Annotated in this window: 49 protein-coding genes and 1 other RNA gene (1 of these 50 cut by a window edge); 32 read left to right on the top strand and 18 right to left on the bottom strand. The window is 50.6% G+C overall.

The window, feature by feature from the left end:
• Positions 1-219: 219 nt before the first annotated feature.
• From ACLJRE_RS05805 to mlrB, 4 genes are all read left to right on the top strand, one after another.
• The gene (locus tag ACLJRE_RS05805; RefSeq protein WP_410957338.1) at positions 220-2,982 is read left to right on the top strand and encodes a two component system sensor kinase; all 2,763 of its coding nucleotides are present in this window, start codon (positions 220-222) and stop codon (positions 2,980-2,982) included.
• 30 nt (positions 2,983-3,012) lie between these two features.
• A complete protein-coding gene (locus tag ACLJRE_RS05800; protein WP_410957337.1) occupies positions 3,013-3,651 on the top strand; it encodes a two component system response regulator in 639 nt (212 codons plus the stop codon).
• A 178-nt stretch (positions 3,652-3,829) separates the two neighbouring features.
• Positions 3,830-4,558 carry a MerR family transcriptional regulator gene (locus ACLJRE_RS05795; protein WP_000122316.1) on the top strand — a complete coding sequence of 243 codons (729 nt, stop codon included), beginning with the start codon at positions 3,830-3,832 and terminating at the stop codon, positions 4,556-4,558.
• 171 nt (positions 4,559-4,729) lie between these two features.
• Entirely contained in the window at positions 4,730-5,689 is a 960-nt protein-coding gene (mlrB, locus tag ACLJRE_RS05790; RefSeq protein WP_001060726.1) for a transcriptional regulator MlrB, read from the top strand.
• 95 nt (positions 5,690-5,784) lie between these two features.
• On the opposite strand, the gene fumD is transcribed toward mlrB, so the two are convergent.
• The 3 genes from fumD to ttrS form a co-directional block, all read right to left on the bottom strand.
• Positions 5,785-5,997 carry a fumarate hydratase FumD gene (fumD, locus tag ACLJRE_RS05785; protein ID WP_000165779.1) on the bottom strand — a complete coding sequence of 71 codons (213 nt, stop codon included), beginning with the start codon at positions 5,995-5,997 and terminating at the stop codon, positions 5,785-5,787.
• Positions 5,998-6,094: 97 nt separating this feature from the next.
• Positions 6,095-6,715, bottom strand: coding sequence for a tetrathionate respiration response regulator TtrR (gene ttrR / locus ACLJRE_RS05780; RefSeq protein ID WP_000190932.1), 621 nt, complete (start codon positions 6,713-6,715; stop codon positions 6,095-6,097).
• A complete protein-coding gene (gene ttrS / locus ACLJRE_RS05775; protein WP_023212233.1) occupies positions 6,690-8,468 on the bottom strand; it encodes a tetrathionate respiration histidine kinase TtrS in 1,779 nt (592 codons plus the stop codon). Before ttrS ends, ttrR begins: the two co-directional genes overlap by 26 nt.
• A gap of 181 nt (positions 8,469-8,649) precedes the next feature.
• Between ttrS and ttrB the strand changes: the two genes are divergently transcribed.
• The 10 genes from ttrB to ACLJRE_RS05725 all read left to right on the top strand — a co-directional run bounded on the left by ttrB (position 8,650) and on the right by ACLJRE_RS05725 (position 20,759).
• On the top strand, positions 8,650-9,384 hold the full coding sequence (ttrB, locus tag ACLJRE_RS05770; RefSeq protein ID WP_001551708.1) for a tetrathionate reductase subunit TtrB: 735 nt from the start codon (positions 8,650-8,652) through the stop codon (positions 9,382-9,384).
• The gene (ttrC, locus tag ACLJRE_RS05765; protein ID WP_001216438.1) at positions 9,385-10,407 is read left to right on the top strand and encodes a tetrathionate reductase subunit TtrC; all 1,023 of its coding nucleotides are present in this window, start codon (positions 9,385-9,387) and stop codon (positions 10,405-10,407) included.
• Positions 10,400-13,462 carry a tetrathionate reductase subunit TtrA gene (gene ttrA / locus ACLJRE_RS05760; RefSeq protein ID WP_000002369.1) on the top strand — a complete coding sequence of 1,021 codons (3,063 nt, stop codon included), beginning with the start codon at positions 10,400-10,402 and terminating at the stop codon, positions 13,460-13,462. Before ttrC ends, ttrA begins: the two co-directional genes overlap by 8 nt.
• A 322-nt stretch (positions 13,463-13,784) precedes the next feature.
• Positions 13,785-15,011: a PfkB family carbohydrate kinase gene (locus ACLJRE_RS05755; protein ID WP_000471823.1), complete on the top strand. Its 1,227-nt coding sequence runs from the start codon at positions 13,785-13,787 to the stop codon at positions 15,009-15,011.
• A gap of 11 nt (positions 15,012-15,022) precedes the next feature.
• Positions 15,023-15,760 (top strand): glutamine amidotransferase, encoded by a 738-nt coding sequence (locus ACLJRE_RS05750; RefSeq protein ID WP_410957336.1) that lies wholly within the window; start codon positions 15,023-15,025, stop codon positions 15,758-15,760.
• Positions 15,761-15,817: 57 nt separating this feature from the next.
• Positions 15,818-16,711 (top strand): proline iminopeptidase-family hydrolase, encoded by an 894-nt coding sequence (locus tag ACLJRE_RS05745; protein ID WP_001000508.1) that lies wholly within the window; start codon positions 15,818-15,820, stop codon positions 16,709-16,711.
• 21 nt (positions 16,712-16,732) lie between these two features.
• On the top strand, positions 16,733-18,076 hold the full coding sequence (locus tag ACLJRE_RS05740) for an APC family permease (RefSeq protein WP_000756083.1): 1,344 nt from the start codon (positions 16,733-16,735) through the stop codon (positions 18,074-18,076).
• Positions 18,077-18,477: 401 nt separating this feature from the next.
• Entirely contained in the window at positions 18,478-19,890 is a 1,413-nt protein-coding gene (gene pykF / locus ACLJRE_RS05735) for a pyruvate kinase PykF (protein ID WP_000751447.1), read from the top strand.
• Between the two features lie 310 nt (positions 19,891-20,200).
• Complete coding sequence (gene lpp / locus ACLJRE_RS05730; protein ID WP_001082307.1) at positions 20,201-20,437, top strand: murein lipoprotein Lpp; 237 nt, start codon at positions 20,201-20,203, stop codon at positions 20,435-20,437.
• Positions 20,438-20,519: 82 nt separating this feature from the next.
• A complete protein-coding gene (locus tag ACLJRE_RS05725; RefSeq protein ID WP_001531125.1) occupies positions 20,520-20,759 on the top strand; it encodes a major outer membrane lipoprotein in 240 nt (79 codons plus the stop codon).
• A gap of 66 nt (positions 20,760-20,825) precedes the next feature.
• Here the strand turns inward: ACLJRE_RS05725 and ACLJRE_RS05720 are convergent, their stop codons facing one another.
• From ACLJRE_RS05720 to sufA, 7 genes are all read right to left on the bottom strand, one after another.
• Positions 20,826-21,827 (bottom strand): L,D-transpeptidase family protein, encoded by a 1,002-nt coding sequence (locus ACLJRE_RS05720; RefSeq protein WP_000817051.1) that lies wholly within the window; start codon positions 21,825-21,827, stop codon positions 20,826-20,828.
• A gap of 154 nt (positions 21,828-21,981) precedes the next feature.
• A complete protein-coding gene (gene sufE, locus ACLJRE_RS05715) occupies positions 21,982-22,398 on the bottom strand; it encodes a cysteine desulfuration protein SufE (protein WP_000729470.1) in 417 nt (138 codons plus the stop codon).
• Positions 22,399-22,410: 12 nt separating this feature from the next.
• A complete protein-coding gene (sufS, locus tag ACLJRE_RS05710) occupies positions 22,411-23,631 on the bottom strand; it encodes a cysteine desulfurase SufS (RefSeq protein WP_000143859.1) in 1,221 nt (406 codons plus the stop codon).
• The gene (gene sufD, locus ACLJRE_RS05705) at positions 23,628-24,899 is read right to left on the bottom strand and encodes a Fe-S cluster assembly protein SufD (protein ID WP_000907939.1); all 1,272 of its coding nucleotides are present in this window, start codon (positions 24,897-24,899) and stop codon (positions 23,628-23,630) included. The genes sufS and sufD overlap by 4 nt, the downstream gene beginning before the upstream one ends.
• Complete coding sequence (gene sufC / locus ACLJRE_RS05700) at positions 24,874-25,620, bottom strand: Fe-S cluster assembly ATPase SufC (RefSeq protein ID WP_000948904.1); 747 nt, start codon at positions 25,618-25,620, stop codon at positions 24,874-24,876. Before sufC ends, sufD begins: the two co-directional genes overlap by 26 nt.
• A gap of 16 nt (positions 25,621-25,636) precedes the next feature.
• Complete coding sequence (gene sufB / locus ACLJRE_RS05695; protein WP_023212234.1) at positions 25,637-27,124, bottom strand: Fe-S cluster assembly protein SufB; 1,488 nt, start codon at positions 27,122-27,124, stop codon at positions 25,637-25,639.
• An 8-nt stretch (positions 27,125-27,132) separates the two neighbouring features.
• Complete coding sequence (gene sufA / locus ACLJRE_RS05690; RefSeq protein ID WP_000418969.1) at positions 27,133-27,501, bottom strand: Fe-S cluster assembly scaffold SufA; 369 nt, start codon at positions 27,499-27,501, stop codon at positions 27,133-27,135.
• Between the two features lie 426 nt (positions 27,502-27,927).
• Between sufA and ACLJRE_RS05685 the strand changes: the two genes are divergently transcribed.
• Complete coding sequence (locus ACLJRE_RS05685) at positions 27,928-29,274, top strand: L-cystine transporter (protein ID WP_000261858.1); 1,347 nt, start codon at positions 27,928-27,930, stop codon at positions 29,272-29,274.
• 287 nt (positions 29,275-29,561) lie between these two features.
• Here ACLJRE_RS05685 and ACLJRE_RS05680 read toward each other — a convergent pair whose 3' ends face one another.
• The 3 genes from ACLJRE_RS05680 to ACLJRE_RS05670 all read right to left on the bottom strand — a co-directional run bounded on the left by ACLJRE_RS05680 (position 29,562) and on the right by ACLJRE_RS05670 (position 33,312).
• Positions 29,562-29,750 carry a YdiH family protein gene (locus ACLJRE_RS05680; protein ID WP_001537749.1) on the bottom strand — a complete coding sequence of 63 codons (189 nt, stop codon included), beginning with the start codon at positions 29,748-29,750 and terminating at the stop codon, positions 29,562-29,564.
• A gap of 98 nt (positions 29,751-29,848) precedes the next feature.
• The gene (gene menI / locus ACLJRE_RS05675; protein WP_000637930.1) at positions 29,849-30,259 is read right to left on the bottom strand and encodes a 1,4-dihydroxy-2-naphthoyl-CoA hydrolase; all 411 of its coding nucleotides are present in this window, start codon (positions 30,257-30,259) and stop codon (positions 29,849-29,851) included.
• Positions 30,256-33,312 (bottom strand): FAD-binding and (Fe-S)-binding domain-containing protein, encoded by a 3,057-nt coding sequence (locus ACLJRE_RS05670; protein WP_023212235.1) that lies wholly within the window; start codon positions 33,310-33,312, stop codon positions 30,256-30,258. Before ACLJRE_RS05670 ends, menI begins: the two co-directional genes overlap by 4 nt.
• Before the next feature lie 264 nt (positions 33,313-33,576).
• Between ACLJRE_RS05670 and ydiK the strand changes: the two genes are divergently transcribed.
• The 9 genes from ydiK (at position 33,577) to ACLJRE_RS05625 (ending at position 43,113) form a co-directional block, all read left to right on the top strand.
• Positions 33,577-34,695 carry an AI-2E family transporter YdiK gene (gene ydiK / locus ACLJRE_RS05665; RefSeq protein ID WP_000248615.1) on the top strand — a complete coding sequence of 373 codons (1,119 nt, stop codon included), beginning with the start codon at positions 33,577-33,579 and terminating at the stop codon, positions 34,693-34,695.
• A gap of 182 nt (positions 34,696-34,877) precedes the next feature.
• An RNA gene (gene rprA, locus ACLJRE_RS05660) (antisense sRNA RprA) lies at positions 34,878-34,985 on the top strand.
• A gap of 167 nt (positions 34,986-35,152) precedes the next feature.
• Positions 35,153-35,512 carry a YdiL family protein gene (locus ACLJRE_RS05655; protein WP_000980457.1) on the top strand — a complete coding sequence of 120 codons (360 nt, stop codon included), beginning with the start codon at positions 35,153-35,155 and terminating at the stop codon, positions 35,510-35,512.
• A gap of 139 nt (positions 35,513-35,651) precedes the next feature.
• Positions 35,652-36,863, top strand: a complete 1,212-nt coding sequence (locus tag ACLJRE_RS05650; RefSeq protein ID WP_000797662.1) for an MFS transporter — start codon at positions 35,652-35,654, stop codon at positions 36,861-36,863.
• A 363-nt stretch (positions 36,864-37,226) separates the two neighbouring features.
• Positions 37,227-38,462, top strand: coding sequence for an MFS transporter (locus ACLJRE_RS05645; RefSeq protein ID WP_000081211.1), 1,236 nt, complete (start codon positions 37,227-37,229; stop codon positions 38,460-38,462).
• A gap of 66 nt (positions 38,463-38,528) precedes the next feature.
• A complete protein-coding gene (ydiB, locus tag ACLJRE_RS05640) occupies positions 38,529-39,395 on the top strand; it encodes a quinate/shikimate dehydrogenase (RefSeq protein WP_000383488.1) in 867 nt (288 codons plus the stop codon).
• 44 nt (positions 39,396-39,439) lie between these two features.
• Positions 39,440-40,198, top strand: a complete 759-nt coding sequence (gene aroD, locus ACLJRE_RS05635; protein WP_023212237.1) for a type I 3-dehydroquinate dehydratase — start codon at positions 39,440-39,442, stop codon at positions 40,196-40,198.
• 154 nt (positions 40,199-40,352) lie between these two features.
• A complete protein-coding gene (locus ACLJRE_RS05630; RefSeq protein WP_000700599.1) occupies positions 40,353-41,948 on the top strand; it encodes an acyl CoA:acetate/3-ketoacid CoA transferase in 1,596 nt (531 codons plus the stop codon).
• A gap of 13 nt (positions 41,949-41,961) precedes the next feature.
• A complete protein-coding gene (locus ACLJRE_RS05625; RefSeq protein ID WP_000347824.1) occupies positions 41,962-43,113 on the top strand; it encodes an acyl-CoA dehydrogenase in 1,152 nt (383 codons plus the stop codon).
• A 75-nt stretch (positions 43,114-43,188) separates the two neighbouring features.
• Here ACLJRE_RS05625 and ACLJRE_RS05620 read toward each other — a convergent pair whose 3' ends face one another.
• Positions 43,189-44,079, bottom strand: a complete 891-nt coding sequence (locus ACLJRE_RS05620; RefSeq protein ID WP_058108932.1) for an AraC family transcriptional regulator — start codon at positions 44,077-44,079, stop codon at positions 43,189-43,191.
• Between the two features lie 462 nt (positions 44,080-44,541).
• Here ACLJRE_RS05620 and ACLJRE_RS05615 point away from each other — a divergent pair, with 462 nt between their 5' ends.
• The 5 genes from ACLJRE_RS05615 (at position 44,542) to fadK (ending at position 49,626) form a co-directional block, all read left to right on the top strand.
• Positions 44,542-45,306, top strand: coding sequence for an electron transfer flavoprotein (locus ACLJRE_RS05615; RefSeq protein WP_001605597.1), 765 nt, complete (start codon positions 44,542-44,544; stop codon positions 45,304-45,306).
• Between the two features lie 21 nt (positions 45,307-45,327).
• Positions 45,328-46,263 (top strand): electron transfer flavoprotein subunit alpha, encoded by a 936-nt coding sequence (locus ACLJRE_RS05610; RefSeq protein WP_001015877.1) that lies wholly within the window; start codon positions 45,328-45,330, stop codon positions 46,261-46,263.
• Between the two features lie 56 nt (positions 46,264-46,319).
• Positions 46,320-47,606 carry an FAD-dependent oxidoreductase gene (locus tag ACLJRE_RS05605; RefSeq protein WP_023212238.1) on the top strand — a complete coding sequence of 429 codons (1,287 nt, stop codon included), beginning with the start codon at positions 46,320-46,322 and terminating at the stop codon, positions 47,604-47,606.
• Positions 47,603-47,896, top strand: coding sequence for a ferredoxin family protein (locus tag ACLJRE_RS05600; RefSeq protein WP_000093364.1), 294 nt, complete (start codon positions 47,603-47,605; stop codon positions 47,894-47,896). Before ACLJRE_RS05605 ends, ACLJRE_RS05600 begins: the two co-directional genes overlap by 4 nt.
• An 89-nt stretch (positions 47,897-47,985) precedes the next feature.
• Positions 47,986-49,626, top strand: coding sequence for a medium-chain fatty-acid--CoA ligase (gene fadK / locus ACLJRE_RS05595; protein WP_023212239.1), 1,641 nt, complete (start codon positions 47,986-47,988; stop codon positions 49,624-49,626).
• Positions 49,627-49,667: 41 nt separating this feature from the next.
• Here fadK and ppsA read toward each other — a convergent pair whose 3' ends face one another.
• Positions 49,668-52,046, bottom strand: a complete 2,379-nt coding sequence (gene ppsA, locus ACLJRE_RS05590; protein ID WP_000069342.1) for a phosphoenolpyruvate synthase — start codon at positions 52,044-52,046, stop codon at positions 49,668-49,670.
• 336 nt (positions 52,047-52,382) lie between these two features.
• Between ppsA and ppsR the strand changes: the two genes are divergently transcribed.
• The 3 genes from ppsR to hemP all read left to right on the top strand — a co-directional run bounded on the left by ppsR (position 52,383) and on the right by hemP (position 54,766).
• Complete coding sequence (gene ppsR / locus ACLJRE_RS05585; RefSeq protein WP_000370992.1) at positions 52,383-53,216, top strand: posphoenolpyruvate synthetase regulatory kinase/phosphorylase PpsR; 834 nt, start codon at positions 52,383-52,385, stop codon at positions 53,214-53,216.
• A gap of 155 nt (positions 53,217-53,371) precedes the next feature.
• The gene (gene aroH, locus ACLJRE_RS05580) at positions 53,372-54,418 is read left to right on the top strand and encodes a 3-deoxy-7-phosphoheptulonate synthase AroH (protein ID WP_001082196.1); all 1,047 of its coding nucleotides are present in this window, start codon (positions 53,372-53,374) and stop codon (positions 54,416-54,418) included.
• Between the two features lie 156 nt (positions 54,419-54,574).
• Positions 54,575-54,766 carry a hemin uptake protein HemP gene (gene hemP / locus ACLJRE_RS05575; RefSeq protein WP_000089115.1) on the top strand — a complete coding sequence of 64 codons (192 nt, stop codon included), beginning with the start codon at positions 54,575-54,577 and terminating at the stop codon, positions 54,764-54,766.
• Between the two features lie 34 nt (positions 54,767-54,800).
• Here the strand turns inward: hemP and selO are convergent, their stop codons facing one another.
• The 3 genes from selO to ACLJRE_RS05560 form a co-directional block, all read right to left on the bottom strand.
• A complete protein-coding gene (gene selO, locus ACLJRE_RS05570; protein WP_023212240.1) occupies positions 54,801-56,243 on the bottom strand; it encodes a protein adenylyltransferase SelO in 1,443 nt (480 codons plus the stop codon).
• Positions 56,244-56,304: 61 nt separating this feature from the next.
• On the bottom strand, positions 56,305-57,018 hold the full coding sequence (gene ydiV / locus ACLJRE_RS05565) for an anti-FlhDC factor YdiV (RefSeq protein WP_000562007.1): 714 nt from the start codon (positions 57,016-57,018) through the stop codon (positions 56,305-56,307).
• Positions 57,019-57,331: 313 nt separating this feature from the next.
• On the bottom strand, positions 57,332-57,671 hold the 3' portion of the coding sequence (locus ACLJRE_RS05560) for a C40 family peptidase (protein ID WP_001213256.1). The gene runs 125 nt beyond the window's last position; only the last 340 of its 465 coding nucleotides appear in the window; the start codon falls outside the window, past its right edge; it ends in the stop codon at positions 57,332-57,334.

Here is a 57,671-nt window from a genome sequence, read left to right as displayed (position 1 = left end):
AAAATTACAATTTGAAAAATTATTTATTAAATAAACTGTTACGATGTTTTTACATCGCCGCTTTATTAAAAAGTAATTGTAGTCATCGACTGGGTTATATATGAAGAAATTTACCTTCCTAATGATAACACCATCGATTAATCTTCTGATGAAACTATATGTACTGCGATAGTGATCAAGTGCCAAAGATTTTGCAACAGGCAACTGAAGGAAAGCATTATGAATTTGCTCAATCTCAAGAATACGCTGCAAACATCTTTAGTAATCAGGCTAACTTTTTTATTTTTATTAACAACAATAATTATTTGGCTGCTATCTGTGCTTATTGCAGCTTATATATCAATGGTTCAGAAACGGCAGCATATAATAGAGGACTTATCTGTTCTATCCGAGATGAATATTGTACTAAGCAATCAACGATTTGAAGAGGCTGAGCGTGACGCTAAAAACTTAATGTATCAATGCTCATTAGCGACTGAGATTCATCATAACGATATTTTCCCTGAGGTGAGCCGGCATCTTTCTGTCGGTCCTTCAAATTGCACGCCGACGCTAAACGGAGAGAAGCACCGTATCTTTCTGCAGTCCTCTGATATCGATGAAAAAAGCTTTCGTCGCGATAGTTTTATTCTTAACCATAAAAATGAGATTTCGTTATTATCTACTGATAACCCTTCAGATTATTCAACTCTACAGCCTTTAACGCGAAAAAGCTTTCCTTTATACCCAACCCATGCCGGGTTTTACTGGAGTGAACCAGAATACATAAACGGCAAAGGATGGCACGCTTCCGTTGCGGTTGCCGATCAGCAAGGCGTATTTTTTGGGGTGACGGTTAAACTTCCTGATCTCATTACTAAGAGCCACCTGCCATTAGATGATAGTATTCGAGTATGGCTGGATCAAAACAACCACTTATTGCCGTTTTCATACATCCCGCAAAAAATACGTACACAGTTAGAAAATGTAACGCTGCATGATGGATGGCAGCAAATTCCCGGATTTCTGATATTACGCACAACCTTGCATGGCCCCGGATGGAGTCTGGTTACGCTGTACCCATACGGTAATCTACATAATCGCATCTTAAAAATTATCCTTCAACAAATCCCCTTTACATTAACAGCATTGGTGTTGATGACGTCGGCTTTTTGTTGGTTACTACATCGCTCACTGGCCAAACCGTTATGGCGTTTTGTCGATGTCATTAATAAAACCGCAACTGCACCGCTGAGCACACGTTTACCAGCACAACGACTGGATGAATTAGATAGTATTGCCGGTGCTTTTAACCAACTGCTTGATACTCTACAAGTCCAATACGACAATCTGGAAAACAAAGTCGCAGAGCGCACCCAGGCGCTAAATGAAGCAAAAAAACGCGCTGAGCAAGCTAACAAACGTAAAAGCATTCATCTTACGGTAATAAGTCATGAGTTACGTACTCCGATGAATGGCGTACTCGGTGCGATTGAATTATTACAAACCACCCCTTTAAACATAGAGCAGCAAGGATTAGCTGATACCGCCAGGAATTGTACACTGTCTTTGTTAGCTATTATTAATAATCTGCTGGATTTTTCACGCATCGAGTCTGGTCATTTCACATTACATATGGAAGAAACAGCGTTACTGCCGTTACTGGACCAGGCAATGCAAACCATCCAGGGGCCGGCGCAAAGCAAAAAACTGTCATTACGTACTTTTGTCGGTCAACATGTCCCTCTCTATTTTCATACCGACAGTATCCGTTTACGGCAAATTTTGGTTAATTTACTCGGGAACGCGGTAAAATTTACCGAAACCGGAGGGATACGTCTGACGGTCAAGCGTCATGAGGAACAATTAATATTTCTGGTTAGCGATAGCGGTAAAGGGATTGAAATACAGCAGCAGTCTCAAATCTTTACTGCTTTTTATCAAGCAGACACAAATTCGCAAGGTACAGGAATTGGACTGACTATTGCGTCAAGCCTGGCTAAAATGATGGGCGGTAATCTGACACTAAAAAGTGTCCCCGGGGTTGGAACCTGTGTCTCGTTAGTATTACCCTTACAAGAATACCAGCCGCCTCAACCAATTAAAGGGACACTGTCAGCGCCGTTCTGCCTGCATCGCCAACTGGCTTGCTGGGGAATACGCGGCGAGCCACCCCACCAGCAAAATGCGCTTCTCAACGCAGAGCTTTTGTATTTCCCCGGAAAACTTTACGACCTGGCGCAACAGTTAATATTGTGTACACCAAATATACCAGTAATAAATAATTTGTTACCACCCTGGCAGTTGCAGATTCTTTTGGTTGATGATGCCGATATTAATCGGGATATCATCGGCAAAATGCTTGTCAGCCTGGGCCAACACGTCACTATTGCCGCCAGTAGTAACGAGGCTCTGACTTTATCACAACAGCAGCGATTCGATTTAGTACTGATTGACATTAGAATGCCAGAAATAGATGGTATTGAATGTGTACAATTATGGCACGATGAGCCGAATAATTTAGATCCTGACTGCATGTTTGTGGCGCTATCCGCTAGCGTAGCGACAGAAGATATTCATCGTTGTAAAAAAAATGGGATTCATCATTACATTACCAAACCAGTGACGTTGGCTACCTTAGCTCGCTATATCAGTATTGCCGCAGAATATCAACTTTTGCGAAATATAGAGCTACAGGAGCAGGATCCGAGTCGCTGCTCAGCGCTACTGGCGACAGATGATATGGTCATTAATAGCAAGATTTTCCAATCACTGGACCTCTTGCTGGCTGATATTGAAAATGCCGTATCGGCTGGAAAAAAAATCGATCAGTTAATTCACACATTAAAAGGCTGTTTAGGTCAAATAGGGCAGACTGAATTGGTATGCTATGTCATAGACATTGAGAATCGCGTAAAAATGGGGAAAATCATCGCGCTGGAGGAACTAACCGACTTACGCCAGAAAATACGTATAATCTTCAAAAACCACACCATTACTTAATATTATCTTAATTTTCGCGAGGGCAGCAAAATGAAAGAATATAAGATCTTATTAGTAGACGATCATGAAATCATCATTAACGGCATTATGAATGCCTTACTACCCTGGCCTCATTTTAAAATTGTAGAACATATTAAAAATGGTCTTGAGGTTTATAATGCCTGTTGCGCATACGAGCCTGACATACTTATCCTTGATCTTAGCTTACCTGGCATCAATGGCCTGGATATCATTCCCCAATTACATCAGCGTTGGCCAGCAATGAATATTCTGGTTTACACAGCATACCAACAAGAGTATATGACCATTAAAACTTTAGCCGCAGGTGCTAATGGCTATGTTTTAAAAAGCAGTAGTCAGCAAGTTCTGTTAGCGGCATTGCAAACAGTCGCAGTAAACAAGCGTTACATTGACCCGACGTTGAATCGGGAAGCTATCCTGGCTGAATTAAACGCTGACACGACCAATCATCAACTGCTTACTTTGCGCGAACGTCAGGTTCTTAAACTTATTGACGAGGGGTATACCAATCATGGGATCAGCGAAAAGCTACATATCAGTATAAAAACCGTCGAAACACATCGGATGAATATGATGAGAAAGCTACAGGTTCATAAAGTGACAGAGTTACTTAACTGCGCCCGAAGAATGAGGTTAATAGAGTATTAACCAGGGGCATCCGATGGTATTAAGCATTGGTCATATTTTGATGAGCCTTACGCCACGCAGTATTGCTCATCATCGACAAAATCCATACGGATGCCCTGGTATGCCGCACCATTTATCACTACCTTAGTCTTCATTTAATCATGATATAGTAGAATCCCCTTATTTAACGGGCTTTACCATGTCGTATTCTATCGGCGAATTTGCCAGACTATGCGGTATCAATGCCGCCACGCTAAGGGCATGGCAGCGACGCTATGGTTTATTGAAACCGCAGCGTACTGATGGCGGGCATCGCTTATACAGCGATGACGATATTCGACAAGCGCTTAGCATCCTCGACTGGGTGAGAAAAGGCGTACCGATAAGCCAGGTCAAACCCTTACTATCGCGTCCGGTCATTCGCCTGGGCGATAACTGGATAACGATTCAGGAGACGATGCTTCAACATCTCCACGAAGGGCGAATTGACGCGCTGCGGCAGTTGATTTATGACTGTGGCCGGGAATATCCTCGCGCAGAACTGGTGACCCATTTATTGCGTCCGTTGCGCAGCAAAGTGTCCGCGCATCTTCCCGCCGTGATGACGCTGCGCGAAATACTGGATGGCATCATTATTGCCTACACCTCTTTTTGCCTTGAAGGCGACAGAAAAGCGCCTGGCAACAATGCCTTTATTAGCGGATGGCATCTCTCGGATCACTGTGAAATCTGGCTGGAAGCGTTGACTCGTACCGGACAAGAGCTGCGGCTCAATGTGCTTCCCTCTCCACCAGCCATACTGGCGCCCGAGCTGTTCGCCCAGAGAAAATGGTTCCTGGTGACCACCGGAAAGCTCACTACCGGGCAGAAAAAACAGCTTGCCCAGTGGCGCAACGTGGTCGCTTCGCTGGAGGTTATCACACTATAAGCGCTGAAATAGATTTCTTCCCCTCATTCTATCTTATTGATATTTAACTACGTCAAAAAAATTCCCGCGAAAACTTAGACAAAAAAACAAAGTTGTGTAAGTTTTAAATCAGCGTGAGATAACATTTTGCGCCATTGGCGTCAGTCGTCGTACTTTCAATAAGGGGCAATCATGAATAACAAACCCGTAGTCGGCATTAGCGGATGTCTGACTGGCGCCGCGGTACGCTTTGATGGCGGACATAAGCGTATGGATTTTGTCATGAACTCTCTGGCACCGTGGGTGGACTACAAACCGATCTGCCCGGAGGTGGCGATCGGCCTGCCCGTGCCTCGCCCTGCGCTGCGTCTTATCCAGACGACCTGTGGCGACATTCGGATGCGTTATAGCCATGCCCCGCACGATGACGTTACCGAGCGAATGAATGCCTTTACCGATCGGTTTCTGCCAACAATAGGCGAACTGGCGGGGTTTATTGTGTGTGCAAAATCGCCCAGTTGCGGAATGGAGCGCGTTCGCCTGTATGATGAAAAGGGTAACAGGGGCCGCAAAGCTGGCACGGGGCTGTTTACCGCCGCGATGATGGACAAATATCCCTGGCTGCCGATAGAGGAAGATGGTCGCCTGCACGATCCGGTACTACGCGAGAATTTCATCGCTCGTATCTTCGCGCTACATGAATTAAATGCGCTACGCGCGCAGGGCTTGAGTCGTCATAGTTTGCTCGCGTTTCATAGCCGATACAAACTTCAGCTTCTCGCCCACCACCAGGCCGGCTACCGCGAAATTGGCCCTTTCGTCGCGCGTCTGCATGAGTGGGACGATCTGGATGCCTTCTTTGTCCGATACAGAGAAAAACTGATGGCTATCCTGCGCCATCCCGCTTCACGTAAAAATCACACCAATGTGCTGATGCATATCCAGGGCTATTTTCACCGTGCGTTGAACAGCAGGCAACGCGCGGAATTACGCGAGGTGATTCTCGGCTACCGGGCGGGCCGACTACCTATCCTGGCACCGTTAACGCTGCTGAAGCACTATCTGGCGGAACATCCGGATGACTATCTACGCAGCCAGAATTATTTTGAGCCGTACCCTGATACATTAGGGCTGCGCTTAGCCATCACCTGATAACCCTGCGCATCGCTAACGGCGGGTAACCAGCCCGCCATAGTGACAATCGCGACAATTCAAAGGCGATTTCGTTATTGCCACCCTGATAGCGGCTATGACCGCGCCAGAGCGTTAATCACGGTTTCCATAGCCTGTTTTTCTAACGCGCTACGTTGGATGCGTTGATTCGCCAGCGCAGTTCTTAGCACGCCCGCAATAACAATATATTTAGGCTCCTGCCCCAAATCGCGCATTTCCAGCACGACCTTGCCCACCACCCGGCACATCTCGCGGTACAGCTCGTCATCTTTTGTCGGTTTTGTCATACGTTTTACTCGTCGCCAGATCAAACCAACAGAATATAACAGTCTTCTCTATTAAACAAAATTTGACGCAAATCAAAGAAATAACGCAGTTTATTATTCATGGTTCATACGTTGTTCGTATTCTGGTCTCTGGCGAGGCCATTTTTTCGAAACGCCTAATCAGTTCCGCCAGGCTACCGGCCTGCATTTTTTCCATGACTCTGGCGCGGTGCACCTCTACGGTACGCACCGCGATATTCATCGCTTCCGCAATTTCACGGTTCATAAATCCTTTTGCCACCAGGCTGGCCAGCTCACGCTCTTTCGGCGTCAACTGCTGGTAACAAAGTATAATCTCACGGCGCGCCACCGCTGCCGATGAAACCGTCAGCGCACGCTCCAGCGCCGCCTGTAGCGGTTTTACCGATACCGGTTTTTGCAGAAAATCGACGGCACCGCGTTTCATCTGCTCCACGGCCATCGGTACATCGCCATGCCCGGTAAGAAAAACAACCGCCAGGGTACTTCCGCACTGGCGCAACGCATCATGAACGCCCTGCCCATCCAGTACCGGCATTCGCATATCCAGTAATACGACTCCGACCTGATACAGACTGGCCTGCGCCAAAAAATCCGCCCCCTGCGTCCAGCATTTTACGTCATATCCCAGGCTTTCCAGTAAAAACGCGCACGCGTTAGTGACCGCCGTATCATCATCCAGTAGATGAATTGTCGCCATCCCTGCCCCCATGTTCATGTAAGAAATGTATCGTGACCTCCGTTCCCGACAGACCGTCCGGCGCGGTCTGGTTCCTGATGCTGATATCGCCCCGCCCATACCGCACCAGCCGCTGGCAAATCGCCAGCCCTAAGCCCATCCCCTCTTTGCGGGTGGTCATAAACGGCTGAAACGCCTGACGTAATAACGCCTCGTCGATTCCCCCGGCGTTATCCTGTAAAACGATACTGATGCCGTTTTCAGTACGTTCAGCAACGACCCATAAATGGGTGGCACCCGCCTGAGCCGCATTAAGAATGATATTCGCCAGCACCTGTTCCAGCAGCATTGATGGCAGCGTTACGCGCAGCGCAGCGCTAACCTCGGTATGCAGAGTCACTGTCGGAAACTGTTGCGCCATACGCAACAATTGCCAGACATGATCAATCGCCTCGCGAATGGCTATGGCCTTCCACGCTTCGGTTAGCACCGGGTTGCCCTGCGCCTGGCTAACCCAGTGACGCAGGTTACGCAGAGTATCCGCACCGCGTTGCGCCTGCTGGTCAATCTGCTCCAGCGCCGGCAGCAAGGGATGCTGTTCATCTGCAACGCGCAGTCGAATCAGGCACCCCTGGGCATAATGTCGAATCGCGGAAAGCGGCTGATTAAGCTCATGGGCAAACCCGGAGGTCATTTCACCCAACACGCTCATTTGCCGGGCGGTTTCCAGCGCCCGCTCATGCTGATGAAGGACTACGCTATTACGTTCCAGTTGCTTTCCACGTCGACGCACCAGCAGCATGACCCAAATATAATTGAGCGTGAGCAACAGGAACGCCAGAATCACGCCGCCGACCATTAGCTGGTGCTGGATTAACCAACTTTTGACATCCAGCCACAGTCGACGCTGCTGAGGGTGCTGACGAACATCGCGCAGCAACGCTTCCACCTGACTGGTGGACGCAGGCGCGCCCCAGTGAAATGGCGCGGCGGCGGGCGCGTTGAATAGCGCTCGCGTTACGCGATCCGCCAACGCATCGCTTACCGCAGGTAGCGCCGCGAACGACCAGTCAGGATATAACGGCGTACTGGTTAAGCAAGGTAGGGGCGTCGGTCGGGAAAGCAGCGCGATAAAGTCCTTTTTATTAATCAATCCTTCCTGATCCATATTTTCTAACAGGCACACTGGCACAATTGCCGCCTGCACCGCTTTTTCGCGCAGCATATAGACTAAGGCATCGCCAGGAAATCCGGTAAAACGAAGATGAAAATCGCGCTCCGGGCGTAAGCCCGCGTCGCTGAGCGCTTTATAGCCTAATAAATAGCCGCCAAACGCCTGAGCATCAATCGCGCCGACTGTCTTACCGATGAGATCATGCGCCGTGGTGATGCCGCTATCGCGCCGGGTCAAAATCACGCTGCCAATAACATTACTCACCGCTTTCCCATCGCGCGTGGAGCGCAGGGAAGCTAACCAGCGGAGCGGCGCATGGCTGTTCAGTTGGACAAATTGCGCCGGGTTGGTTATCACAAACTGCACGGTTCCCTGGTTAACGGCCTCCTGCATTTGATGCAGATCCAGCGGCTGGATGTGAAAGGTTTCGCCTGGAAGCTGTTGGCTTAATGTCTTTGCCAACGGTTGCCAGTGGCTACGCGTAGACGCCTCGCCGCGCATGGCCAAAACACCGATATTCCACGTCCCTGCCCACGCGCCATGACAAAGTAGCCCTACTGCCGCCAACACCGCCAGGCGCCTTACGGTTTTACCTCTCACCCCAATATCCCTGTCAATTATGTTGTTTTAGATCAACAACAAGCCGGGTATGTGGTTAACCACAATAGAGCGCACCCCGTCTCGATTTTTACACTGTAAATCATCAACATTTTTTATTCATTACACATGAACCAACATCGTGACAAATGTTTCATTGTTGGCAATGTGGACGGGAGTCAATATGGACAGCAGTAAACGGCTATTTCTCCAGCAACTCGGCGTCCTGACCGCTGGCGCCTCGCTGGTTCCGCTGGCTGAAGCGAAATTTCCTTTTTCGCCGGAGCGGCATGAAGGCTCTCCCCGACACCGTTACGCCATGCTTATCGACCTGCGGCGTTGTATCGGCTGTCAGTCCTGTACCGTAAGTTGCACTATTGAAAACCAAACGCCGCAGGGCGCATTTCGTACGATGGTGAACCAATACCAGGTCCAGCGTGAAGGTAGTCAGGAAGTCACGAATGTGCTATTGCCGCGTCTGTGCAACCATTGCGATAACCCCCCCTGTGTGCCGGTCTGCCCGGTACAAGCCACCTTTCAGCGGGAAGACGGCATTGTGGTGGTGGATAACAAACGCTGCGTCGGCTGCGCCTATTGTGTCCAGGCGTGTCCTTACGACGCTCGATTTATCAATCATGAAACGCAAACTGCCGATAAATGCACGTTTTGCGTCCATCGTCTGGAAGCCGGGCTGTTACCCGCTTGCGTAGAGTCCTGCGTCGGCGGCGCGCGTATTATTGGCGATATCAAAGATCCCCATAGCCGCATCGCCACCATGCTTCATCAACATCGCGACGCTATCAAGGTATTAAAGCCGGAAAACGGCACGTCGCCCCATGTTTTCTACCTGGGTCTGGACGACGCCTTTGTCACCCCATTAATGGGCCGTGCGCAGCCCGCGCTTTGGCAGGAGGTCTGAATGAGGCATTCACTCATCATTGAAGAAGTGCTGGCTCACCCGCAGGACATTAGCTGGCTGCCGTGGGCGGTACAATATTTCTTTTTTATTGGCATTGCCGCCTGCGCCGCACTGTTTGCCTGTTATCTTCACTGGCGGAAAAAAGGCGCCGCAACAGAAGAAAATCGGGCATTACTGATTGCCATTACCTGTGCGATTACCGCACCGCTGGCGCTGACGGCGGATCTGCACCAGACCGCCCGCGTCTGGCATTTCTATGCCTGGCCGACGCCCTGGTCGTGGATGCCCTGGGGAGCGTTGTTCCTGCCGCTGTTTACCGGATTTCTCGCTCTGTGGTTCCTGGCGCAGCAAATAAAACGATTATTCAATAAAAGTTACAACGTCACTAAATGGTTGGCGTTAGCCAGCGCGCTTTGCGCGGTGGGCCTGTTGATTTATACCGGCCGCGAAGTCTCCGTTGTGCTGGCGCGCCCAATCTGGTTTAGCTACGCCTTCCCCGTGGCGATGTTTCTTAGCGCCTTACAGGCGTTCTTCGCGCTGATGATTGTCGCCGCCCGACGCGACTCGGTAAGGCTGCCAAAAATACTGTGGGGACAACTCTGGACGCTGGCGGCGCTGGGGCTGGTTGTGGCCATGTGGGTCAGCGGCGATACGCTTTCCGGCACGGCAATCCGTCAGTGGATTACCGTCGCCCTGTCAGCCAAATATTACGCTGTCGGCTGGCTAGCGCTGTGGGTATTCACACTGCTGTTCTGTAGCCTGGCGCTACGTCATCCGTTATCAGAGCTAAGACGCGTCCTGCTGGTTCTGAGCGCGCTGGCGCTATGTTGGCTGATGCGCTGGACATTGTTGATTCAGGTACAAACCGTACCCAAGTTCAACGCGCAATTTAACCCTTACTCGTTACCAGGCGGAACGGATGGCTGGCTGGCTATTCTCGGCACCTTCGGCCTGTGGATAGCGCTACTGATTATTATTCGTGAAACGCTGAACGGACTCACCAGGAGATTACAACATGGCTAATTTAACCCGTCGTCAGTGGCTAAAAGTCGGTCTCGCCGTCGGTGGGATGGTCACTTTTGGTCTGAGCTACCGTGATGTGGCGAAACGCGCAATTGATGGCCTGTTAAACGGGACGTCCGGCAAGGTAACGCGCGACCGCATCTTTGGCAATGCGTTAATTCCGGAGGCGCAGGCGCAAACGCACTGGCAGCAAAATCCACAACAAACCATCGCCATGACGCAATGCTTCGGCTGTTGGACACAGTGCGGTATCCGCGCCCGGGTTAATGCCGATGGCAAAGTGATACGCATCGCCGGCAATCCCTATCACCCCTTGTCGCAGGAACACCCGATTGACTCGTCCGTCCCTTTTAGCGAAGCCATGGAGCAACTGGCGGGAGAAAGCGGTCTTGACGCCCGCTCAACCGCCTGCGCGCGCGGCGCCACGCTGCTGGAAAGCCTGTACAGTCCGCTGCGACTGCTTGAACCGATGAAACGCGTGGGTAAACGCGGCGAAGGGAAATGGCAGCGCATCAGCTTTGAGCAGCTTATTGAAGAAGTCGTGGAAGGCGGCGATCTGTTTGGCGAGGGTCATGTGGACGGACTGCGCGCGATTCATGCGCCGGATACGCCAATTGACGCAAAGCACCCCAGTTTCGGGCCCAAAACCAATCAGTTACTGGTCACGAATACCAGCGACGAAGGCCGCGATGCGTTTCTGCGTCGTTTTGCGCTAAATAGCTTCGGCAGCAAAAATTTCGGCGCGCATGGCGCCTACTGTGGACTGGCTTACCGGGCCGGCTCCGGGGCGCTGATGGGCGATCTGGATAAAAACCCGCATGTCAAACCCGACTGGGAAAACGTGGAGTTTGCGCTCTTTATGGGCACCTCCCCGGCACAGTCCGGTAATCCGTTTAAACGCCAGGCGCGTCAGTTAGCGAGCGCCCGGCTGCGTGAGAATTTTCAATACGTCGTGGTCGCCCCCGCCCTGCCCTTATCAACGGTGCTCGCCGATCCTCGCGGTCGCTGGCAACCGGTCATGCCCGGCAGCGATTCGGCGCTGGCAATGGGGATGATCCGCTGGATCATGGATAATCAACGTTATAATGCTGATTATCTGGCGATTCCCGGCGTACAGGCGATGCAGCAGGCCGGCGAGCAAAGTTGGACCAACGCCACGCACCTGGTCATTGCGGATGAACTGCCGACGCTTGCCGGACAACACCTGACGCTACGCCATCTTACGCCCGATGGCGAAGAGACCCCCGTCGTACTTAATACCGACGGCGAGTTGGTCGATGCCTCCACTTGCCGACAGGCACGGCTTTTCGTGACGCAGTACGTTACGCTCGCCGACGGCCAACGGGTCACGGTGAAGAGCGGGTTGCAACGCCTGAAAGAGGCGGCAGAAAAGCTCTCGTTGGCGCAATACAGCGAACAGTGCGGCGTGCCGGAAGCGCAAATTATCGCGCTGGCGGAAACCTTTACCGGTCACGGACGTAAAGCCGCGGTCATCAGTCACGGCGGCATGATGGCCGGCAATGGGTTTTATAACGCCTGGTCGGTCATGATGCTTAACGCGCTGATCGGCAACCTCAGCTTGTCCGGCGGCGTCTTTGTCGGCGGCGGCAAATTCAACGGCGTTAGCGACGGCCCCCGCTACAACATGAACAGTTTTGCCGGAAAAGTGAAACCGTCCGGATTAAGTATTGCCCGTAGCAAAACCGCTTATGAAGCATCGGAAGAATACCGCGACAAAATTGCCGGCGGGCAATCCCCTTATCCAGCCAAAGCGCCGTGGTATCCCTTTGTGGCAGGCCAGCTTACCGAACTGTTGACCTCCGCGCTCGAAGGCTATCCTTATCCGCTTAAAGCCTGGATTTCCAATATGAGCAACCCGTTTTACGGTGTTCCCGGTCTACGCGCCGTGGCGGAAGAAAAGCTAAAAGACCCTCGCCGACTGCCGCTCTTTATCGCGATTGACGCCTTTATGAATGAAACGACGGCGCTGGCGGATTACATTGTGCCGGATACGCACAATTTTGAGAGCTGGGGCTTTACGGCGCCCTGGGGCGGCGTAGCCAGTAAAGCCACTACCGCCCGCTGGCCGGTTGTCGCCCCCGCCACTCACCGAACGGCGGACGGGCAACCTGTCTCAATGGAAGCCTTTTGTATTGCGGTAGCAAAACGGCTCCATCTGCCCGGCTTCGGCGACCGGGCGATAACCGATCCGCAGGGCAATGCTTTTCCACTGAACCGGGCGGAAGACTTCTATCTGCGCGTAGCCGCTAATATCGCCTTTATGGGCAAGACGCCGGTCGCGCCGGCAAATCAGGAAGATATTACACTTACCGGCGTCAGCCGCATTCTGCCAGCAATTCAGCACACGCTTAAAGCTGATGAGGTCGGTCGCGTGGCGTTTATCTACTCGCGTGGCGGCCGGTTTGCGCCCGAGGATAGCGGCTATACGGAGCAACGGTTAGGTAACGCGTGGAAAAAACCCTTACAGATCTGGAATGCAGATGTCGCCGCCCACCGTCACGCCATCACCGGGGAGCGCTTCAGCGGTTGCCCGGTCTGGTATCCGGCGCGTTTGTCAGATGGTCGTGCGATTGACGACCAGTTTCCCATTGGGCAATGGCCGCTGAAACTGATTTCATTTAAATCAAATACCATGTCCAGCTCAACAGCCGTCATCCCGCGCTTACACCATGTGAAGCCAGCAAACCTGGTGGCGCTGAATCCGCAAGACGGCGAGCGTTATGGACTGCAACATGGCGATCGGGTACGGATCATTACGCCGGGCGGTCAGGTCGTGGCGCAAATCAGTTTGTTAAATGGCGTGATGCCAGGCGTCATCGCCATCGAACACGGATATGGCCACCGCGAGATGGGCGCAACGCAGCACTCCCTGGATGGCGTGCCTATGCCGTATGATCCACAAATCAGGGCAGGCATAAATCTTAACGATCTGGGCTTTGCCGATCCGACAAGAACCATTACCAATACCTGGCTCGACTGGGTTTCTGGCGCGGCGGTACGTCAGGGGCTGCCGGCAAAAATCGAGCGTATATAACCCCAGGGCCGGAGAGCGATATCGTCTTATTTCGTCGAGGGTAGCGACTGATAAGCGAACGCTGTCCGGCTGCATATACTCACTGAATCGTGCAAGCCCAACTATTTTACGTTCACCCCGTCATATTACATAGAAAATATATGACAACACTCACAAAACTATTTTCCCCTTCTGTAAGCAATTAATATTTAACACATTGGCTGCGCTTCTGATTATTGACATTCATTTGGGGTTACTTCCGGTTGACCGCATAATCTGTGATTGAATTCACCGCATGACAACATTGCCATAAATACAATTCAACTCACTACCCGGAGGCAATATGTTTAAAGAAGAAAGACGTCATGCCATCATTAATTTACTGATAAAGGATAATAGTGTTAGCGTCAGTAAACTTTCAGACCTTTATAAGGTTAGCCAGGAGACTATTCGTTCCGATCTACGCTATTTCCAGAAATCAGGTATGCTTCAGCGTTGCTATGGCGGAGGGATTTTAAACCGTGACGCGCTGAGTAAGCTTATCACTGAAAATAAGATTGATATCTCCAGCACTATCGCCACGCCAATCCATCAGGATGCAAAACTGCGCCGGGAAAACACAAAAAAAGCAGGCAAGGTGTGTGTTTTAGGCTCATTCAATATTGATGTTTCAGCAACCGTGCCGTGGTTTCCACAAAGCGGAGAATCCATTCTGGCCAGTCAATTTGGATTCTATCCTGGCGGTAAAGGAGCCAACCAGGCTTTAGCGGCAAACAATGCCGGCGCTGCGGCGCATTTTATTTTTAAAGTGGGTAAAGATCAGTTCAGCGCATTTGCTATGAATCATATTATTCAATCAGGCATCACCTCATACAGCGCGTATCAAACAGATAAAGCGCCCACCGGTAGCGCATTGATCTATGTCTCCGCCGTGGATGGCGATAATATTATAGCCATCTACCCTGGCGCCAATATGATGCTCACCACGCAAGAGATTAACGAGCAACACCGTTATATCGCCGAGTCTGACGTTATGTTAATGCAGCTCGAAACGAACATTGAAGCGTTGACTGAATTTATTCGCCTGGGCAAACAAGAAAATAAAATGATCATGCTGAATCCTGCCCCCTATACGAAACAGGTGACGCATTTATTATCTGATATTGACATCATCACGCCGAATGAAACTGAAGCCTCTTTTTTATCCGGCGTAACCATTACTGATATTAATGATGCGAAAAAAGCCGGAAATATTATTCTGCAATCCGGGGTGAAAAAAGTCATCATTACCCTTGGCGCCCGTGGTTCTCTGCTCTGTGAGCACGCCCGCACGTTGTATATTCCTGCGTGGAGCGCCGTGGTAAAAGATGCCGCTGGGGCCGGTGACGCTTTTAATGGCGCCTTAGCCGCCGCGCTGGCGCGACAAGCAGATATGGTCGCAGCCATTCAATATGCCTCCGCTTTCGCTTCTCTGGCAGTGGAACAAGTCGGTGCGTCGAGTATGCCTCAGCACTTGCAGGTTTTACATCGAATGCGTACCCAATCTAATAAAGTCATTAACATTAATTAACAGGTGACATAATGAAAATTTTATTTATTGGCGAATCCTGGCACATTCATATGATTCACTCTAAAGGTTTTGATAGCTTTACATCGAGCAAATACGAAGAAGGCGCAGACTATTTATTATCCTGCTTACATAAGGGTAATATCGATGTGGACTACATGCCTGCCCATATTGTGCAAACTCGTTTTCCACAAACCGCCGAAGCATTAGCCTGCTATGATGCGATCGTCATCAGTGATATCGGTAGCAATACGTTCCTGCTACAAAACAGAACGTTTTATAATATGGACATTATTCCTGATGCATTACAACTTATCGCCGATTATGTTGCTGAGGGTGGAGGTCTGTTGATGATCGGCGGGTATTTATCCTTTACGGGAATAGAAGCAAAAGCCAATTATAAAAATACGGTTCTGGCGGAGGTATTGCCGGTTGATATGCTGGATGTAGATGACCGCGTAGAACTACCGCAAGGATGTAAAGCAGTAAATACTGCGGTAAAGCATGTTATTATCCAGCCATTTAGCGAATGGCCGCCGCTGTTGGGCTATAACAAGCTTATCGCCAAAGAAAATAGTCAGGTCCTTGCTGAAATTAATGGCGATCCACTGTTAGTTATGGGTACTTACCATAAAGGGAAAGTATGTTGCTTTGCCAGTGATTGTTCGCCGCACTGGGGTAGTCCGCAGTTTCTGCAATGGGAACATTACGCCACCTTCTGGTGTAATGTTTTACACACAATAAAAAAATAATATTACCAGGCGAATATAAATTTCGCCTGCCCTGCCACACACTGAGTCATTAAGAATATGAATGATACTTATCTCTATGGCGAAATGTTTTCTGAAAACATATTGACAAGCTATCGGATTTATGGAGACAGAAAATCATTACTCACGCCGCTCATTATCCTTCATGGCGGCCCTTCTGGCGGCTTTGATTATTTATTAAATTATCGCCGTCTGGCTGATGACGGGCGCATGGTAATATTTTACGATCAATATGGCTGCGGTCGTTCAACGCATTTTCCTCATGCCGACGCGTCTTTCTGGACTATTGCGCGTTATCTCCGTCAATTAACCCAATTAATTCATCACCTGGGTATTGGGCACGGGTATTCGATACTGGGACATTCCTGGGGCGGAATGCTTGCCGCAGAGCACGCCTGCTTACAGCCTGCCGGGCTTCGCGGGACGATACTGGCCAGTTCGCCGGCCAGTATCGCCTTGTGGCAACAGGAAGCCATACGGCTCTTTAACGCTCTGACGCCAATGTCCGATGACGATATCAAAAACGTCATTATGCCCGCCGTCATTTATCAAAACCCACCGGAACAGCTGGTCGCTTACTATGCCAGGCACGTTTATACCCTCGCGGAAGAAGCCGTTCATGTTCAGCGATCTAATGCGCAGTTCGCCGCCGACCCTACGGGTTATCACATTTTATGGGGAACCAATGAACTGGCGGCAAATGGCAAACTTGCCGACTGGGATATTACGCCCCATTTATGCCAGATACGCTGTCCTGTTCTGGTATTACGCGGCGAAAACGATCAGGCAACCGAGCGCGTCGTCTCTCCGCTGCTCTCTCACATTTCAGACTGCCGCGCGGTCACTATTCCCGGCAGCAGCCATAACCCACATGAAGAAAATATCGCGCCCTGCCTCGCAGCGGTAAGCGCGTTTTTACGCGATCTGGCATAAAAAGCCATTAAGGTATTTATCATGAAAAAAGTCAAAAAATTGTCTCTTACCGATTTAGTGCTTTATGGTCTGGTGTTTATGGTGCCTATCGCGCCAGTCTCTCTTTATGGCGTCGTTTATAATCTTTCGCACGGTATGGTTGCGCTGGTTTATATTATTGGCGCGATCGCGATGTTTTTTACCGCGTACAGCTACTCTACCTTATCGCAACATATCTCCTCGTCGGGTTCGGCCTATGCGTATGCTGGCGTATGCATTAATCCCGCCGTAGGGTTTCTGACCGGATGGATATTACTGTTGGATTATCTTTTGTTCCCTACGCTCGTGGCAGTGCTGGGCGGCGTCGCGGTCCACGCTATTTTACCGCAAATCCCGGTCTGGGTCTGGCCGTTGATTTATGTGGCTATTGGCACCGGAGTCAACTATCTCGGGATACAGCAAACGGCGAAATTTGATAAGTTACTGGTCTTCATTCAACTCGGTATTCTGGCGATTTTCGTTCTGCTCATTGTCCGTCTGTTGATGCTGGACAGTAGTCAGATAACGCTTTCCTTCCGGCCTTTTTTCGATTCACAGTGGTTCACCCCAGGGCTCATCGCGACGGCGATTTCGGTGGCTGCGCTGAACTTTCTCGGCTTTGACGCTATCAGTACATTAAGTGAAGAAAGCGAAGGCGGGGGACGCGCCGTCAGTAAAGCAACGCTGTTGGCGTTAGTTTTGGCGACGGTACTGTTTATTATCGTTGTGGCGTTTGCGGCGTTCGCCACCGGTAATGTCGACCGCTTCGCGGAAGGTAATGCGACGAATGAAGCATTTTTCACCATTGCCGGCAACGTTGGCGGTATCTGGCTCAAAGTGGCGTTTTCCATCATTGTGGCGTTTGTGTGCGCCGTCGGCAACATTATTACCGCGCAAACGGCGGTGTCCAGAGTGCTATTTTCAATGGGGCGCGACCGAATGTTGCCCGCCTTCCTCGCTCACGTCCATACCACGCGTAAAACGCCGGATTATGCCATTCTGTTTACCGGCGGCGTCACCCTGCTGCTCAGCTACCTGTTTTCCGGCAAGATTGAATCTATCTCCACGCTGGTGAACTTTGGCGCGCTTTTCGCTTTTTTTGTCGTGAACCTGTGTGTGTTTATTCTGTTCAATTTCCGGATGAAAGCCCAGCGGCGCATTTTCGCCCATGTCATTTCGCCGATCATGGGGATGATCGTCATCGGCTACGTCTGTTTAAACATGAACATTCACGCTCTGATACTCGGAATTAGCTGGGCGGCGATCGGGATAGCGATTCTGTGCTATCGAAAAGCACACAACCAAAACATCGCCATCGACCTGGAAGGCAAAAAGTTGCTCGATTGACATTATGCGCAACAACACCCATTGTTGCGCAACGCCGCCCCTGTTCGGGCGGCGTCATCGCCAGCGACATCGTAAACAGCGTAATAACAAACCGTTGTGGATCTGCACAGATGTCTTTTGAAACAGGGTTTTCATTTTCCTTTTTTGTAAATTTCAGCGTATAATGCGCGCCAATTGTCTCTTGAATGGTTTCAGCGCATTGGACTGTAAAACTCAACGACTAAAATTATCCCCTTCCCGTTGGGCTGAAACGCGAGCACACATTCCTCTGCACGCTCTTTCGATGTCACCTATCCTTAGAGCGAGGCATCATCACTTTAGCAACACAGGCTTAGCTTCCGGGCCGTGCGCGCCCGAAGCCAGATTTCCATATCCTCCTCAACTTAAAGACTAAGACTGTCATGAAAAAGACGAAAATTGTTTGTACTATCGGTCCGAAAACCGAATCCGAAGAGATGTTAAGCAAAATGCTGGACGCGGGCATGAACGTGATGCGTCTGAACTTCTCTCATGGCGATTATGCAGAACACGGTCAGCGTATCCAGAACTTGCGCAACGTGATGAGCAAAACTGGTAAAAAAGCCGCTATTCTGCTTGATACTAAAGGACCAGAAATCCGCACCATTAAACTGGAAGGCGGTAACGACGTTTCGCTGAAAGCGGGTCAAACCTTCACTTTTACCACCGACAAATCCGTGGTCGGTAATAATGAAATCGTTGCCGTCACCTATGAAGGCTTCACCAGCGACCTGAGCGTTGGCAACACCGTCCTGGTTGACGATGGTCTGATCGGTATGGAAGTGACCGCCATCGAAGGCAATAAAGTAATTTGTAAGGTGCTGAACAACGGCGATCTGGGCGAGAACAAAGGCGTTAACCTGCCGGGCGTTTCTATTGCTCTGCCGGCGCTGGCTGAAAAAGACAAACAGGACCTGATCTTCGGTTGCGAACAGGGCGTTGACTTTGTTGCGGCGTCCTTTATCCGTAAACGTTCTGACGTTGTCGAAATTCGCGAGCATCTGAAAGCCCACGGCGGCGAAAACATCCAGATTATCTCTAAGATCGAAAACCAGGAAGGCCTGAACAACTTCGATGAAATTCTCGAAGCTTCCGACGGCATCATGGTTGCGCGTGGCGACCTGGGCGTAGAAATCCCGGTTGAAGAAGTGATTTTTGCGCAGAAAATGATGATCGAAAAATGTATCCGCGCACGTAAAGTCGTGATCACCGCGACTCAGATGCTGGATTCTATGATCAAAAACCCGCGTCCGACCCGTGCAGAAGCAGGCGACGTTGCGAACGCCATCCTCGACGGTACGGATGCGGTTATGCTGTCCGGCGAATCCGCAAAAGGGAAATACCCGCTGGAAGCCGTTTCTATCATGGCGACCATCTGCGAACGTACCGACCGTGTCATGAATAGCCGTCTGGACTACAACAACGACAGCCGTAAACTGCGCATTACGGAAGCGGTATGCCGCGGTGCGGTAGAAACCGCCGAAAAACTGGAAGCGCCGCTGATCGTGGTAGCGACCCAGGGCGGTAAATCCGCTCGCGCCGTGCGTAAATACTTCCCGGACGCCACCATCCTGGCATTGACCACCAATGAAGTGACCGCCCGTCAGTTAGTACTGAGCAAAGGCGTGGTATCGCAGCTGGTGAAAGAAATCAATTCTACTGATGATTTCTACCGTCTGGGCAAAGATGTCGCCCTGCAAAGCGGCCTCGCCCAGAAAGGTGACGTCGTAGTGATGGTCTCCGGCGCGCTGGTTCCAAGCGGCACCACTAACACCGCCTCTGTTCACGTACTGTAATAATTGTTGTGTGAATTAATTTGTTTAAAAAAGCGCCCTTCCGGCGCTTTTTTTATTTAATCGATAGCCACTATTAATAAAAAAATCAAATCGGATTTTACTATCTAATTGCGGATTATCTAAGAAGAATCCGATGGAAGCCCCCTGTTTTCTTTCGGTTTTTTAGGGACTTTCATGCATTTCGATGCTTCTTTGAGCGAACGATCAAAAATAAGTGCATTCCCATCAAAAAAATATTCTCAACATAAAAAAGTTTGTGTAATACTTGTAACGCTACATGGAGATTAACTCAATCTAGAGGGTATTAATAATGAATCGTACTAAACTGGTACTGGGCGCGGTAATCCTGGGTTCTACTCTGCTGGCTGGTTGCTCCAGCAACGCTAAAATCGATCAGTTGTCTTCTGACGTTCAGACTCTGAACGCTAAAGTTGACCAGCTGAGCAACGACGTGAACGCAATGCGTTCCGACGTTCAGGCTGCTAAAGACGACGCAGCTCGCGCTAACCAGCGTCTGGACAACCAGGCTACTAAATACCGTAAGTAATAGTACCTGCGTAATAAAAATGGCGCACGATGTGCGCCATTTTTTTTACATATATAACCACACAAAATATAATGTTATTATTATGAACCGTACTAACAGGCTGATCTTAGGTGCAGTAGTTCTGGGTTCCACGTTACTGGCAGGTTGTTCAAGCAACGCTAAAATCGATCAGTTGTCTTCCGATGTACAGACGCTGAGCGCTAAAGTTGAGCAACTGAGTAATGACGTAAATGCAATGCGTTCCGACGTTCAGGCTGCTAAAGACGATGCTGCTCGCGCGAACCAGCGTCTGGACAACAAAGTATCCCACATCTGTAAATAATTTGACGCACAATATAAAATGGCGCACATCGTGCGCCATTTTTTTGTCCGTCGTTTGCTGCGAAGGCTACTGCGTCGCGCGCGTTTGCCCCTCTTCCCCGACAAAACCGTTCTGAGCGGATTCGACTGCGGTCGTATTTACCGCTGGCGTCTGCCCGGCGCTCACACTGACAGGATACCCGGCTCGCCGGTATAGCGCCTTATCGACCAGGCGACTATCCACCCCTTGCGCGTTTCTGAACGCGGTAAATTCCGCAGGCAACACGTAGGGCATCGTCTGCACGTTTTGCTCTTCTTCCGGCGATAGCGGCCTGTGTACCTCTACATAACGAATGCCATTCGGCTCGACAGAGAATTTCACCGGCTGGTTAATCACTTTTACCGGCGTCCCCGTTCTGACCTGCGCAAATAACGCTTTGATGTCCGGCGCGTTCATGCGAATGCAACCGGAACTCACGCGCAGACCCACGCTATCCGGCGCGCTGGTACCATGAATGAGATATTCCCCATTACCGTGCGCCAGACGCAGCGCATAGCGTCCCAGCGGGTTATTTGGCCCGGCAGGGATCACCGGCGGCAGCGTGATCCCCCGCTCAAGCGAACGTTGGCGTATGCCCGCCGTCGGCGTCCACGTCGGGTTGGGGATCTTTTGCCCTATCCGGGTGTCCATGACGGGAGTTTCCAGTCCCTGCAAACCGATGCCGATGGGGTACACCTGAACGCGGTTTTCTCCCGGCGGGTAATAATACAGCCGTAGCTCCGCGAGGTTGACGATAACGCCTTCCCTGGGCGCATCCGGCAATAGCATCTGCGAGGGAATGGTAATTAGCGTACCGGGCTTAGGCACCGGCGCAATCGTATTGTTCGCTTCAAGAATGAGCATCGCCGCCGTATCAAAACGCCGGGCGATAGCCTGCAGGTTTTTATCACCTTCCTGTACGGTATAGGTTTGATTCTGACCAATAAGACGGCTGCCTTCGGGCGGTAATGGATAATCAACCGCCCAGGCTGCCTGTAACGCGCTATACGCGCCGATAATAGCTAGAGTAATGAAAGACGCACGTTTCATACCAAACCTCCTGTATTCCTGGTGATGTCCTCTGCGACGGCTGATAGCGCTTCGCTTATCAGAACAACAAAATACACGCTCTGTCCCCTCTGGATAAAGCGACGCCGCCGTCCGACAAAGGATTTGACATCAGGTAGAACGCTGTCTGTACAGTTTAGCTAAGAGTGGCGGCCTTAGCGCGAATTGCGCGAATCATTGCTTCCAGCCCCTGAGAACGAGAAGGCGTGAGGTGCTGTGTAAGCGCCATTTTTTCGAACCATGGCCGGACATCAAAATGCACAATATCCTGCGCCGTCATTTGGTGGTACAAAATAAATACCACCGCCATAAGGCCTTTAACGATCGCCGCGTCGCTGTCGCCCTGCAATTCGATAATGCCGTTGGCGTTTCGCCGCATCACTATCCACACCTGGCTCTGACAGCCATGAATCGTATTTTGCGGATTGCGATCCTGCGGATTTAACTCCGCCAGGCGCTGCCCCAACTCAATAATATATAAATATTTCTCTTCCCAATTAGCGCAACGCGTAAAGTTACGCAGCAATTTTTCTTTATCCGGTAGCGCAGCCATAAAACCTCACTGTTATCCCAATAAGCGGTGGATACGCGTTAATCCTGCCACCAGTCGGTCCACTTCTTCATGGGTGTTATACATCGCCAGCGAAGCCCGGCACATTGCCGGCACGCCATACCAGGCCATGAGCGGCATCGCGCAGTGATGCCCCGTTCGTACCGCGATACCGTAATTATCAAGAAAGCTGCCGACGTCATAAGCATGGTGTTTACCCAGATTAAACGCGATGACGCCCAACCGCTGCGCCGGACCATACAGCGTGATATCAGGCACCTGCGCCAGTTGCTCCAGCGCATAGCGCATCAGCATCTGCTCATAATCGCCAATCTTATCCAGTCCCAGCGACGTCACATAGTCAATTGCCGCGCCCAGACCGATGATGCCGCCAGTATTCGGCGTTCCCGCCTCAAAACGCCAGGGCGCTTTCGCCCATGTCGTTCCCTGCGTCAGGCTGACGGTCGAAATCATCGACCCGCCCCCTTCCCACGGCGGCATTTCTTGCAGCAATGCCTCTTTAACATACAGAATGCCGATGCCGGTCGGCCCGTAAAGTTTATGGCCGGAGAAAACGTAAAAATCGCAGTCCAGCGCCTGGACGTCAACAGCATGGTGCATCACGGCCTGGGCGCCATCCACCAGCACTTTCGCCCCATGCTGGCGCGCCAGCGCAATCATGTCCGGCAGTGGGTTTTCCGTCCCCAGCACATTGGAAACGTGGGTAATGGCCAGCAGTCGGGTCCGGTCATCGAACAGCGCAGCTAAGGTCTCCAGCCGCAGCGTACCGTCAGGATGCAATGGGATCACGCGCAGTTCGGCGCCTTTGCGCTCGCACAGCATCTGCCAGGGAACGATGTTGGCGTGATGCTCCATCTCGCTGATAATAATGTTATCCCCGGCGCGAATATTTTCCGTTCCCCAACTGTTGGCGACAAGGTTAATGCCCTCCGTCGTACCGCGCACGAACACCAGTTCTTCTGCGGAGCGGGCGTTAATAAACCGCGACGCCTGCTTACGCACATTCTCCATGCTTTCGGTCGCCTGTGCGCTTAACGTATGGATACCTCGATGTACCGCAGCATAGCCGTGACGGTAGAAGGCAGATTCAGCGTCAATCACCTGATTGGGTTTTTGAGCGCTGGCTGCACTGTCCAGGTAAGCCAGCGGCAGGCCGTTAACTTCACGCTGCAGTATGGGAAAATCCGCCCGTACTTTTTCTACAGGAAATGTCATACCAGGCCTCCGGGCAGTCGCTGGCCGATTCGCGCCAGCACCTGCTGTTTAAGGGCGCTATCATGGATAGCTTCCGTTAACTCTGCGGCAAACGCGTAAAGAATCATGTGCCGCGCCTCCTGCTGCCTGATGCCGCGTGATTGCAGATAAAACATCTGCTCATCGTCAATACGCCCGATCGTCGCGCCGTGGCTGCACTTCACGTCATCGGCATAGATCTCTAATTGCGGTTTGGTATCGACTTCAGCCAGTTTCCCCAACAACAGGTTATTATTGGTCATCTGGCCGTCGGTTTTAATGGCGTGTTGCGCCACGTTGATCAGGCCATTAAAGACCGCGCGTCCTTTGTCGCTGACGATGGTCTTGTGCAACTGGCGGCTGTTACAGTAACCTTTGTTATGTTCCAGCCATGTCCGCGTATCGCAGACTTCATTTTTCACCGGCATCGCCAGACTATTCAGTCGAAGCGTCGCGTTTTCACCATTCAGTTGTGAGCTGCTGTGGTGACGTAGTACTGCGGCGCCCAGCAGAAAACTGTGGCTAAACGCCGAGGCGTCTGTCGCCAGCAGAAGATCGTTATGCGCAAAGTGATAGCTGGACGCATTTTCAAACGCCAGTTTGATATGGCACAGTTGCGCATTGTCTGCAACGTTCATCGTCAGACGCGCGCCGGTAAAATGTTTTGCCGCTGTAAGGCTGACATAATGCTCAATAACCGTCGCTTCCGCGCCTTCCGCCAGCGCCAGATGGTGGCGATAATGCGCGGTATTCAGCTCGTCGCCATCCACACCCTGCGTGATATGCATTAACAGTAACGGCCTGGTCGGACGCTGATTTCGCCGTACCTGTATATACGTGACACATTGCGCCAGGCTTTCCGTCAGATGCAGAAAAACCTCGGGATGTACCGGCGCGGCAAGCGTCTGGCGTTCATCCCTGACGCTAACGTCAAATCCGCTGTTTTGCGTGCTATCACTAAGCTCTGGCATAAACCGACCGTCGACAAACACCAGCCGCACGGCATCGATTTGCAGCGCCAGCGCATCACGCTGTGCGGCGCTGATAGTCGCACACTGCTGGATAAACTGGCTATGGGTTAAGCCCTCCAGCGGCGTGTATTTCCAGTCTTCATGTTTACGCGTCGGCAATCCCAGACGTAACATCTGTTGTAAATGTTGTCTTGCCTGCTCAGTTCGACTTACTCCTTTTTCTTCAAAGAGATGCTGCCATTGCTGTAGCGCTTTACTGCTGTTCGGTAAGCCAGCCATAACCCTGCTCCTCCAGTTGTTTGACCAGAGTAAAATCGCCGGATCGGACAATTCGCCCCTGGTAGAGGACATGGACGTAATCAGGCTTGATGTAGTCCAGTATGCGCTGATAGTGGGTCACGATAATAAAAGCGCGTTTATCGTCGCGTAACGCGTTGACGCCTTCCGCCACAATTTTCAACGCATCGATATCCAGTCCGGAGTCCGACTCATCAAGGATGCACAGTTCCGGCTCCAGCACCGCCATTTGCAAAATATCATTGCGCTTTTTCTCCCCGCCGGAAAAACCGACGTTTACCGAACGGGTCAGCAAATCTTCCGGCATTTTCAGCAATGCGATCTTTTCTTCCATCAGATCCTGAAAATCAAAGCGATCCAACGACGTCTGCCCGCGGTAGGCGCGCACGGCATTCAGCGCGGTTTGCAGGAAAAACTGGTTACTGACGCCGGGGATTTCTACCGGGTACTGGAAGGCCATAAAAATCCCTTCACCCGCCCGTTCCTCCGGCGACAGTTCAAGCAGATCTTTACCTTTGAACGTAACCGAGCCGCCAGTGACCTCGTAATCTTCACGTCCCGCCAGGGTGGCGGAGAGCGTGCTTTTCCCGGAACCGTTCGGCCCCATAATGGCGTGAACTTCGCCAGGGCGAATCTCCAGATTCAGGCCACGCAAAATCGCTTTTTCTTCCACACTGACCTGTAAATCTTTAATGCTTAACATGGGTTTTCCTTCATCATTAACCGACGCTGTGCTCAAGGCTAATCGCCAGCAGTTTTTGCGCTTCAACGGCAAACTCCAGCGGCAGTTCCGAGAAAACGTCTTTACAGAAACCGTTGACGATCATCGAAATAGCGTCTTCTTCGCTGATGCCGCGTTGCAGACAATAGAAAAGCTGATCTTCACCGATGCGTGATGTTGTCGCCTCGTGCTCCAGCTGCGCGCTGTTATTGCGGCATTCAACATACGGGAACGTATGCGCGCCGCAGTCCGCGCCAATCAACATGGAGTCGCATTGGGTGAAATTTCGGGCGTTGGTCGCCGTCGGCATAATTTTTACCAACCCACGGTAGCTGTTCTGGCTGTGGCCGGCGGAAATGCCTTTTGAGATAATGGTTGAGCGCGTGTTTTTACCGATATGGATCATTTTGGTACCGGTGTCAGCCTGCTGATGTCCACTGGTCAGCGCAACGGAATAGAACTCGCCGATAGAATTATCACCGCGCAGGATACAGCTCGGGTATTTCCAGGTAATCGCCGAACCGGTTTCCGACTGGGTCCACGACATCTTGCTGTTTTCCCCTTCGCACAACGCCCGCTTGGTCACAAAGTTCAAAATGCCGCCCGTGTTGTTGTCGCCCGGGAACCAGTTTTGTACGGTGGAATATTTTACTTCAGCATCTTTATGGATGATGACTTCCACTACCGCGGCGTGGAGCTGATAACTGTCGCGTACGGGCGCGGAGCAGCCTTCGATATAACTCACATAGCTGCCTTCATCCGCCACCAGAATCGTGCGCTCAAACTGACCGGTTTTCTCGGCGTTAATGCGAAAATAGGTGGATAACTCCATTGGGCAACGCACGCCTTTGGGAACATAGATAAATGTCCCATCGGAAGCGACTGCCGCATTCAGCGCGGCAAAAAAGTTATCGTTCCCCGGCACGACGGTGCCAAGATATTTCCTGACCAGGTCAGGGTGATCGTGTATCGCTTCGCCAAAAGAACAGAAAATAATGCCCTGTTCCGCCAGTTTTTCACGGTATGTGGTCGCTACGGAGACCGAGTCAAAAATCGCATCGACGGCGACCTCTTTCCCTTCGCGAACCGGAACGCCAAGCTGCTCGAAGGCGTCTTCAACCTCTTTACTCAAAAAGGTATTCGCGCCCGTTTGCTGTACGGCTCCCGGCTGGGAAACGCAGCTATCGTCGCAGTTTCCGCATGATGGCGCAGAGTAATAACTGTAGTCCTGATAGTTCAGTTTATCGTAGTGCGCCTTCAGCCAGTGCGGTTCATCCATGTCCAGCCAGGCTCTATAGGCATTGAGACGAAATTCCAGCATCCACTCAGGTTCGTTACGCTTTGCGGAAATCGCGCGCACCACCTCTTCGCTGATGCCTTTTGCCAGTTCATCAGTGAGTAGTTGCGTGAAAAATCCTTCTTTGTAATTAAGGCGTCCGCCTGTCCAGATGCCGACCTCTTCCGTTGCTTCAGTATTACGAGACATAGTACCGCCTATACCCCAAAACTTTCGCCGCAGCCGCATTCATTCTGGGCTTTGGGGTTATGAAATTTAAATAACTGGTTCAGCCCTTCCTGTACGTAATCCACTTCTGTTCCGTCAATAAAAGGCATCGCCTGTAACGGTGCGAAAAGCTTTGCGCCTTCGGCTTCAAAAACCAGATCGTCTTTATCCGGCTCCCGAACGGTATCCAGAACATAGCCGAATCCGGCACATCCCGTCTGTTTTACGCTTAACCGCACGCCCAACATGCCCGGCTGCTTTGCTGCCAGTTCACGTATGTGCGCTGCCGCCGCTGGCGTTAGCGTCAGCCCTTGCCAGGGGAAGTCCTCCGGGTTAAACGTGTCTGAATGCAATTCCATAGAGTTACCTCGCGTTCTAAATCACCAGGATATAACAGCATGTTAGTGATAATGATTATCACTTCAACCCCTTAACCGCAGGGGCTTTCCAACAAATGGTCATATTGAGCGCCTTTTATTAAGCATAGACCCTGTCCGCCAGGTCATACGACAGACAAAAAATCACTTAACTTTTTGATAAGTAATGATTTATAAGATATTAACCGTTCTGACAGGTCAAAAACGAAAAGATGTATAGAAAATGACTATTTAATTAATAGGCTGTCGACATTGCTGGGCGGCGAGGTCAGAACCCCATTTTTTGTATGGATACCTGGCGTTGCGCTCTTTATAATCCGCTGCGGTTCTATAACTCAGTTTGAGCTATAGGTTTATGTAAACTCTTTCCGGCATTTCAGGTGCTGAATGAGGCAAGAGGCTTAAAATATGGTTGTTACGCTCGCGTATATCGCACTTTTTTTGGTTTTCTCGTGGGTCATCTTGAGAATTAATCAAAAAAGCGATTCCCTGTCGAAAAGCGTTTTTATCGCTATCTTTTTAGGGGCTGTTATTGGTTTATCCCTGCATTTTATTTCAGCAAATCACACTAAAACCATTATCGAATGGTACAGCATCGTCGGCAATGGTTACGTCCACCTGTTAAAACTGGTCGCTATACCGCTAATTTTTATTTCTATTCTTTCCGCCATCAATAAACTGGAAAATAGCGCTGGCATCGGAAAAATGTCGCTGACGATCGTCGGATGCATGTTATGCCTGGTGATGATTGCCGGTTTTATCGGATTACTGACCGCTCATGTGCTGGGGCTTGACGCCAGCGCTTTTGTGCACATGCCGTCAATGTTAACTACAGAAGAAGTCAATAAGACTGCCGCGGTGTCGATTCCCCAGTTAGTGACATCGCTGATCCCGACTAATATTTTTCTTGATCTTACGGGGGCCAGAAGTGTTTCCGTTATCGGCATCGTTATCTTCACGCTAATAGCGGGGATCGCCCTGTTAAAGGTCAAAAAAGAGGCGCCGGAAGAAGGTCAGAAATTAAGCGCAGGCATTAACGCTATCCAGATCTGGGTCATGAAGATGGTACGTATCGTTATTGCATTAACGCCCTATGGCGTCATGGCATTAATGACTACCGTATTTTCATCATACCGCCTTGAACAATTCGCCAGCTTACTTGGTTTTATCGGCGCCTGTTACATCGCGATTTTCATGATGTTTATCGTGCACGCCATTTTGCTGATCCTCAGCGGTAATAATCCAGCGCGTTATTTCAGAATGGTGTGGCCCGTCTTAACCTTTGCGTTTGTTTCCCGCAGCAGCGCAGCCTCTATCCCGCTGGCCATTTCCGCCCAGGAAAAATTTGGCGTACAAAGCACCATTGCCAATATTTCCGCCTCGTTTGGCTCCAGTATGGGGCAAAATGGCTGCGCCGGGATTTATCCGGCTATTATGGTAGCGATGATTGCGCCCACCATCGGCATTGATCCGCTCTCGCTGCATTTTCTGGCCGCGATGTTGCCTGCCATTGCGCTAGGGTCTATTGGCGTAGCCGGCGTCGGCGGCGGTGGTACGTTCGCGGCGCTGATTGTCCTGTCGACGTTGAATTTTCCCGTTGCGCTGGTCGGTATTTTTATTGCCATCGAACCTATCGTTGATATGGCCCGCACGGCTCTGAACGTTAACGGATCGATGATGTCAGGTGTGCTGGCTAACCGTATTTTGAATAATCATACGGCTGACGACATGCCAGCGGTTATTGACAGACCTTAGTTTTTTACGCGCCCGGAAAAGAAAAACCCTTAAGTCTGTTCAATACAGGCTTAAGGGTTCCGGCCCCATCCGGCGCTTATCTCCGGCACTCTTAATGGCTTAGCTCTTGAAGGGGCATAAGAATAATCTCATAAAGAGCGCGCGCCTTTTTAGCACAAATGGCGATCTGTGTTTTTTTTAAACAAAATCAAGAGGGTTATCTATTATCTGGGGACAGTGTCTGGTGAGATTGCCTGGTAACATAGCCGGATGGCAGCTAACGCCTTATCCGGCCTACACCGACTTTATTAATGCACGCCCAACCGCCAGGCGAAATAGATCTCTTCTTTCAGTTCGGTTGCAGAGAGGGTGAGGAGATCGGCAAACTCTAACTCCAGCTGTTTTAAACGCTTTAAATACTGCGCGGGAGAAAGTTCGGTTTTATCACGGCGTAAAAATTCAATCGCCAGTTGGGTTGGGTCTAAATCAGTAGACATATCATCCTCGCTTATGTGTAAACGTGCACAGTATATCACCTTTTTCTGCGCACATTTTGACCAAAAGCAATATGCTTCACACTTTTATGGTGACAACGTCACACAATCGCCGTAGTAAGACGCGAAGAACAGCACAGACGTCCCTGTTCATCAAAGATCTCTATCTGCCAGACCTGATGGCGAGCCCCGGTATGCAACGCTTTACAGACGCCCCGTACACGCCCCTGACGCGCCGACCGTACATGGTTGGCATTCACCTCCAGCCCTACCACCTTTTGCTCCCCCTGCGTACACAGATAGCCTGCGACCGAGCCGATACTTTCCGCCAGCACCACAGACGCTCCGCCATGCAGCAAGCCGAACGGCTGTTTGGTGCGATGATCGACGGGCATTGTCGCTTCCAGCGTATCGTCCCCAATACGCTCAAAGCGGATATCAAGCAGGCCAACCATATTCCCTTCCCCCATCGCATTAAGCGCATCGAGGGTCACTTCACGTTTCCAGATCAACCTATAATCTCCAGTAATGCCTGCAACGGGTGACGCACGCCCGTACCTTCAATGCGTTTGACCTGGCTTCGGCAGGAATAGCCGGTTGCCAGGCAACGGTTTCGCGGTAGACGTTGCATCGCCTGATGCCAGGATAGCTCATAAATTCCCAGCGAATTTTTATGATTGGTGAGTTCATGTCCATAAGTGCCCGCCATACCGCAGCAGCCTACGCTGACATTTTCCAGCTTCGCGCCAAAATGGGCAAAGATGGCGGCCCACTGCGCAGGCGCGCCGGGTAACGCCGTGACTTCCGTACAATGACCAAAAAAGTACCACGGTTCGCCGCTCACCTCGACGGACAGTCTTGCATTTATTTCCTGCGCCAGCCATTCATTCACCAGCAACACATGAAAATCGCCGCGCTGTTCGCCCAGCGCCAGTTTGTATTCGTCGCGATAACACAGGACCAGCGCCGGATCGACGCCCACCATTGGCATCCCCAACGCGGCGATCCGATTAAGGAACTCAGAGGTTTTTTTCGCCGTTTTCGCAAAGCGATTAAGAAAACCTTTAATATGCTGCGCCTTACCATTCGGCGAGAACGGTAACAATACCGGCCTCCTGCCCAGTTTTTCCGCCAGGCGGATAAAGTCCGCCACGACCCGGGCGTCGTAGTAGCTGGTAAACGGGTCCTGAACCACCAGTACCGTTTTCGCTTTTTGCTCGGCGCTCATGCGCTCCAGTTGCTCAAGCGTCATATTAGCGGACGGATGGCCCACCAGTTGCTGTTGCAATGAAGGGGCAGAAAGCAGAGGTAAATCCACCATACCGATATGTTTTTTCGCCAGATTACGAACCACCGGTTGGTTAATAAAAAAGTTAAAGGTCTTTGGCGCACGCGCCATCAGCGGCGCGTAGGTCTCGACCGTCGCCACCAGATGATCGCGTACCGGACGCAGATAACGCGTATGGTAAAGCTGTAAGAAACGTGAACGAAACTCCGGAACATCGATTTTAATCGGACACTGGGTCGTACAGGCTTTACATGCCAGACAGCCGGACATGGCCTCTTTAACTTCATGGGAAAAGTCATACTCGCCTTTGCGTTTGTGCCAACTATTCCGGGTGCGGGCAATCAGCGTGCGTAAGCTGGCGCGTTTTTCCGGCAGCTCCTTTTCCAGCTTCAACGGATCGATGCCGCGATCGGCCAATAGTCGGAGCCATTCCCGCACCAGCGTCGCCCGCCCTTTCGGCGAGTGGATCCGGTTAAGGCTAATTTTCATCGACGGGCACATTGGGCTTTTCGCATCGAAATTAAAGCACAGGCCGTTACCATTACACTCCATAGCGCCGCGCCAGGTCTGCCGCACCGCCAGCGGGATTTGCCGATCCCAGGTGCCGCGTTTTACCGCATCCACCTTCATCATCGGCGCCTCTATCCCCTGCGGCGGACAGATTTTACCCGGGTTAAGTCGATTATGCGGATCAAAAGCCGCTTTTATTTTGCGCAGCTCGCCATACAGGACTTCGCCGAAAAAGGCCGGGCTGTATTCCGCACGAAAACCTTTTCCATGCTCGCCCCACAACAGCCCGCCGTATCTGGCGGTCAGCGCGACGACCTCATCGGAGATCTGTTTCATCAACAGTTCCTGCTGCGGATCGCACATATCCAGCGCCGGACGCACATGCAGCACCCCGGCATCCACGTGGCCGAACATGCCGTAACTTAAGCCATGACCATCCAGTAGGGCGCGAAATTCGGCGATGTAATCGGCCAGATGTTCAGGCGGCACGCAGGTATCTTCCGCAAAAGGAATCGGTTTGGCAGCGCCTTTCGCGTTACCCAGCAGCCCTACCGCTTTTTTACGCATCGCGTAAATACGCTCAATACCCGTCAAATCGGTACAAAGTTGCCAGCCGATCACGCCCGCTTCCGCTCGCGCCATCAGGCCATCCAGCCGGTGGCACAGCGCCTCGACCTGTCCGTCAATAAGCGCTTCATCGTCACCCGCGAATTCCACGATATTCAGGCCAAGCATCTCTTTATCCGGCACATCGGTAATCAATTCGCTAACGGAGTGCCAGACAATATCTTCCCGCGCGAGGTTAAGGACCTTGGAATCGACCGTCTCGACGGATAAGGCGCGCGCGTCAACCATAAAAGGGGCGTTACGCAGCGCGGAATCAAAGGAGTCGTATTTTACATTAACCAGACAGCGGACTTTGGGTATCGGGGTAATATCCAGCCGGGCTTCAGTAATAAACGCCAGCGTCCCTTCCGACCCCGTTAAGATGCGGGTAAGATCGAAGCGGGTCATGTCATCGTTAAAGACGTGGCGTAAATCGTAGCCTGTCAGGAAGCGATTGAGCTTTGGAAAGCTATCGAGGATAAGTTGACGGTTTTCCAGGCAGGACTGATAGACGGTCTGATAGATGCGGCCTGGCATCGTCGTGTTTTCACCCAGCGTCCGGGCAAGCTCTACGGGCATCGATTGCGTGTCAAGGATATCGCCCCCCAACAATACGGCCCGTATGCCTAAGACGTGATCTGACGTTTTTCCATAGACCAGCGAACCCTGACCAGAGGCATCGGTATTAATCATACCGCCAAGCGTTGCGCGATTACTGGTGGAAAGTTCCGGCGCAAAAAAATAGCCATACGGTTTTAGCGCTTGATTAAGCTGATCTTTTATCACCCCCGCCTCTACCCGCACCCATCCCTCTTCAGGATTAATTTCAATAATGCGGTTCATATAGCGGGACATATCAACAATAATGCCCTGGTTTAGCGCCTGGCCATTCGTGCCAGTACCGCCGCCTCGCGGGGTAAATATCAGCGACGTAAAGCGCGGCTCCGCCGCCAGACGGGCAAGAAGCGCGACATCCGCCGTAGAACGGGGAAACACAACAGCATCGGGAAGAAGCTGGTAGATACTGTTATCGGTCGACATTGTCAGACGGTCGGCATAGCTGGTTGCCGTATCGCCCGTAAACCCTTGCTGCTCCAGCGCCTGCAAAAAATTGAGCACCAGCTGAACGACGCCGGGTGCCTGAGAAATTTGTGGAATCATTATATTGACCTTTTCCTGCGGTCTATGTTGTGAACGGTGGCGCCCAACCCGGCGAGCGCGAGCGGTCTACGCACAGGAAGGGATGCTTAATCGTTTGCGTGTTGCGTTATTTGTTGTATCACATTTTTTTCCTGTGCGCCCAACAGAATTACATGCAGAATCGGCCTGTTAAAAACCGCTGAAATTGCTCATCATTATAGGGTGTGGTTTGCATGTTCACGTCGCGCCAACGTTCTGGCGCAAAGACAAAGGTGAAAAGTATTTATGGTAAATGTTCGTCAGCCCAGGGATATTGCGCAAGTGCTGCTATCGGTGCTGTTTTTAGCCATCATGATTGTGGCCTGCTTGTGGATAGTACAGCCTTTTATTTTGGGGTTTGCATGGGCAGGTACGATTGTTATCGCGACCTGGCCCGTTTTGCTGAAATTACAAAAAATATTGTGGGGCCGCCGCTCGCTTGCCGTATTGGTCATGACGCTGCTGTTAGTGCTGCTCTTCGTTATTCCCGTCGCCTTGCTGGTGAACAGCATTGTCGACGGTAGCGGCCCGCTCATCCATGCAGTGACTGGCGGCGATATGACGCTACCCGATCTGGCATGGTTAAATAATATTCCGTTGGTTGGCGCCAAACTGTATGCCGGATGGCATAGCCTGCTGGATATGGGCGGTAGCGCTATTATGGCGAAAGTGCGGCCTTATATCGGCACAACCACGACCTGGTTTGTCGGTCAGGCGGCGCATATCGGACGCTTTATGATGCACTGCGCCCTGATGCTGTTGTTTAGCGCCCTGCTTTACTGGCGCGGCGAACAAGTGGCGATGGGTATACGCCATTTTGCCTGTCGTCTCGCAGCTAAACGCGGCGATGCGGCGGTTCTGCTGGCTGCCCAGGCGATCCGCGCCGTGGCGCTTGGCGTGGTGGTCACCGCGCTGGTACAGGCGGTACTTGGCGGCGTCGGGCTGGCGATTTCCGGCGTGCCTTACGCTACCCTGTTGACGGTAGTGATGATCCTTTCGTGTCTGGTTCAGTTGGGGCCGTTGCCGGTATTGATTCCAGCCATTATCTGGCTTTACTGGACAGGCGACACCACCTGGGGCACCGTGCTGCTGGTTTGGAGCGCCGTCGTCGGCACTCTGGATAACGTGATTCGCCCGGTACTCATCCGCATGGGCGCCGATTTACCGCTGCTTCTGATCCTTTCCGGGGTAATCGGCGGCCTGATTGCATTCGGTATGATTGGTCTGTTTATTGGACCGGTGCTTCTGGCCGTGACCTGGCGTTTGTTCTCCGCATGGGTACATGAAGTTCCGGCGCCGACGAATGAACCAGAGGAGATCCTTGAAGAGCTGGATGACATCGAGGAAGCCAACAAGCAGTCATAATCCCGTCGGGCGGCATTGCCGCCCGATGCTTTAGCGACGTTTATCAATTCAACGCACACCCCATTTTGATTCGCCCGTCTGTTCCCCGCCGCATCTCATTTCTGTCGCAAATCCGTTACAGTTTTTAAACTATTGAGACGAATCTGATCGACGCAAAAAGTGCTCATGCCTACTATTAGCACACGGTTATAAATCAACACATTGATTTATAAGCATGGAAATCCCCTGAGTGAAACAACGAATTGCTGTGTGTAGTCTTTGCCCGTCTCCTACGATGGGCTTTTTTTTTAACTTTTTTCGCCGCATTGTTACATAAGCCAGCTCCCGTTTTCCTTCAACACCGCGATATCTGCAACGAATAAATAATATTGCACAAAATAGTGTGATTCTGTTCAAGTCGAAACGGTGTCGGTGGTGCTATTTATAGCATCACTTTTTTCATATAAAAGCCTAAAAAATGATGAACGCGTTAGAACTACAAGCACTACGGCGTATTTTTGATATGACGATTGAAGAATGCACAATCTATATCACCCAGGATAATAATTCGACAACCTGGCAACGATGGGAAGCTGGCGACACTCCCATCTCTCCAGAAATCATTGCCAGGCTAAAGGAAATGAAAGCCAAGAGACAGCGACGAATTAACGCCATTGTGGACAAAATCAATAACCGGATCGGCAATAATACAATGCGTTACTTCCCTGATTTATCTTCTTTTCAGTCCATTTATACAGAGGGTGATTTTATCGAGTGGAAAATTTATCAATCTGTTGCTGCCGAACTTTTCGCACATGATCTGGAGCGGCTGTGTTAGACGTAAACTTTATCGCCGCATCGTATTGATACCGGATAGAAAACCACACAATCACGACATTGACTTGTCACCCTATCCAATATGCTTCCTGCCTGTGTATACCACTGTAATGTCAGGCGGCATCTCTGAGTCAGATAATATGAAAAATCGTTATTTCCCTACCGCTGTAGGGTTATATTTTAATTACTTTGTACATGGCATGGGGGTTATCCTGATGAGCCTGAACATGTCATCGCTTGAACAGCAATGGCATACCAGTGCCGCTGGCGTATCTATTGTGATCTCTTCGCTTGGTATTGGCCGGTTAAGCGTTTTGTTAATCGCCGGTATGCTTTCCGATCGCTTTGGTCGCCGTCCTTTTATCATTCTGGGGATCGCCTGTTACCTGATTTTTTTCATTGGCATTCTTTATGCTCAGACGATTTGTGTCGCTTATGCCTGTGGCTTTTTAGCAGGTATGGCCAACAGTTTTTTGGATGCAGGTACCTATCCCAGTTTGATGGAAGCCTTCCCTCGCTCCCCCAGTACGGCAAATATCCTGATCAAAGCATTTGTCTCTGGCGGACAATTCTTGTTGCCCATTATTATTAGTTTATTAGTCTGGGCTAATATGTGGTTTGGCTGGTCCTTCCTGCTTGCCGGGGCGATCATGCTTATTAATGCTCTGTTTTTATTACGCTGCCCTTTTCCACCCTATCCTGGTCGGATATTGAAGCCTAAAATCTCGCAAGCGCCTGTCGCAGGCGCACATCATTGCTCCCTCATCGATCTTATCAGCTACACCCTTTATGGCTATATCTCGATGGCAACCTTTTATCTTATCAGCCAGTGGCTGGCGCAGTATGGACAGTTCGTCGCAGGCATGTCGTATACCCAATCCATCAAACTGTTAAGTATTTATACCTGCGGATCGCTACTGTGCGTTTTTATTACCGCTCCGTTGGTCAGAAAAACAATTCGTTCTACCACATTATTGATGTTTTATACCTTTATCTCTTTTATTGCGCTTCTGACGGTCTGCCTGCATCCTCAGGTCTATGTTGTTATGATCTTCGCATTCGTCATTGGATTCTCTTCCGCCGGTGGCGTAGTACAAATCGGCCTGACGCTGATGGCGGCCCGTTTTCCACGGGAGAAAGGTAAAGCGACCGGCATCTATTACAGCGCCGGCAGTATCGCGACGTTCACTATTCCGTTGATCACGGCGCGGATTTCAGAAATGAGCATTGCACATATTATGTGGTTTGATACCGGTATCGCCGCAGCGGGATTTCTCCTCGCGCTATTCATCGGTTACCGAAGTCGGGCTGAATCACAACACCACGCTGAAGCAGCGTCGACTGCGCAATAAAAGTTAGCGTGCCAGCTGCAATATTATTGCCTTGCTATGCAAAATAAAACGTTAGCTATTATCACCGGGAAACAAAAAATGTAATTTTCGTGTTAATTATTATTCATTATCTTCACACTTATCAGAAAAATTGCGATGAGCATCACGAGTTATATGTGTTAAACAACAAATTCGCAGCAATTTTTATATTTCATGGCTAACAAATGAAATGCTATCAATGCAATAAACCTGGCATTTTAAACGCCATGTTATGTACATATAACGATAGTACCGACTTATAGTGTTACTGAACAATCGCTGCATGTAGTAAAGCAGTAATAAACAGGACATTGAATCAAACCATCAGCAAGGAGCTGTGAACAAATGTCTCAGAACAAGGCTCGCAACATGCCATATTTGCTGGCTGTTATCTGCATTTATTTTAGTTACTTTCTCCACGGCATGAGTGTTATTACACTAGCCCAGAACATGACTTCCCTTGCACAGAAATTCTCCACGGATAGTGCCGGTATCGCCTATTTAATCTCTGGCATTGGTCTTGGCCGTCTGGTCAGTATTTTATTCTTTGGCGTACTGTCCGATAAATTTGGCCGTCGGGCAATAATACTGCTTGGCGCCGTACTATATATGCTGTTTTTCTTCGGTATTCCCGCCAGTCCTAACCTGATGATCGCTTTCATATTAGCGGTGTGTGTCGGCGTGGCGAACTCCGCGCTGGATACCGGCGGATACCCTGCATTAATGGAGTGTTTTCCCAAAGCATCGGGCTCGGCAGTTATTCTGGTTAAAGCGATGGTCTCTTTTGGGCAAATGATTTATCCCCTTATTGTCAGCGCCTTGTTAGTCAACCATATCTGGTACGGCTACGCGGTGGTAATCCCCGGTATCCTTTTCGTCCTCATCACGTTGATGCTGTTGAAAAGCCGCTTTCCCAGCCAACTTGTCGATGCCAGTATTGCGAAAGAATTACCCCAGATGAACAGTACTCCCCTCGTCTGGCTGGAAGGCGTAGCTTCCGTTTTATTTGGCGTCGCCGCGTTCTCAACCTTCTATGTGATTGTGGTCTGGATGCCTAAATATGCGATGGCCTTCGCCGGAATGGCGGAATCCGACGCGCTGAAAACCATCTCTTATTACAGTATGGGATCGTTGGTTTGCGTGTTTATTTTTGCCGCATTGCTGAAAAAAATGGTTCGCCCCATCTGGGCCAATGTTTTCAATGCCGGGCTGGCGACACTCACCGCTGCGGCAATTTACCTGTATCCCTCGCCACTGATCTGTAATGCTGGCGCCTTCGTGATTGGTTTTTCCGCTGCTGGAGGTATTTTACAATTAGGCGTATCGGTAATGTCGGAATTTTTCCCTAAGAGTAAAGCTAAAGTCACCAGTATATATATGATGATGGGTGGCGTAGCTAACTTTCTTATCCCACTGATCACCGGTTATCTCTCTACCATTGGCCTACAATATATCATTTTATTAGATTTTGCCTTTGCACTACTGACATTTATCACCGCCATTATTGTATTTATTCGCTATTATCGCGTATTTAAGATCCCGCAAAATGATGTCCGATTTGGCGAGCGTTATTTCCAGTAAAAATGTTAACTATGCGCAACAGGCATGCGCCCTGCTCTGCACTGCCCACTTATTAAGGAGTATAAAATGGATGTTACCGCAAAATATGAGTTAATTGGTCTTATGGCGTATCCTATCCGTCATAGCTTATCGCCCGAAATGCAAAACAAAGCGTTAGAAAAAGCGGGGCTACCCTATACCTATATGGCTTTCGAAGTGGATAACACGACGTTTGCCAGCGCCATTGAAGGACTGAAAGCATTAAAAATGCGCGGTACGGGCGTCTCCATGCCAAACAAACAGCTCGCGTGTGAGTATGTCGATGAATTAACGCCAGCAGCAAAACTGGTTGGCGCTATCAACACCATTGTTAATGATGACGGCTATCTACGCGGCTACAATACGGATGGTACGGGCCATATTCGGGCAATTAAAGAAAGCGGTTTCGATATTCGAGGAAAAACCATGGTGCTGCTCGGCGCGGGAGGCGCGGCTACCGCCATTGGCGCCCAGGCAGCCATTGAAGGCATTAAGGAAATTAAACTGTTTAACCGTAAAGATGACTTTTTCGAAAAAGCGGTTGCCTTTGCGAAGCGGGTGAATGAAAACACCGATTGCGTCGTTACCGTCACCGATCTTGCCGATCAGCACGCTTTTACTGAAGCGCTTGCCAGCGCAGATATTCTGACGAACGGCACCAAAGTTGGCATGAAACCATTGGAGAACGAATCCCTGATCGGCGATGTTTCCCTGCTCCGCCCTGAATTGCTGGTCACCGAATGTGTTTATAATCCGCATATGACAAAGTTATTGCAGCAGGCGCAACAAGCTGGTTGCAAAACAATTGATGGTTACGGCATGTTGTTATGGCAAGGAGCCGAACAGTTTGAACTGTGGACAGGAAAAGCATTTCCATTGGACTATGTGAAGCAGGTGATGGGATTCACAGCCTGACCGGTAAAATTATAATTGCGACGAATGACAATGAAGGGTACCAAATGAAAACCGTAACTGTAAGAGATCTCGTGGTTGGCGAAGGCGCGCCAAAGATCATTGTGTCGCTAATGGGAAAAACCATTACCGATGTGAAATCGGAAGCACTCGCCTATCGTAAAGCGGATTTCGATATTCTGGAGTGGCGTGTTGACCATTTTGCCAACGTGACGACGACGGAAAGCGTACTTGAGGCCGCCGGCGCCATCCGGGAGATTATTACCGATAAACCCTTGCTATTTACCTTCCGCAGCGCGAAAGAAGGCGGCGAACAGGCGCTAACCACCGGACAGTATATCGCTCTGAATCGTGCAGCGGTTGACAGCGGTCTGGTCGATATGATCGATCTCGAGCTTTTTACCGGCGACGATGAGGTGAAAGCCACCGTCAGCTATGCTCATCAACACAATGTTGCGGTGATCATGTCTAACCATGATTTTCATAAAACGCCCGCAGCGGAAGAGATTGTTCAGCGTCTGCGTAAAATGCAGGAACTGGGCGCCGATATTCCGAAGATCGCCGTCATGCCGCAGACTAAAGCCGATGTTCTGACCTTACTTACCGCCACTGTAGAAATGCAGGAGCGCTATGCGGATCGTCCGATTATTACCATGTCGATGTCGAAAACCGGGGTAATATCTCGTCTTGCCGGCGAAGTGTTCGGTTCTGCAGCAACGTTTGGCGCGGTGAAAAAAGCATCTGCGCCGGGACAAATATCGGTAGCCGATCTGCGTACCGTATTAACTGTATTGCACCAGGCGTAATATTTTATCGTGTGGCGGAATATTCTCTTTCTGCCACAATAAAAATAAATAGTTATCTGATATGAATATGTTCCATATTCATTGAAAGCCGCTGTCTTTATTACCTTAACACGGTTATATCGATATTGCTTTCAGGGATAATAGTGGAGTAAATATGAAAATCAATAAGCCATCACGCATTAATGGCCGCGTTCCCGTGCTCTCTGCACAAGAAGCAGTAAATTATATTCCAGACGAGGCCACTTTATGTATTCTGGGCGCAGGCGGCGGTATTCTCGAAGCGACAACATTAATTACCGCACTGGCAGATAAATATCAAACAACCCAGTCACCACGAGATTTATCTATTATTAGCCCCACCGGATTAGGTGACCGCGCCGATCGCGGCATCAGCCCGCTGGCGCAGGAGGGGCTGGTAAAATGGGCGCTATGCGGACATTGGGGGCAATCTCCCCGTATTTCTGAACTGGCTGAACAAAATAAAATCGCCGCCTATAACTACCCACAAGGCGTATTAACCCAGACGCTGCGCGCCAGCGCCGCACACCAGCCGGGTATTCTGAGCGATATCGGTATTGGTACCTTTGTCGACCCTCGCCAACAGGGCGGAAAATTAAACGACGTGACTAAAGAAGATCTCATTAAGCTGGTAGAGATCGATAATAAAGAATATCTCTATTATAAAGCGATAGCGCCTAATGTGGCTTTTATCCGCGCCACCACCTGCGACAGCGAAGGCTATGCATCATTTGAAGATGAGGTGATGTATCTTGATGCGCTGGTGATCGCCCAGGCCGTTCACAATAATGGCGGTATTGTAATGATGCAGGTGCAGAAAATGGTAAAAAAAGCCACGCTGCATCCAAAATCCGTGCGTATTCCCGGCTATCTGGTGGATATTGTGGTTGTCGATGCCGACCAGACGCAACTGTATGGCGGCGCGCCGGTGAACCGATTTATCTCCGGGGATTTTACTCTTGATGATAGTACCCAGCTTACCCTGCCCCTTAATCAGCGCAAGCTGGTAGCCCGACGCGCGCTGTTTGAAATGCGTAAAGGCGCGGTAGGCAATGTGGGCGTAGGCATTGCTGACGGTATTGGTCTGGTCGCTCGCGAGGAAGGCTGCGCCGATGACTTCGTGCTGACCGTGGAAACCGGCCCGGTAGGCGGTATTACCTCTCAGGGCGTGGCCTTCGGCGCCAATGTCAATACCCGCGCGATCCTCGATATGACCTCACAATTTGATTTTTATCACGGCGGTGGGCTCGATGTCTGCTATTTAAGTTTTGCCGAAGTGGATCAACACGGTAATGTCGGTGTACATAAATTCAACGGAAAAATTATGGGCACCGGCGGGTTTATCGATATTAGCGCAACGTCGCAAAAAATTATCTTCTGCGGAACTCTGACGGCCGGAAGTTTAAAAACTGAAATTACCGATGGCAAATTAAATATTCTCCAGGAAGGTCGCGTGAAAAAATTCGTCAGCGAACTGCCGGAAATTACGTTCAGTGGAAAAATTGCGCTTGAGCGCGGGTTAGACGTGCGTTACATCACTGAACGTGCGGTTTTCACTCTCAAACAAGATGGCCTGCATTTAATTGAAATTGCGCCTGGCGTCGATCTGCAGCGGGATATTCTTGACAAGATGGATTTTTCACCGGTTATCTCACCAGATTTAAAACTGATGGACACAAGATTATTTACCGATAGCACAATGGGATTCACGCTTCCTGACGCAACACATTAAAAGGAGTACAAATATGGATTTTTCATTAACTGAAGAACAAGAACTATTACTGGCCAGTATTCGCGAGTTAATCACCAGCAATTTTCCGGAAGAGTATTTCCGTACCTGCGATCAAACGGGCACCTATCCCAGAGAATTTATGCAGGCGCTGGCGGAAAACGGTATTTCGATGCTGGGCGTCCCGGAAGAATTTGGCGGCATTCCGGCTGACTATGTAACGCAAATGCTGGCGCTGATGGAAATCTCAAAATGCGGCGCTCCGGCCTTTTTGATTACCAACGGCCAATGCATCCACAGCATGCGCCGTTTTGGTTCCGCAGAACAACTGCGTAAAACAGCAGAAAGCACTCTGGCCACCGGCGATCCAGCATATGCGCTCGCCTTAACAGAACCTGGCGCGGGATCTGATAATAATAGCGCCACAACAACCTGGACGCGTAAAAACGGCAAGGTTTATCTTAACGGCCAAAAAACGTTTATCACCGGTGCAAAAGAATATCCTTACATGCTGGTTCTGGCGCGCGATACGGAGCCAAAAGATCCTAAAAAAGCGTTCACGCTTTGGTGGGTGGACTCAAATAAACCGGGCATAAAGATTAATCCGCTGCATAAAATTGGCTGGCACATGTTGAGTACATGCGAAGTTTATCTCGATAATGTCGAGGTTGACGAAAGCGACCGGGTCGGTGAGGAAGGCATGGGTTTCCTCAATGTCATGTACAATTTTGAGATGGAGCGTTTGATTAATGCGGCGCGCAGTACAGGTTTCGCCGAATGCGCATTTGAAGATGCCGCCCGTTACGCCAACCAGCGTATCGCCTTTGGTAAACCCATCGGCCATAACCAGATGATCCAGGAAAAGCTGGCGTTAATGGCCATCAAAATCGAAAACATGCGCAATATGGTGTTGAAAGTCGCCTGGCAGGCCGATCGGGAAGAGTCACTGCGTACCAGCGCCGCGCTGGCTAAGCTGTACTGCGCACGCACAGCGATGGAAGTGATTGACGATGCGATTCAGATTATGGGTGGGCTTGGTTATACTGACGAAGCCCGTGTCTCCCGCTTCTGGCGCGATGTTCGCTGCGAACGTATCGGTGGCGGCACGGATGAAATTATGATCTATGTGGCAGGACGCCAGATTCTGAAAGACTATCAGAACAAGTAAGGATCGTACCGGAACGTCTTATTCGGCCTGACTGCTTTACGGCATCAGGCCGGATAAATCAGATAAATTTCGCCGTCAGGTATTTGGCAGCAAATACGCCTGCTCAACCAGACTATTTTTAAATTGCTTACGATAATCGTTGGGAGAACATCCTACATGCCGCATAAACAATTTGGCAAAATGGTCCACATTTTCATATCCTACCCGCCATGAAATTTCTGCCAGTGGCGACTCAGTGTTTGTCAGCGCAAACTTGGCCTCGGTCATACGTCGTTGAATAACATAATTGATAGGGGATATATGATATTCTTTGGCAAATTCATGACATATATAACTGACGCTGGCGCGAAATTTTTTCGATAGCTGGTCAAGCGTGATTTTTTCACGATAATTATTATTGAGATAAACAAGCACATCCTTAATTAATACATCTTTTTTAATGTAACCTTGTTCAGAACGATAGGCATTTTTAAAATTTTCATAGTAAAGTGCGGTCAGAGTGTAAGCAAATGCATCGTATACAGAGGAAGCCAATACATTTTTCCCCTGCGGAAGTAACACGCTTAATTCATTAAAGATACTTTTAATGACCTCTTTCCCCTGAACCACGGAAACCACCGGACAGGAATGACTCTGCAATAGTTGGTTTTCTTCCCAACCTGGAAAACAAAACCCATACAGCGCACAGGTATAGGTGGTAGCCGGCGAATTGCTGTCGGATACTACAGCGTGTAGCCGCCCCCGCTCAACGACGACAATATCGTCCGCATGCGCGACGTAGAGTGAAGAGTCAATAATTAACCTGGCTATCCCTTTTTTGACGTAAATAAGCTCTGTTTCATTATCATGCATATGATGGCCAGACTCCCAGTTTGGATCATCGCTAATGACAAAACGTGAAAATCGAGGGGTCTTGTCCTGTTCAAAAATCGTCTCCGCGGCGGAGTCAAAACAGCGCTGATACATAATAACCTCTGTCAGGTTTAAAAAGATAACCAGGATAAAATAAAGCGAGCGTCAGTGTTGTACAACCGTGGAGATTACCAGCAAAACAAGATTATTCGTTCCGAATGCAAGATATTATGTTCTTTTGCAGACAGCTCAGATTACCTGTCGATAGCGTATTATCAGACAAAAATACATAGCCGACATATCTTTGATGTTTTCTTTTAACCTCACAGAAACAACATCGCACGTTTCATGTTAAAAAATGATGATATGCTTCGCACTTATTATTCTCACTACCGTATTTATATTTTTATGACGCCCTTTTCAGATGTTTGCTAACGATTCTCTGTTCGCAGATTTTTCGTGCAAGATTGTTGGCAAGGAAAACAGATTGACCCATCGTAAACCTCTTCAGACTGCCGCAGACTATTTTCAGTCAGATTTACGTTACTTATCCGCACGCGACTCACTGGAGATGCAATGAAAATAATAACCTGCTTTAAGTTGGTGCCTGAAGAACAGGACATTACCGTGACCCCGGAGCATTCGCTCAATTTTGATCGTGCCGAGGCCAAAATCAGCCAGTTTGATTTAAATGCAATTGAGGCCGCCGCGCAGTTAGCTGCCGATGGCGACGAGATCGCCGCGCTCACCGTCGGCGGCTCTCTGTTACAAAATTCAAAAGTCCGCAAAGATGTGTTATCCCGCGGGCCGGATGCGCTTTTTATGGTTCAGGATGCGCAACTGGAGCACGCTCTGCCCAAAGAAACCGCGCTGGCGCTAGCATCCGCGGCGGAGAAAATCGGCTTTGACCTGCTGCTCTTTGGAGAGGGCTCCGGCGATATTTATGCCCAACAGGTGGGCCTGCTGACTGGCGAACTCCTGAAACTCCCCGTCATCAACGCAGTAAGCCATATTCAACGCGACGGCGACAAAATCATCGTTGAACGCACACTGGAAGAAGACGTTGAAATTATCGAGCTCACGCTGCCCGCGGTGCTTTGCGTGACCTCAGATATTAACGTTCCACGCATCCCGTCAATGAAAGCCATTCTCGGCGCCGGGAAAAAAGCCGTTACGTCGTGGCTGGCGAGCGATATCCACTGGACCCCAACCACGCCACTGGCGGAACTGGTCGCCATCTCGGTACCGCCGCAGACAGAACGCAAGCATATCATTCTCGATAACGATTCGCCGGAAGCCATCACCGCACTGGCCGACCATTTGAAAAAATCCCTGAACTAAGCCCAACGGAGAAAAATTATCATGAATCATTTAGCTAACGTATGGGTATTTAGCGATAACGTAGAGCGTTATGCCGAATTAATGACCGGCGCGCGGCAGTGGGGAGAAAAAGTTTACGCTATCGTGCAAGGAAACACGGAGATCGACTACGTGAAAGCGCTTGGCGCTGATGAGATAGTCATTCTTGAATCGCATACGGATTTGCAGCGCGTGGAAAACTATGCCGAAACGCTGGCCTCGTTATTAGGCGACAAAAATGGGCTACTGCTCATGGCGGCGACCAAGCGCTGCAAAGCGCTGGGCGCCAGGCTGAGCATCCAGCTTGACGCCGTGATGGTGAACGACGCGACGTCTATTGACCTCCTCGACGGGACGCTACACGCAGAGCATCGCATGTACGGCGGACTTGCTTTCGGCAAAGAGAAATTAAACAGTCCGCAGGCGATTATTACGCTGGCACCCGGCGTGCTGGAACCCGCCGCCCCTCTCCCCGGTCATACCTGCCCGCAGACCACGCTGGCATATATTGCCCCACGCCACGAGGTATTGTGCCAGCAGCGGCGCGCGAAATCGTTAAGCAGCGTCGATTTGAGCAAAGCCAAACGGGTCATCGGCGTAGGACGAGGTCTGGCGGCGCAAAGCGATCTGGATATGGTGCATAAACTGGCGACCGTCCTCGGCGCAGAAGTGGGCTGTTCCCGCCCCATTGCGGAAGGTGAAAACTGGATGGAACGCGAGCGTTATATTGGCGTATCCGGCGTTCTGTTGAAATCCGATCTCTATCTGACGCTGGGCATTTCCGGCCAAATTCAACATATGGTGGGTGGAAACGGCGCAAAAATTATTGTCGCAATTAACAAAGATAAAAACGCGCCCATTTTCAATTATGCCGATTATGGTCTGGTGGGCGATATCTATAAGGTTGTTCCTGCCCTCATCGACCAGTTAAGCCGCTAATTCCTTTTTCAACGCACATCTCCCGTCGTCGATACGGCGGGAAAGGAGCATAAAGCATGTCGGATGATAAATTTGACGCTATTGTGGTGGGCGCAGGCGTAGCAGGAACGGTCGCCGCGTATGTGATGGCAAAAGCGGGACTGGATGTACTGGTTATTGAACGCGGAAACAGCGCGGGCAGCAAAAATATGACCGGTGGCCGGCTCTACGCTCACAGTATCGAAAGTATTATGCCGGGATTCGCAACGTCCGCCCCCATCGAACGCGTCGTTACCCGTGAAAAAATCTCCTTTTTAACCGAAGAAAGCGCCGTCACACTTGATTTTCACCGCGCGCCCCCTACTCCGCTCCTTACGTCATATACCGTACTGCGCAACAAACTGGACCCGTGGTTAATGGCGCAGGCGGAACAGGCTGGCGCGCAGTTTATCCCGGGTGTACGGGTCGACGCTCTGGTACGTGAAGGCAATCGCGTCACTGGCGTTCAGGCCGGGGATGATATTCTGGATGCGAATATTGTGATTCTCGCGGACGGCGTGAATTCCATGCTGGGCCGTTCACTGGACATGGTGCCTGTCTCTTCTGCGCATCACTATGCCGTCGGCGTAAAAGAGTTGATTGGGCTCTCTCCGGCACTTATTGAAGAGCGCTTTAATCTGGCGTCCCATGAAGGCGTCGCCTGGTTATTCGCTGGCGCGCCCTCCAACGGGCTCATGGGCGGCGGGTTTCTTTATACCAACCGCGATTCGGTTTCTCTGGGGCTGGTATGTGGCCTGGGCGACATTGCTCACGCGACCAAAAGCGTACCGCAAATGCTGGAAGATTTTAAACAGCATCCGGCAATACGCCCTTTGATTCAGGGGGGAACGCTGCTTGAATACTCCGCTCATATGGTGCCCGAAGGCGGCATAGCAATGATGCCGGAACTGGCAAATGACGGCGTGATGATTGTCGGCGACGCCGCCGGTCTTTGCCTGAATCTCGGCTATACCGTCCGCGGCATGGATTTAGCCATCGCGTCCGCGCAAGCGGCCGCTCAAACCGCCATTGACGCTAAAGCGCGGCAAGATTTTTCCGCCGCGAGTCTTGCCGGTTACAAACGCGCGCTGGAGAAAAACGGCGTGTTACGCGATATGCGGCATTTCCGCAAACTCCCCGGATTAATGGAAAACCCACGGCTTTTTACCGAGTACCCGCGAATGGCGGCAAACATTGTGGGCGATCTGTTCACCGTTGATGGCGGTCCAGTCCCACCGTTGCGTAAAACTATCCTGTCACATGCGAAAAAAATTGGACTGGTGAATCTATTAAAAGACGGCATAAAAGGGGCTACGGCATTATGAGTTCGGACAATAAGGTGAATGTTGACGTCAAATTGGGCGTAAATAAATTTTACGTAGATGAAGGACACCCACATATCATTTTGCGATCCTCGCCTGACATGCAGGAGTTTACTAAATTAATAAAAGCCTGCCCTGCCGGACTCTATAAGCTGGACGATGCGGGAAATATTCATTTTGACTCTGCGGGCTGCCTGGAATGCGGAACCTGCAGGGTTCTCTGCGGCAATACTCTTCTCGAAAAATGGGAATACCCGGCGGGAACGTTCGGCGTTGAGTTTCGCTACGGCTGACGCTCTGAAACACCGGATAACGACGCTACGGCGTCTTATTCGGCTTGCCCCCGGAGATTACGTCATTTGTATTAATAGAGAACAAGTCAATGAGTGTTACATTAACGTTTGACGCCGCGCGGCGGAAAACCTATCGCGAGTCCGGCTACTGGGGCGATGCTTCACTGGGCGACTACTGGCGGCAAACCGCACGCGCCGTACCCGATAAAATCGCCGTGGTCGATAATCATGGCGCGTCCTGGACCTACGCCGCACTCGACTGCGCGGCAAGCCGCCTGGCAAATTGGTTACTGTCTCAGGGGATTCAACCGGGCGATCGCGTGGCCTTTCAGCTTCCGGGCTGGTGTGAGTTTACCCTCATTTATCTGGCCTGCCTGAAAACGGGCGCGGTATCTGTCCCGCTACTTCCCGCCTGGCGAGAAGCGGAGCTGGTTTGGGTGCTGAACAAATGTCAGGCTAAAATATTCTTCGCCCCCACCGTGTTCAAACAGAATCGACCGGTCGATCTTATCCTTCCGCTACAAAATCAGCTGCGCCATCTGACGCAGATTGTCGGCGTGGATAAACTGGCGCCTGCCACCACAGCGCTTGCGCTTAGTCAAATCATCGACCGCAGCGAACCGTTGCAGTCAGACATTAACATTCACGGTGATGAACTGGCGGCAGTGCTGTTTACCTCCGGCACAGAAGGAATGTCGAAAGGGGTGATGTTGACCCACAATAATATTCTTGCCAGCGAACGGGCGTATTGCGCGCGGTTGAATTTAACCTGGCAAGATGTGTTCCTGATGCCTGCGCCACTGGGCCACGCCACCGGATTTTTACACGGCGTCACCGCACCCTTTTTAATCGGGGCGCGTAGCGTATTGCTGGACATCTTTACCCCAGAAGCCTGCCTTACCTTATTAGCGCAGCAACGCTGTACCTGTATGTCAGGCGCGACGCCGTTTATTTACGATCTGCTTTGTGCCGTTGAGCAACAGCCTGCCGACCTCTCCTCACTGCGATTCTTCTTATGCGGCGGCACGACTATTCCCAAAAAGGTTGCCCGCGACTGCCAGCAGCGCGGTATCAAATTATTGAGTATTTACGGTTCTACAGAAAGTTCTCCACACTCGATGGTTAATCTGGGTGATTCGACTTCACGCATGATGAATACCGATGGTTATGCCGCCACCGGTGTAGAAATTAAAATCGTGGATGAAGATCGCAATACGCTTCCAGCAGGCCACGAAGGCGAAGAAGCCTCGCGCGGGCCGAACGTTTTTATGGGATACCTGGACGAGCCGGAACTTACCGCCCGCGCACTGGATAATGAGGGCTGGTATTACAGCGGCGACCTCTGCCGCATGGATGAAGACGGTTATATCAAAATTACCGGGCGCAAAAAGGATATTATTATACGTGGAGGTGAAAATATCAGCAGTCGCGAAGTCGAAGATATTTTGCTACAGCACCCTCGCATACACGATGCTTGCGTCGTTGCTATGCCTGATGAACGCTTAGGCGAACGTTCATGCGCGTATGTGGTCTTAAAACCGCCGCACCTTTCGCTGACGCTGGAAGAGGTGATCGCTTTTTTCAGTCGAAAACGGGTAGCGAAGTATAAATATCCGGAACGGATCGTCATCGTAGAAAAACTGCCCAGAACCGCCTCTGGCAAAGTGCAGAAGTTTCTGTTGCGGCAGGATATTATTGAGCGGCTGCGCCAGGAGCACACCGCGGAGTAAATTGCCGGATGGCGACGTTAACGCCGCCATCCGGTATCACATTACTTCTTCAGTTCCGCCAGACTCAGCCAGGTCTGAACCACGGTGTCCGGGTTCAGCGACAGGCTGTCGATCCCCTCTTCCATCAGCCAGGCGGCAAAGTCTTCATGGTCGGACGGACCCTGACCACAAATTCCAACATATTTGCCCTGTTTTTTCGCCGCGCGGATCGCCATCGACAGCAGCGCTTTCACCGCGTCGTTACGCTCGTCAAACAGTTCAGACACTACGCCGGAATCGCGATCCAGCCCCAGCGCCAGCTGCGTCATGTCGTTAGAACCAATCGAGAAGCCATCAAAATACTCGAGGAACTGTTCAGCCAGCAAGGCATTGGACGGGATCTCGCACATCATGATGATCTTCAGCCCGTTCTCGCCGCGTTTAAGCCCCTGGCGCGCCAGCTCTTCGATGACCGCTTTCGCCTGGTCGACCGTCCGCACGAACGGGATCATGATTTCGACGTTTGTAAGGCCCATATCGTTGCGCACGCGTTTCACCGCTTCGCATTCCAGCGCAAAACAATCGCGGAAACTTTCTGCGACGTAACGGCCCGCGCCGCGGAAGCCCAGCATAGGGTTTTCTTCATGCGGCTCATAGCGTTCGCCGCCGACCAGGTTGGCGTATTCGTTGGACTTAAAGTCAGACAGGCGAACGATAACGCGTTTCGGGTAGAAGGCGGCGCCTAACGTCGCGATCCCTTCCGTCAGTCGACCAACGTAAAATTCACGCGGCGAGTCAAACCCTTTCATCATCTCACGAATGTCGTTTTGCAGCGCGGCATCCTGGTCGTCAAACTCCAGCAGCGCGCGCGGGTGAACGCCAATCATACGGTTAATGATGAATTCCAGTCGCGCCAGACCTACGCCTTCATTCGGCAGGCAGGCAAAGTCAAATGCCCTGTCCGGGTTGCCGACGTTCATCATAACCTTCAGCGGTAGCTCTGGCATGGTATCTACGCTGGAGCTTTTTACGCTGAAATCCAGCATGTCGGCATACACATAACCGGTATCACCTTCTGCGCAGGAGACGGTTACTTTTTCGCCATCTTTCATGCGTTCGGTGGCGTCGCCGCAGCCGACTACCGCCGGAATACCCAATTCGCGGGCGATAATCGCCGCGTGACAGGTGCGCCCGCCACGGTTAGTGACAATCGCCGCCGCTTTTTTCATGATCGGTTCCCAGTCCGGGTCGGTCATATCGGTGACAAGCACATCGCCAGGCTCAATACGGTTCATTTCGCCGATATCATGAATAACTTTTACCGTACCTGCGCCGATACGATGCCCAATGGCACGACCTTCGGCAATGATTTTCCCCTGAGCATGTAGCGTATAACGCTCCATCACCTGGCCACGGGAGCGCACGGTTTCCGGACGTGCCTGCACAATAAAAAGCTTACCGGTATGACCGTCTTTCGCCCATTCGATATCCATCGGACGACCATAGTGCTGCTCAATCTGCACCGCTTGTTTCGCCAGTTCCTGCACTTCTTCGTTGGTGAGCGAGAAAATGTCGCGCTGTTCCTGCGGCACATCCTCAATCTTCACTTGCTTGCCGTGCTCCTGGGTGGCGGCGTAAACCATGCGGATTTTTTTCGACCCCATGGTGCGGCGTACGATGGCCGGACGGCCTGCCGCCAGGGTTGGCTTATGGACATAAAATTCATCCGGGTTAACCGCGCCCTGCACCACCATTTCACCCAGTCCCCATGCCGAAGTGATAAAGACCACCTGGTCAAAACCGGATTCGGTATCGATAGAGAACATCACCCCTGACGAGGCGAGATCGGAGCGAACCATCCGCTGCACGCCAGCGGAAAGCGCTACGCCGCGATGATCATATCCCTGGTGAACGCGATAAGAGATGGCGCGATCGTTAAACAGAGAAGCAAATACGTGTTTCACTGCCACCAGAACCGCATCGAAGCCTTGAACGTTAAGAAACGTTTCCTGTTGACCCGCAAACGAAGCATCTGGCATATCTTCCGCCGTGGCGGAGGAACGCACGGCAAAAGAGGCATTTTCATCATCCGACGAAAGCTGCGCATAGGTATCGCGGATGGCGTTTTCCAGCTCCGGCTGGAAAGGAGTGTCGATAATCCACTGGCGGATCTGCGCGCCCGCTTTCGCCAGCTGGGAGACATCATCAATATCTGTCTTATCCAGCAGCTCATAAATGCGCTGGTTTACGCCGCTTTGATCCAAAAACTGGTTAAACGCATCGGCAGTGGTTGCAAAACCATTCGGAACGGATACGCCCATGCCGGAAAGGTTAGTAATCATTTCACCCAGGGAGGCATTTTTGCCCCCAACTCTGTCTACATCATTCATGCCGAGTTGGTTATACCAAAGCACCAGCGGTGACGAGCCATTGTTGGACATCGAACAATCCTTTTGTGATAAATGAACGAGTTTAAGAAACACATAGTTGCGTATTTATCCTGGCATACTTAAACCCGCGAAAAAAACGGTGAATCGTTCAAGCAAATTTATTTTTTCATTTTTTCAGATTGTTTACGTAGTTGCGCAAACCCGCGCATAGCACGGCATTCCCTTAATCACCTTCGGTATAAACTGCGTTTCCAGGAAATGAAACACACTTTTCATTAATTATAAAAAGTGTCTGTCATTTTATAAAATAAGCGACAAGTTATACGTTTCCCGTTACTTTTAATTTATGCTTTCAGATAATTATGTTTACTCTTCAGGATGAACAGAATGGATAATGTTGTTGATCGCCATGTTTTCTATATTTCTGATGGTACCGCCATCACCGCCGAGGTCCTGGGTCACGCGGTTATGTCGCAGTTTCCGGTGACGATCAGCAGCATCACGCTGCCATTCGTGGAAAACGAAAGTCGCGCCCGCGCCGTCAAAGACCAAATTGACGCCATTTATCAGCAAACCGGCGTTCGCCCGCTGGTGTTTTACTCGATTGTTTTACCTGAAATTCGCGCCATCATCTTACAGAGCGAAGGTTTCTGCCAGGATATCGTCCAGGCGCTGGTGGCGCCGCTTCAGCAGGAGATGAAACTGGATCCGACGCCGATCGCTCATCGTACTCATGGGCTTAATCCGGGTAACCTGAACAAGTATGACGCCCGTATTGCCGCTATCGATTATACCCTGGCGCATGATGATGGCATTTCATTGCGCAACCTCGATCAGGCTCAGGTCATTTTGCTTGGCGTTTCGCGCTGTGGAAAAACGCCCACCAGTCTCTATCTGGCGATGCAATTCGGTATTCGTGCGGCTAACTACCCTTTCATCGCCGATGATATGGATAATTTGACGCTGCCCACATCGTTAAAACCGCTACAACATAAACTGTTCGGCCTGACAATTGACCCTGAACGCCTGGCGGCTATTCGCGAAGAACGCCGTGAAAACAGTCGCTATGCCTCGTTGCGTCAGTGCCGCATGGAAGTGGCGGAGGTCGAAGCGCTGTATCGTAAGAATCAGATCCCCTGCCTGAACAGCACCAATTATTCCGTTGAAGAGATAGCCACCAAGATTCTCGATATTATGGGGCTTAACCGCAGAATGTACTAGCAAACTAGTTTAATGGTTTGGTTTTTGTTATCATGCTGTTCTGCCTGCGAGGTGTGACACGCCTCGCACTTGAAATCAGCAGGGATTGGTTTATCGTGATGCCCATCACTTCCCGGTAGTCCTGCCGTTGAAGCAACAAATTTCTGAGACTTGTAATGAACAGAACCGACGAACTCCGTACTGCGCGTATCGACAGCCTGGTAACACCGACCGAACTCGCGCAGCGGTATCCTGTATCGTCCTCCGTCGCCAGTCATGTTACCGACTCCCGACGCCGGATAGAAAAGATTTTAAATGGTGAAGATCCACGGCTACTGGTCGTCATTGGCCCCTGTTCGATTCACGATCTGAATGCTGCTATGGAATACGCGACGCAGCTCCAGGCACAACGCCAAAAGCATCAGGCGCGTCTGGAAATCGTCATGCGCACCTATTTTGAAAAACCGCGCACCGTCGTGGGATGGAAAGGCCTGATTTCCGATCCCGACTTGAATGGAAGTTACCGCGTCAATTATGGGCTTGAACTGGCGCGTCGCTTGCTATTGCAGGTGAACGAACTGGGAGTACCGACCGCCACAGAATTTCTTGATATGGTCACTGGCCAGTTTATTGCCGATCTGATCAGTTGGGGAGCGATTGGCGCGCGTACCACCGAAAGCCAAATCCATCGGGAAATGGCTTCTGCGCTCTCTTGTCCGGTCGGCTTTAAAAATGGTACGGATGGCAATACTCGCATTGCCGTTGACGCTATTCGCGCCTCCCGCGCCAGCCATATGTTTCTCTCGCCGGATAAAGACGGACAGATGACCATCTACCAGACGAGTGGCAACCCGTATGGGCACATCATCATGCGCGGCGGTAAAAAACCGAACTACCACGCTGAAGATATTGCCGCCGCCTGCGACACGTTGCATGAATTTGATCTGCCGGAACATCTGGTCGTCGACTTCAGCCACGGCAACTGTCAAAAACAGCATCGCCGCCAGTTGGAGGTATGTGATGATATTTGCCAGCAGATTCGTAATGGCTCCACGGCAATTGCCGGGATTATGGCCGAGAGTTTTTTACGGGAAGGCACGCAAAAAATTATCAGCGGTCAACCATTAATCTATGGTCAGTCCATTACCGATCCCTGCCTGAACTGGGAAGATACGGAAGTTCTGTTGGAAAAACTGGCCGCGGCGGTAGATAGCCGCTTTTAATAGCTCGCCCATCCTGCCGGGATGGGCGTTTCTTCGATGCTTTACCCGCCCTTTTCTCTCCCCGCGCGTATATCACTCCACAGAATTAGCACTTGCTGTCATCGCATTAATTATTGATAATAATAATCATTGTGAGTTTGATTATTAATAAATAACATGTCGCGTATGGATAACACCGAGCTGCCTCACCCTAAGGAAATAGACAATGAAACGCTTCTCCCTGCTGCTGAACGGCGCGTCAACAGTCAGGCGCTATTAGGTCCGGACGGCAAAGTCATTATCGATCACAACGGTCAGGAGTATCTGTTGCGCAAAACTCAGGCCGGTAAGCTACTGTTAACCAAATAGCGCTCCGCCAGCAAACGATACTGCTGGCATCAGGCTAACTTGAACAACTGACCTCCAGCCGCTTTCCCCACTCCGGTGGTCGGCTGGCATAGTCATCATCTCGATCGGTAAAAGGTTGACGTAAAACTTCATGCAACCGATGCAGTTCCGCCATATCTCCCTGTTCAGCCGCATCTATCGCGCGTTGCGCCAGCCAGTTCCGCAACACAATCGCAGGATTCACGCGTTGCATCTGCTGCTGGCGCAGCGCGTCATCCACCGCCTCTGTGCGCAATCGCGCCCGGTAGCGGTCGAACCAGGCATCGAACGCCGTGCGATCGATAAACGTATCCCGCAACGGCGAGGAAGCGCTCTGTTGCTCCGTATGGCTTAACATCCGAAATGTACGGGTATAATCACTCCCTTCGCGCGCCATCAGACTAAACAATTCATTCAGTAAAGCGTTATCGTCTTTTTGCTCGGTAAAGAAGCCCAGCTTCTGGCGCATTCGCTGCCCATAGTGCGTTAACAACGCGTCCTGGTAACGATCCAGCGCTCTGTTTAACGCGTCGATCTCAATAAAAGGGGTTAGCGTCTGCGCCAGACGTTGTAAATTCCACAGCGTCACCGACGGTTGATTATCGAAGCGGTAACGTCCCTGATGATCGGAATGGTTACCAATGAAGCCGGGATCGTAGTCATCGAGAAAACCAAAGGGGCCATAGTCGATGGTCAGCCCCAGAATCGACATGTTATCCGTATTCATAACGCCGTGCGAAAAACCGACGGTTTGCCACTCGGCGATAAGTCTTCCGGTACGCGCCGCCACCTCTTCAAACCACAAAGCATATTTTTCCGGGACATCCTGCCATTGCGGCCAGTAATGACGAATAGCGAAATCAGCCAGTTGCTGAACTTTTTCCGGCTCACGGCGGTAATAGAAATGTTCGAAATGACCAAAACGCATATGACTTTGCGCCAGACGCATTAACATGGCGCCCGTTTCCTGCGTCTCTCGCTGAACCGGCGTATCGCTGGCTACGATAGATAACACGCGCGTAGTGGGAATACCCAGATAATGCATGGCTTCGCTGGCAAGACTTTCTCGTATGGTTGAACGCAGGACGGCGCGTCCATCCCCCATTCGCGAATAGGGTGTTAATCCGGCGCCTTTCAGATGCCAGTCGAGGGTCGAGCCATCCGCCAGGAGCTGTTCGCCCAGCAAAATACCGCGTCCGTCGCCGAGTTGTCCCGCCCAGACGCCGAACTGATGCCCGCTATATACCTGCGCGACAGGTGACATACCGGGTAATAAGGTTTCGCCGCCCCAAACGCCAGCGCCATTGGTAGCGTCAAATAACGAAGCGGGAATGGCTAGCTGCTGCGCCAGTTCGTCGTTATACCAAATCAGTCGCGCATTTTTTAACGGTGTGGGTAAAAGCGCGGTATACGTTGCTGGCAGTTCATCGCGCCAACGGGCAGTAAAAGACAGGGTCATAGGGCCTCCTGTCTTCAGTGTAGACGGTTAATCACCGGTTAAACACCGGCAAACAGAAAGGTTATCGCTGAACGAGTTTAATGAGCTGGCTTACTGGCACCGGAGGCCATAGTCCGCCCTGGAATGCGCTAAACCCCAATGGCGCTGCGCGCGCAAACATCGCCTCAGTATCAATACCGGCAATCATCAGCGACTCGCAGCTGGAGGAGAGCTGGGCAACGATAGCGTGCATGAATGGTTCGAATGAGATCATTTCAGCTCGCTGCTGAATAAAATTTTTATCCAACATGACTCGTTTGAAAAGCCCATCGAAAATAGCTTTAGTCGACGCCTCGCCTGCCCCAAAATTTGCCAGCATTAATGGGAAATGCATTGCCAGATTAGCTAACGTTTCATTGTTTTTGCCCTGGTTTAACCCAGGATAATTCTCATTTATAGCTAATTCAAGAAACGGAAAGCGCGCTGCCCGGGAAAAAAGTTCGCTATCTAATAATAATAAGTCACTAATTGCAGGCGGTAAATTAAGCCATGCAATAAGTTTATGCTGAATAAAAAAGTGCTGACAGGTTTCTAACAACGCCAGTTTTTCAACAAACAGACAGTATTGTTCCTCCACCGAAAGGCGAGGCGCTACCAACTCAGTCGGCATCCGCACGGCGCCGTCTTCAGCGGCAAACGTTGCAATAATCTCTAAACCAACAAGCCGAGCGTTTTCATCCATGACGGGAAGGAAAAAGAGTTCGGAATGGTAAAGCTCATCAAGTGAAGCAATCATTACGCCAGTCCCATGGTTAGGGCGCTATTCGCCATCCAGTCACTACGGACGGAAACAGACGTAACTTCAGATACTAATTGAAGCGTCATCATTTTTCTTGTTTACCGGTAAACCGGTTCCTTTTTTTAACTTACTCTGATTATAAACCAATATCCAATGTTGTACTTTTAACAGGGCGTGAGCACGCCCGTTTTTAATAAAAGTACGTTTGTAAATGCTACGGTTATATCATTATATATGATGACAACAGATGTCATAAGTTCAACCGACGGTATGTTAAAAATAGACTATAAAATTTATATCGTCTGCGAGGTTAAATTCGCCGTGCCTGCCAGAAGTTTTTTCGCCAGTACACATTATCCAGCGATGAACGCATCACGCCACGACTGGTAGAGGCATGAATAAACTCATTATTTGTATCGTAAATACCAACATGTAAACCACTTTCGCCCGAACCGGTTTTAAAGAAAACCAAATCTCCAGGCAGCAATTCATCTTTATCGATTCTGGTGCCGATTTTTGATTGTTCACGCGTATCACGAGGCAACTGCAAATCAAACTTGTCGCGCATAGTGACTACCACAAAGCCGGAACAGTCCACGCCTCTGCGACTCATGCCGCCGTAACGGTATGGCGTACCGCGCCAGGACTGC

The organism is Salmonella sp. SAL04157, from assembly GCF_046551635.1.
Classification (GTDB): Bacteria; Pseudomonadota; Gammaproteobacteria; order Enterobacterales; family Enterobacteriaceae; genus Salmonella; species Salmonella enterica.
Note: the sequence above shows the minus strand (reverse complement) of the source record. Positions and strands in the feature narration are given on the sequence as shown.

Excerpts from the sequence above, each read along its gene's own strand:
- ACLJRE_RS05720 (WP_000817051.1), bottom strand. The coding sequence starts at position 21,827 with ATGAAACGTGCGTCTTTCATTACTCTAGCTATTATCGGCGCGTATAGC.
- ppsA (WP_000069342.1), bottom strand. The coding sequence starts at position 52,046 with ATGTCCAACAATGGCTCGTCACCGCTGGTGCTTTGGTATAACCAACTC.
- fumD (WP_000165779.1), bottom strand. The coding sequence starts at position 5,997 with ATGACAAAACCGACAAAAGATGACGAGCTGTACCGCGAGATGTGCCGG.
- ACLJRE_RS05795 (WP_000122316.1), top strand. The coding sequence starts at position 3,830 with ATGTCGTATTCTATCGGCGAATTTGCCAGACTATGCGGTATCAATGCC.
- sufS (WP_000143859.1), bottom strand. The coding sequence starts at position 23,631 with ATGACATTTCCTGTAGAAAAAGTACGGGCGGATTTTCCCATACTGCAG.
- ACLJRE_RS05805 (WP_410957338.1), top strand. The coding sequence starts at position 220 with ATGAATTTGCTCAATCTCAAGAATACGCTGCAAACATCTTTAGTAATC.
- lpp (WP_001082307.1), top strand. The coding sequence starts at position 20,201 with ATGAATCGTACTAAACTGGTACTGGGCGCGGTAATCCTGGGTTCTACT.
- ACLJRE_RS05670 (WP_023212235.1), bottom strand. The coding sequence starts at position 33,312 with ATGATTCCACAAATTTCTCAGGCACCCGGCGTCGTTCAGCTGGTGCTC.
- sufB (WP_023212234.1), bottom strand. The coding sequence starts at position 27,124 with ATGTCTCGTAATACTGAAGCAACGGAAGAGGTCGGCATCTGGACAGGC.
- ACLJRE_RS05630 (WP_000700599.1), top strand. The coding sequence starts at position 40,353 with ATGAAAATCAATAAGCCATCACGCATTAATGGCCGCGTTCCCGTGCTC.
- ACLJRE_RS05600 (WP_000093364.1), top strand. The coding sequence starts at position 47,603 with ATGAGTTCGGACAATAAGGTGAATGTTGACGTCAAATTGGGCGTAAAT.
- ACLJRE_RS05615 (WP_001605597.1), top strand. The coding sequence starts at position 44,542 with ATGAAAATAATAACCTGCTTTAAGTTGGTGCCTGAAGAACAGGACATT.
- ppsR (WP_000370992.1), top strand. The coding sequence starts at position 52,383 with ATGGATAATGTTGTTGATCGCCATGTTTTCTATATTTCTGATGGTACC.
- ACLJRE_RS05625 (WP_000347824.1), top strand. The coding sequence starts at position 41,962 with ATGGATTTTTCATTAACTGAAGAACAAGAACTATTACTGGCCAGTATT.
- ACLJRE_RS05650 (WP_000797662.1), top strand. The coding sequence starts at position 35,652 with ATGAAAAATCGTTATTTCCCTACCGCTGTAGGGTTATATTTTAATTAC.
- ACLJRE_RS05620 (WP_058108932.1), bottom strand. The coding sequence starts at position 44,079 with ATGTATCAGCGCTGTTTTGACTCCGCCGCGGAGACGATTTTTGAACAG.
- ACLJRE_RS05725 (WP_001531125.1), top strand. The coding sequence starts at position 20,520 with ATGAACCGTACTAACAGGCTGATCTTAGGTGCAGTAGTTCTGGGTTCC.
- aroH (WP_001082196.1), top strand. The coding sequence starts at position 53,372 with ATGAACAGAACCGACGAACTCCGTACTGCGCGTATCGACAGCCTGGTA.
- aroD (WP_023212237.1), top strand. The coding sequence starts at position 39,440 with ATGAAAACCGTAACTGTAAGAGATCTCGTGGTTGGCGAAGGCGCGCCA.
- hemP (WP_000089115.1), top strand. The coding sequence starts at position 54,575 with ATGTCGCGTATGGATAACACCGAGCTGCCTCACCCTAAGGAAATAGAC.
- fadK (WP_023212239.1), top strand. The coding sequence starts at position 47,986 with ATGAGTGTTACATTAACGTTTGACGCCGCGCGGCGGAAAACCTATCGC.
- ACLJRE_RS05605 (WP_023212238.1), top strand. The coding sequence starts at position 46,320 with ATGTCGGATGATAAATTTGACGCTATTGTGGTGGGCGCAGGCGTAGCA.
- pykF (WP_000751447.1), top strand. The coding sequence starts at position 18,478 with ATGAAAAAGACGAAAATTGTTTGTACTATCGGTCCGAAAACCGAATCC.
- ttrR (WP_000190932.1), bottom strand. The coding sequence starts at position 6,715 with ATGGCGACAATTCATCTACTGGATGATGATACGGCGGTCACTAACGCG.
- ACLJRE_RS05685 (WP_000261858.1), top strand. The coding sequence starts at position 27,928 with ATGGTTGTTACGCTCGCGTATATCGCACTTTTTTTGGTTTTCTCGTGG.
- ACLJRE_RS05750 (WP_410957336.1), top strand. The coding sequence starts at position 15,023 with ATGAAAATTTTATTTATTGGCGAATCCTGGCACATTCATATGATTCAC.
- selO (WP_023212240.1), bottom strand. The coding sequence starts at position 56,243 with ATGACCCTGTCTTTTACTGCCCGTTGGCGCGATGAACTGCCAGCAACG.
- ydiV (WP_000562007.1), bottom strand. The coding sequence starts at position 57,018 with ATGATTGCTTCACTTGATGAGCTTTACCATTCCGAACTCTTTTTCCTT.
- ttrC (WP_001216438.1), top strand. The coding sequence starts at position 9,385 with ATGAGGCATTCACTCATCATTGAAGAAGTGCTGGCTCACCCGCAGGAC.
- mlrB (WP_001060726.1), top strand. The coding sequence starts at position 4,730 with ATGAATAACAAACCCGTAGTCGGCATTAGCGGATGTCTGACTGGCGCC.
- sufA (WP_000418969.1), bottom strand. The coding sequence starts at position 27,501 with ATGGAATTGCATTCAGACACGTTTAACCCGGAGGACTTCCCCTGGCAA.
- ACLJRE_RS05740 (WP_000756083.1), top strand. The coding sequence starts at position 16,733 with ATGAAAAAAGTCAAAAAATTGTCTCTTACCGATTTAGTGCTTTATGGT.
- sufC (WP_000948904.1), bottom strand. The coding sequence starts at position 25,620 with ATGTTAAGCATTAAAGATTTACAGGTCAGTGTGGAAGAAAAAGCGATT.
- sufD (WP_000907939.1), bottom strand. The coding sequence starts at position 24,899 with ATGGCTGGCTTACCGAACAGCAGTAAAGCGCTACAGCAATGGCAGCAT.
- ACLJRE_RS05800 (WP_410957337.1), top strand. The coding sequence starts at position 3,013 with ATGAAAGAATATAAGATCTTATTAGTAGACGATCATGAAATCATCATT.
- ACLJRE_RS05745 (WP_001000508.1), top strand. The coding sequence starts at position 15,818 with ATGAATGATACTTATCTCTATGGCGAAATGTTTTCTGAAAACATATTG.
- ACLJRE_RS05645 (WP_000081211.1), top strand. The coding sequence starts at position 37,227 with ATGTCTCAGAACAAGGCTCGCAACATGCCATATTTGCTGGCTGTTATC.
- ACLJRE_RS05755 (WP_000471823.1), top strand. The coding sequence starts at position 13,785 with ATGTTTAAAGAAGAAAGACGTCATGCCATCATTAATTTACTGATAAAG.
- ttrB (WP_001551708.1), top strand. The coding sequence starts at position 8,650 with ATGGACAGCAGTAAACGGCTATTTCTCCAGCAACTCGGCGTCCTGACC.
- ACLJRE_RS05655 (WP_000980457.1), top strand. The coding sequence starts at position 35,153 with ATGATGAACGCGTTAGAACTACAAGCACTACGGCGTATTTTTGATATG.
- ydiK (WP_000248615.1), top strand. The coding sequence starts at position 33,577 with ATGGTAAATGTTCGTCAGCCCAGGGATATTGCGCAAGTGCTGCTATCG.
- ydiB (WP_000383488.1), top strand. The coding sequence starts at position 38,529 with ATGGATGTTACCGCAAAATATGAGTTAATTGGTCTTATGGCGTATCCT.
- sufE (WP_000729470.1), bottom strand. The coding sequence starts at position 22,398 with ATGGCTGCGCTACCGGATAAAGAAAAATTGCTGCGTAACTTTACGCGT.
- ACLJRE_RS05610 (WP_001015877.1), top strand. The coding sequence starts at position 45,328 with ATGAATCATTTAGCTAACGTATGGGTATTTAGCGATAACGTAGAGCGT.
- ACLJRE_RS05680 (WP_001537749.1), bottom strand. The coding sequence starts at position 29,750 with ATGTCTACTGATTTAGACCCAACCCAACTGGCGATTGAATTTTTACGC.
- ttrA (WP_000002369.1), top strand. The coding sequence starts at position 10,400 with ATGGCTAATTTAACCCGTCGTCAGTGGCTAAAAGTCGGTCTCGCCGTC.